52 protein-coding genes and 2 pseudogenes (2 of these 54 running past the window's edge) are annotated in these 56,296 nt (G+C 62.6%); 29 read left to right on the forward strand and 25 right to left on the reverse strand.

All coding sequences use genetic code 11. From position 1 onward, the window contains the following. Positions 1-861 carry the 5' portion of an ethanolamine permease gene (gene eat, locus GN234_RS22045; protein WP_176689074.1) on the reverse strand. 510 nt of this gene lie to the left of the window's left edge, so only the first 861 of its 1,371 coding nucleotides appear in the window; the start codon lies at positions 859-861; its stop codon lies beyond the left edge, outside the window. A 262-nt stretch (positions 862-1,123) separates the two neighbouring features. Continuing rightward, entirely contained in the window at positions 1,124-2,644 is a 1,521-nt protein-coding gene (gene exaC, locus GN234_RS22050; RefSeq protein WP_025569726.1) for an acetaldehyde dehydrogenase ExaC, read from the reverse strand. 330 nt (positions 2,645-2,974) lie between these two features. Between exaC and GN234_RS22055 the strand changes: the two genes are divergently transcribed. From GN234_RS22055 to GN234_RS22070, 4 genes are all read left to right on the forward strand, one after another. After that, positions 2,975-4,879, forward strand: a complete 1,905-nt coding sequence (locus GN234_RS22055) for a sigma-54-dependent Fis family transcriptional regulator (protein WP_025569724.1) — start codon at positions 2,975-2,977, stop codon at positions 4,877-4,879. A gap of 245 nt (positions 4,880-5,124) precedes the next feature. Next, on the forward strand, positions 5,125-6,474 hold the full coding sequence (mpl, locus tag GN234_RS22060; protein ID WP_176689075.1) for a UDP-N-acetylmuramate:L-alanyl-gamma-D-glutamyl-meso-diaminopimelate ligase: 1,350 nt from the start codon (positions 5,125-5,127) through the stop codon (positions 6,472-6,474). After that, entirely contained in the window at positions 6,471-7,118 is a 648-nt protein-coding gene (ubiX, locus tag GN234_RS22065) for a flavin prenyltransferase UbiX (RefSeq protein ID WP_109756301.1), read from the forward strand. The genes mpl and ubiX overlap by 4 nt, the downstream gene beginning before the upstream one ends. Further along, a complete protein-coding gene (locus GN234_RS22070) occupies positions 7,111-7,395 on the forward strand; it encodes a YceK/YidQ family lipoprotein (RefSeq protein WP_176689076.1) in 285 nt (94 codons plus the stop codon). The genes ubiX and GN234_RS22070 overlap by 8 nt, the downstream gene beginning before the upstream one ends. A 157-nt stretch (positions 7,396-7,552) precedes the next feature. Here GN234_RS22070 and GN234_RS22075 read toward each other — a convergent pair whose 3' ends face one another. The 3 genes from GN234_RS22075 to GN234_RS22085 form a co-directional block, all read right to left on the reverse strand. Next, complete coding sequence (locus GN234_RS22075; protein WP_176689077.1) at positions 7,553-8,194, reverse strand: oxidoreductase; 642 nt, start codon at positions 8,192-8,194, stop codon at positions 7,553-7,555. A gap of 27 nt (positions 8,195-8,221) precedes the next feature. Continuing rightward, on the reverse strand, positions 8,222-9,940 hold the full coding sequence (locus GN234_RS22080) for a C13 family peptidase (RefSeq protein WP_176689078.1): 1,719 nt from the start codon (positions 9,938-9,940) through the stop codon (positions 8,222-8,224). Between the two features lie 102 nt (positions 9,941-10,042). Then, positions 10,043-10,498: a MaoC family dehydratase gene (locus GN234_RS22085; protein ID WP_176689079.1), complete on the reverse strand. Its 456-nt coding sequence runs from the start codon at positions 10,496-10,498 to the stop codon at positions 10,043-10,045. A 192-nt stretch (positions 10,499-10,690) separates the two neighbouring features. Between GN234_RS22085 and GN234_RS22090 the strand changes: the two genes are divergently transcribed. The 3 genes from GN234_RS22090 to GN234_RS22100 are packed head-to-tail and all read left to right on the forward strand — an operon-like array spanning position 10,691 to position 12,370. Beyond that, the gene (locus GN234_RS22090) at positions 10,691-11,056 is read left to right on the forward strand and encodes a CidA/LrgA family protein (protein ID WP_109756297.1); all 366 of its coding nucleotides are present in this window, start codon (positions 10,691-10,693) and stop codon (positions 11,054-11,056) included. Next, entirely contained in the window at positions 11,053-11,769 is a 717-nt protein-coding gene (locus tag GN234_RS22095; protein WP_109756296.1) for an LrgB family protein, read from the forward strand. The genes GN234_RS22090 and GN234_RS22095 overlap by 4 nt, the downstream gene beginning before the upstream one ends. 10 nt (positions 11,770-11,779) lie before the next feature. Then, positions 11,780-12,370 (forward strand): LON peptidase substrate-binding domain-containing protein, encoded by a 591-nt coding sequence (locus GN234_RS22100; RefSeq protein WP_116833532.1) that lies wholly within the window; start codon positions 11,780-11,782, stop codon positions 12,368-12,370. A 137-nt stretch (positions 12,371-12,507) separates the two neighbouring features. On the opposite strand, the gene GN234_RS22105 is transcribed toward GN234_RS22100, so the two are convergent. Together GN234_RS22105 and GN234_RS22110 are read right to left on the reverse strand one after the other, a co-directional pair. Next, entirely contained in the window at positions 12,508-13,824 is a 1,317-nt protein-coding gene (locus GN234_RS22105) for a bifunctional DedA family/phosphatase PAP2 family protein (RefSeq protein ID WP_163856504.1), read from the reverse strand. A 177-nt stretch (positions 13,825-14,001) separates the two neighbouring features. Next, positions 14,002-14,679, reverse strand: a complete 678-nt coding sequence (locus GN234_RS22110; RefSeq protein ID WP_176689080.1) for a DNA-3-methyladenine glycosylase — start codon at positions 14,677-14,679, stop codon at positions 14,002-14,004. Positions 14,680-14,875: 196 nt separating this feature from the next. Here GN234_RS22110 and GN234_RS22115 point away from each other — a divergent pair, with 196 nt between their 5' ends. The 14 genes from GN234_RS22115 to GN234_RS22180 all read left to right on the forward strand — a co-directional run bounded on the left by GN234_RS22115 (position 14,876) and on the right by GN234_RS22180 (position 28,147). Continuing rightward, the gene (locus GN234_RS22115; RefSeq protein WP_109756292.1) at positions 14,876-16,147 is read left to right on the forward strand and encodes a glutamate-5-semialdehyde dehydrogenase; all 1,272 of its coding nucleotides are present in this window, start codon (positions 14,876-14,878) and stop codon (positions 16,145-16,147) included. A 1-nt stretch (position 16,148) separates the two neighbouring features. After that, entirely contained in the window at positions 16,149-16,835 is a 687-nt protein-coding gene (nadD, locus tag GN234_RS22120) for a nicotinate-nucleotide adenylyltransferase (RefSeq protein WP_109756291.1), read from the forward strand. A 71-nt stretch (positions 16,836-16,906) separates the two neighbouring features. Next, positions 16,907-17,401, forward strand: a complete 495-nt coding sequence (gene rsfS / locus GN234_RS22125; protein ID WP_109756290.1) for a ribosome silencing factor — start codon at positions 16,907-16,909, stop codon at positions 17,399-17,401. Positions 17,402-17,410: 9 nt separating this feature from the next. Then, entirely contained in the window at positions 17,411-17,878 is a 468-nt protein-coding gene (rlmH, locus tag GN234_RS22130; protein WP_003185785.1) for a 23S rRNA (pseudouridine(1915)-N(3))-methyltransferase RlmH, read from the forward strand. Between the two features lie 9 nt (positions 17,879-17,887). Continuing rightward, the gene (gene mrdA / locus GN234_RS22135; RefSeq protein WP_109756289.1) at positions 17,888-19,783 is read left to right on the forward strand and encodes a penicillin-binding protein 2; all 1,896 of its coding nucleotides are present in this window, start codon (positions 17,888-17,890) and stop codon (positions 19,781-19,783) included. Positions 19,784-19,814: 31 nt separating this feature from the next. Then, on the forward strand, positions 19,815-20,918 hold the full coding sequence (gene rodA, locus GN234_RS22140) for a rod shape-determining protein RodA (protein WP_162893928.1): 1,104 nt from the start codon (positions 19,815-19,817) through the stop codon (positions 20,916-20,918). A gap of 17 nt (positions 20,919-20,935) precedes the next feature. Next, entirely contained in the window at positions 20,936-21,946 is a 1,011-nt protein-coding gene (gene mltB, locus GN234_RS22145; RefSeq protein WP_176689081.1) for a lytic murein transglycosylase B, read from the forward strand. After that, positions 21,946-22,971, forward strand: a complete 1,026-nt coding sequence (locus tag GN234_RS22150) for a septal ring lytic transglycosylase RlpA family protein (RefSeq protein WP_109756286.1) — start codon at positions 21,946-21,948, stop codon at positions 22,969-22,971. Before mltB ends, GN234_RS22150 begins: the two co-directional genes overlap by 1 nt. Before the next feature lie 168 nt (positions 22,972-23,139). After that, on the forward strand, positions 23,140-24,297 hold the full coding sequence (locus GN234_RS22155) for a D-alanyl-D-alanine carboxypeptidase family protein (RefSeq protein ID WP_060740482.1): 1,158 nt from the start codon (positions 23,140-23,142) through the stop codon (positions 24,295-24,297). A gap of 81 nt (positions 24,298-24,378) precedes the next feature. Then, positions 24,379-24,654 carry a DUF493 domain-containing protein gene (locus tag GN234_RS22160; RefSeq protein WP_003185772.1) on the forward strand — a complete coding sequence of 92 codons (276 nt, stop codon included), beginning with the start codon at positions 24,379-24,381 and terminating at the stop codon, positions 24,652-24,654. Further along, positions 24,654-25,301: a lipoyl(octanoyl) transferase LipB gene (gene lipB / locus GN234_RS22165; RefSeq protein ID WP_095963499.1), complete on the forward strand. Its 648-nt coding sequence runs from the start codon at positions 24,654-24,656 to the stop codon at positions 25,299-25,301. Before GN234_RS22160 ends, lipB begins: the two co-directional genes overlap by 1 nt. 1 nt (position 25,302) lies before the next feature. Then, on the forward strand, positions 25,303-26,325 hold the full coding sequence (lipA, locus tag GN234_RS22170; protein WP_109756285.1) for a lipoyl synthase: 1,023 nt from the start codon (positions 25,303-25,305) through the stop codon (positions 26,323-26,325). 525 nt (positions 26,326-26,850) lie between these two features. Continuing rightward, positions 26,851-27,051, forward strand: coding sequence for a hypothetical protein (locus GN234_RS22175; protein ID WP_176687559.1), 201 nt, complete (start codon positions 26,851-26,853; stop codon positions 27,049-27,051). A gap of 157 nt (positions 27,052-27,208) precedes the next feature. Then, positions 27,209-28,147, forward strand: coding sequence for a S66 peptidase family protein (locus GN234_RS22180; RefSeq protein ID WP_109756283.1), 939 nt, complete (start codon positions 27,209-27,211; stop codon positions 28,145-28,147). Between the two features lie 111 nt (positions 28,148-28,258). Here the strand turns inward: GN234_RS22180 and GN234_RS22185 are convergent, their stop codons facing one another. The 5 genes from GN234_RS22185 to leuS form a co-directional block, all read right to left on the reverse strand. Further along, positions 28,259-29,581 carry a lytic murein transglycosylase gene (locus GN234_RS22185; protein ID WP_116833527.1) on the reverse strand — a complete coding sequence of 441 codons (1,323 nt, stop codon included), beginning with the start codon at positions 29,579-29,581 and terminating at the stop codon, positions 28,259-28,261. A gap of 72 nt (positions 29,582-29,653) precedes the next feature. Next, a complete protein-coding gene (arfA, locus tag GN234_RS22190; protein ID WP_176689082.1) occupies positions 29,654-29,818 on the reverse strand; it encodes an alternative ribosome rescue factor ArfA in 165 nt (54 codons plus the stop codon). 276 nt (positions 29,819-30,094) lie between these two features. Further along, complete coding sequence (gene holA, locus GN234_RS22195) at positions 30,095-31,132, reverse strand: DNA polymerase III subunit delta (protein ID WP_109756281.1); 1,038 nt, start codon at positions 31,130-31,132, stop codon at positions 30,095-30,097. Between the two features lie 39 nt (positions 31,133-31,171). Then, positions 31,172-31,777 carry an LPS-assembly lipoprotein LptE gene (locus tag GN234_RS22200; RefSeq protein ID WP_109756280.1) on the reverse strand — a complete coding sequence of 202 codons (606 nt, stop codon included), beginning with the start codon at positions 31,775-31,777 and terminating at the stop codon, positions 31,172-31,174. Positions 31,778-31,867: 90 nt separating this feature from the next. Then, entirely contained in the window at positions 31,868-34,474 is a 2,607-nt protein-coding gene (gene leuS / locus GN234_RS22205; protein ID WP_176689083.1) for a leucine--tRNA ligase, read from the reverse strand. A gap of 303 nt (positions 34,475-34,777) precedes the next feature. On the opposite strand from leuS, the gene GN234_RS22210 reads away from it, so the two are divergent. Continuing rightward, positions 34,778-35,098, forward strand: coding sequence for a hypothetical protein (locus GN234_RS22210; RefSeq protein WP_109756279.1), 321 nt, complete (start codon positions 34,778-34,780; stop codon positions 35,096-35,098). A gap of 103 nt (positions 35,099-35,201) precedes the next feature. After that, the gene (locus GN234_RS22215; protein ID WP_109756278.1) at positions 35,202-35,963 is read left to right on the forward strand and encodes a YdcF family protein; all 762 of its coding nucleotides are present in this window, start codon (positions 35,202-35,204) and stop codon (positions 35,961-35,963) included. A 149-nt stretch (positions 35,964-36,112) separates the two neighbouring features. Here the strand turns inward: GN234_RS22215 and lnt are convergent. The 5 genes and pseudogenes from lnt to miaB form a co-directional block, all read right to left on the reverse strand. After that, positions 36,113-37,637: pseudogene (lnt, locus tag GN234_RS22220) on the reverse strand (apolipoprotein N-acyltransferase). Between the two features lie 27 nt (positions 37,638-37,664). Continuing rightward, positions 37,665-38,504 (reverse strand): HlyC/CorC family transporter, encoded by an 840-nt coding sequence (locus GN234_RS22225; protein WP_003205870.1) that lies wholly within the window; start codon positions 38,502-38,504, stop codon positions 37,665-37,667. Between the two features lie 40 nt (positions 38,505-38,544). Continuing rightward, positions 38,545-39,003: an rRNA maturation RNase YbeY gene (ybeY, locus tag GN234_RS22230; protein WP_109756276.1), complete on the reverse strand. Its 459-nt coding sequence runs from the start codon at positions 39,001-39,003 to the stop codon at positions 38,545-38,547. Then, positions 38,996-40,006: a PhoH family protein gene (locus GN234_RS22235; protein WP_109756275.1), complete on the reverse strand. Its 1,011-nt coding sequence runs from the start codon at positions 40,004-40,006 to the stop codon at positions 38,996-38,998. Before GN234_RS22235 ends, ybeY begins: the two co-directional genes overlap by 8 nt. 206 nt (positions 40,007-40,212) lie before the next feature. Then, on the reverse strand, positions 40,213-41,541 hold the full coding sequence (gene miaB / locus GN234_RS22240) for a tRNA (N6-isopentenyl adenosine(37)-C2)-methylthiotransferase MiaB (protein WP_162893869.1): 1,329 nt from the start codon (positions 41,539-41,541) through the stop codon (positions 40,213-40,215). Positions 41,542-41,674: 133 nt separating this feature from the next. On the opposite strand from miaB, the pseudogene GN234_RS22245 reads away from it, so the two are divergent. Further along, positions 41,675-42,005, forward strand: a pseudogene (locus GN234_RS22245) (DUF1820 family protein). A 155-nt stretch (positions 42,006-42,160) separates the two neighbouring features. Here the strand turns inward: GN234_RS22245 and GN234_RS22250 are convergent. From GN234_RS22250 to GN234_RS22265, 4 genes are all read right to left on the reverse strand, one after another. After that, positions 42,161-42,715, reverse strand: a complete 555-nt coding sequence (locus GN234_RS22250) for a tetratricopeptide repeat protein (protein ID WP_053188388.1) — start codon at positions 42,713-42,715, stop codon at positions 42,161-42,163. A 218-nt stretch (positions 42,716-42,933) separates the two neighbouring features. Further along, positions 42,934-44,217 carry a glutamate-1-semialdehyde 2,1-aminomutase gene (gene hemL, locus GN234_RS22255; RefSeq protein ID WP_116833526.1) on the reverse strand — a complete coding sequence of 428 codons (1,284 nt, stop codon included), beginning with the start codon at positions 44,215-44,217 and terminating at the stop codon, positions 42,934-42,936. A gap of 28 nt (positions 44,218-44,245) precedes the next feature. Continuing rightward, positions 44,246-44,872: a thiamine phosphate synthase gene (thiE, locus tag GN234_RS22260; RefSeq protein WP_176689084.1), complete on the reverse strand. Its 627-nt coding sequence runs from the start codon at positions 44,870-44,872 to the stop codon at positions 44,246-44,248. 17 nt (positions 44,873-44,889) lie between these two features. After that, positions 44,890-45,687, reverse strand: coding sequence for a hydroxymethylpyrimidine/phosphomethylpyrimidine kinase (locus GN234_RS22265; RefSeq protein ID WP_109756271.1), 798 nt, complete (start codon positions 45,685-45,687; stop codon positions 44,890-44,892). Between the two features lie 430 nt (positions 45,688-46,117). On the opposite strand from GN234_RS22265, the gene GN234_RS22270 reads away from it, so the two are divergent. From GN234_RS22270 to GN234_RS22285, 4 genes are all read left to right on the forward strand, one after another. Then, the gene (locus tag GN234_RS22270) at positions 46,118-48,502 is read left to right on the forward strand and encodes a hybrid sensor histidine kinase/response regulator (protein WP_176689085.1); all 2,385 of its coding nucleotides are present in this window, start codon (positions 46,118-46,120) and stop codon (positions 48,500-48,502) included. A gap of 72 nt (positions 48,503-48,574) precedes the next feature. After that, entirely contained in the window at positions 48,575-50,224 is a 1,650-nt protein-coding gene (locus GN234_RS22275; RefSeq protein WP_176689086.1) for an acyl-CoA dehydrogenase family protein, read from the forward strand. A gap of 263 nt (positions 50,225-50,487) precedes the next feature. Then, the gene (amn, locus tag GN234_RS22280) at positions 50,488-51,987 is read left to right on the forward strand and encodes an AMP nucleosidase (protein ID WP_163858942.1); all 1,500 of its coding nucleotides are present in this window, start codon (positions 50,488-50,490) and stop codon (positions 51,985-51,987) included. A 139-nt stretch (positions 51,988-52,126) separates the two neighbouring features. After that, positions 52,127-52,693, forward strand: a complete 567-nt coding sequence (locus GN234_RS22285) for a pseudouridine synthase (RefSeq protein ID WP_162893925.1) — start codon at positions 52,127-52,129, stop codon at positions 52,691-52,693. On the opposite strand, the gene GN234_RS22290 is transcribed toward GN234_RS22285, so the two are convergent. Together GN234_RS22290 and GN234_RS22295 are read right to left on the reverse strand one after the other, a co-directional pair. After that, positions 52,688-52,897 carry a DUF2788 domain-containing protein gene (locus GN234_RS22290; RefSeq protein WP_007937369.1) on the reverse strand — a complete coding sequence of 70 codons (210 nt, stop codon included), beginning with the start codon at positions 52,895-52,897 and terminating at the stop codon, positions 52,688-52,690. The two genes, GN234_RS22285 and GN234_RS22290, sit on opposite strands and share 6 nt — an antisense overlap. 159 nt (positions 52,898-53,056) lie before the next feature. After that, positions 53,057-53,536, reverse strand: a complete 480-nt coding sequence (locus tag GN234_RS22295) for an Lrp/AsnC family transcriptional regulator (protein WP_003185723.1) — start codon at positions 53,534-53,536, stop codon at positions 53,057-53,059. A 414-nt stretch (positions 53,537-53,950) separates the two neighbouring features. On the opposite strand from GN234_RS22295, the gene GN234_RS22300 reads away from it, so the two are divergent. Continuing rightward, on the forward strand, positions 53,951-54,961 hold the full coding sequence (locus tag GN234_RS22300; protein ID WP_176689087.1) for a DUF6515 family protein: 1,011 nt from the start codon (positions 53,951-53,953) through the stop codon (positions 54,959-54,961). A 129-nt stretch (positions 54,962-55,090) separates the two neighbouring features. Here the strand turns inward: GN234_RS22300 and GN234_RS22305 are convergent, their stop codons facing one another. Together GN234_RS22305 and GN234_RS22310 are read right to left on the reverse strand one after the other, a co-directional pair. After that, positions 55,091-55,984: a cation diffusion facilitator family transporter gene (locus tag GN234_RS22305; protein WP_109756264.1), complete on the reverse strand. Its 894-nt coding sequence runs from the start codon at positions 55,982-55,984 to the stop codon at positions 55,091-55,093. A 28-nt stretch (positions 55,985-56,012) separates the two neighbouring features. Continuing rightward, a protein-coding gene (locus tag GN234_RS22310) for a polyribonucleotide nucleotidyltransferase (protein ID WP_109756263.1) crosses the window boundary here: on the reverse strand, positions 56,013-56,296 show its 3' portion. Its footprint extends 136 nt past the window's final position; only the last 284 of its 420 coding nucleotides appear in the window; the start codon falls outside the window, past its right edge — the gene reads right to left on this strand; it ends in the stop codon at positions 56,013-56,015.

Below are 56,296 nucleotides of genomic sequence, written 5' to 3' on the forward strand. Positions count from 1 at the left end.
CAGGCCGATCCACACCAGCATGTGCATCCACGTGGAATTGTTGCCGACCACGGCCTTCATCGCTTGGGGCAGCGGGTCGTTGATGTTTGACAGGGTGCGCCAGTCACCGACGCCGCCGGCCATGATCATCACGCCAATGGCCAGGAACACCAGGGTCAGGATGCCGCTGACGTAAGCGCGGGGAATCGTGCGTTTCGGGTCCTTGGCTTCTTCGGCGGCCATGGCCGCACCTTCGATGGCAAGGAAGAACCAGATCGCGAAGGGGATTGCGGCGAAAATGCCCGGGATCGAGGCGAGGGTGAACTCATTGGAGCCGGCCCAGCCGTTGAGCACGAAGTTGCTGAAGCTGAAGCCCGGCGCGACCACGCCCATGAACACCAGCAATTCGGCGACCGCCAGCACGGTGACCACCAGCTCGAACGCGGCGGCGATGCTGACGCCGAGGATGTTCAGGGTCATGAACACGATGTACGCGCCAACCGCCGCGAGCTTGGGGTCCAGCTCTGGAAACTGCACATTGAGGTAGGCGCCAATCGCCATGGCGATGGCCGGGGGCGCGAAGACAAATTCGATCAGCGTGGCGATCCCGGCGATCAACCCGCCTTTCTCACCAAAGGCCCGTCGGCTGTAGGCAAACGGCCCGCCAGCGTGGGGAATCGCGGTGGTCAATTCGGTGAAACTGAAGATGAAGCAGGTGTACATCAACGCCACCATGAGGGCGGTGACGAGAAACCCCAGGGTCCCAGCGGTGCCCCAGCCGTAACTCCAGCCGAAGTACTCGCCGGAAATCACCAGGCCGACGGCGATGCCCCATAAATGCAGGGTGCCGAGTGTGGGTTTGAGTTGAGTGGTAGAAGTCATAAGTCCTCTCTGTCTTTTTTTATTGTTTGATCTGTTGGACTTTCGGGTTTGTTGTGGAGCGGGCACGCAAGGCTCATGCCAGAGCAGTGGGGCGGCAATTTGATGTTGTCAGTGAGGGCGCCATCGCGAGCAGGCTCGCTCCCACAGGGGATTTGGGCCAACCCACAGAAAAAAAGGGTCACCCACAGTCCCTGTGGGAGCGAGCCTGCTCGCGATAGCTATCTAAAGGGCGAAGCAGAACCACCTGCCTCGCCCCGAAGGCTTAGAAGAACCCCAACGGATTGATGTCGTAGCTCACCAGCAGGTTTTTGGTCTGCTGATAGTGATCGAGCATCATCTTGTGCGTCTCACGACCCACGCCGGACTTCTTGTAGCCACCGAACGCGGCGTGCGCCGGGTAGAGGTGGTAGCAGTTGGTCCAGACGCGACCGGCCTTGATCGCCCGGCCCATGCGGTAGGCGCGGTTGATGTCGCGGGTCCACAGACCGGCGCCGAGGCCGAACTCGGTGTCGTTGGCGATGGCCAGGGCTTCGGCTTCGTCCTTGAAGGTGGTGATGCTCACCACTGGGCCGAAGATTTCTTCCTGGAACACGCGCATTTTGTTGGTGCCCTTGAGCAGGGTCGGCTGGATGTAATAACCGCTGGCCAGGTTGCCTTCGAGTTTTTCCACCTTGCCGCCGGTCAGCAGCTCGGCGCCTTCGCCCTTGGCGATTTCCAGGTACGAAAGAATCTTGTCGAATTGCTGCTCGGACGCCTGGGCGCCGACCATGGTGTCGGTGTCCAGCGGGTCGCCGCGTTTGATCTGCAGGACTTTGTTCATCACCACTTTCATGAACTCGTCGTAGATCGATTCTTGCACCAGGGCGCGGGATGGGCAGGTGCAGACTTCGCCTTGGTTGAAGAACGCCAGCACCAGGCCTTCGGCGGCTTTCTCGATGAAGCTCGGCTCGGCCTGCATGATGTCTTCGAAGAAGATGTTCGGCGACTTGCCGCCCAGTTCCACGGTGGACGGGATGATGTTCTCGGCGGCGCATTTCATGATGTGCGAGCCGACCGGGGTGGAACCGGTAAAGGCGATTTTGGCGATGCGCTTGCTGGTCGCCAGGGCTTCACCGGCTTCTTTACCGAAGCCTTGCACCACGTTCAACACGCCGGGTGGCAGCAGGTCGCCGATCAGCTCCATGAGCACGCAGATGCCCAGCGGGGTTTGCTCGGCTGGCTTGAGCACCACGCAGTTACCGGCGGCCAGGGCCGGGGCGAGTTTCCAGGCGGCCATCAGCAGCGGGAAGTTCCACGGGATGATCTGCCCGACCACGCCCAGCGGTTCATGGATGTGATAGGCCACGGTGTTGCCGTCGATCTCGGCGGCGCTGCCTTCCTGGGCCCGCAGGCAACCGGCGAAGTAGCGGAAGTGGTCGGCGGCCAGGGGGATGTCGGCATTGAGGGTTTCGCGCACGGCCTTGCCGTTGTCCCAGGATTCGGTGATCGCCAGCACTTCGAGGTTGGCTTCGATGCGGTCGGCGATTTTCAGCAGGATCAGCGAACGGGCCTGGGCCGACGTGGCGCCCCAGGCATCCGCGGCGGCGTGGGCGGCGTCCAGGGCTTTGTCGATGTCTTCGGCCGTGGAACGCGGGAATTCGGCAATGGGCTGGCCATTGACCGGGGAAGTATTGGTGAAGTACTGACCTTTGACAGGCGCGACGAACTCGCCGCCGATGTAGTTACCGTATTTGCTCTTGAACGAAACGATAGCGCCTTCAGTACCGGGGTGAGCGTAACGCATGATGAGTTCTCCTTGGCTTTTGTGCTTATACGGGAGGCCGCGCAAAATTGAGCGCCGGTAATTAAGCCTAGAGCAAAGGTTGGGCCATTGCCTTGCAAGGCCCGTAAATCAAGACTTTAGGAGGGGTTCGCCGGACAAACGGATGCCGTGCGTGACGATTGCGATACAGCCGGTGTGACAGTTTGTGCCATCGGCGAGACAGTCTGTGACTGACAGGTCGCGCCAGCATTGCAAAGGTTGTTGGGCTGGAGGATGCTGACGCGAGTTGGCGGGAGGGCTGCTAAGCAGCCCAACGGGGATAAATCCCCTCACCACAGAGAACAATAAGAAATGCACAGCAACCACTTGAGTCGCCATGCCCAACAAGTCCTGACGGTCACCCAGGGCAAGGCCCACCTGCAGGGCCCCGGCAGCGATCCGTCGATTGCCCGTTCCTGGCTGCGCTGCCTCGAGGACTATCACCTCGACCCGGCCCAGAACCTCGCGCCGACGGTGCTCGAACATGGCCGGGTGCTGGAAAGCCGCGAACGCCTGCAACAGGTGCTGCACATCGCCGGCACCGAAATGACCAGCCTCCATCAGCAACTCTCCGGCGCCGGCCACGCGGTGCTGCTCACCGATGCCCGGGGCGTGATCCTCAATTGCGTCACCGCCCCCAGCGAACGCAAGATTTTCGAACGGGCCGGGCTCTGGCTCGGCGCTGACTGGAGTGAAGCCTGCGAAGGCACCAACGGTATTGGCACCTGCCTGGTAGAACGTCAGGCCCTGACCATCCACCAGGAAGAACATTTCCGTGGCCGCCACACCGGCCTGACCTGCTCGGCCAGCCCGGTCTTCGACCCTCAGGGCGAACTGTTGGCGGTGCTCGACGTGTCCTCGGCCCGCCCGGACGTGTCGCGCCAGAGCCAGTTCCACACCATGGCCCTGGTCAATCTCTCGGCGAAGATGATCGAGAGCTGCTATTTCCTGCGTTGCTTCGACAATCAATGGCTGCTGCGCTTTCACCTGCAGGCCGAGTCCGTGGGGCTGTTCAGCGAAGGGTTGCTGGCGTTCGACGGCGAAGGGCGGATCAGCGCGGTCAACCAGAGCGCGCTCAACCTCTTGGGGCATATTCGCGGCAGCTTGCTGGGCCAGCGGGTGGAAGACTTCTTCGATTGTTCGCTGGACGAGTTGCTCGGCCGCGCGAGCGTCAATGCCAGTGCGAGCTGGCCGTTGCGGACCCGTGACGGTCGGCCTTTGTTCGCCGTGCTGCGTGGCCAGCCGCGCAGCGTGCCGGTGCCGATCGCTCCGTTGCTTAAGGCCATCGAGCCTGCGCGGCTGCCGGGCATCTGCCTGGGGGATGCGGCGTTGCAGGAGCATTTTCGCAAGGCGCTGCGGGTGTTCGAGCGCGATGTGCCGCTGCTGATCCACGGCGAAACCGGCTCTGGCAAAGAAGCCTTCGCCAAGGCCGTGCACCACGCCAGCCAGCGCGCCGGTAAGCAATTCGTCGCCCTCAACTGCGCGGCCATCCCGGAAAGCCTGATCGAGAGCGAGTTGTTCGGCTATCGCGGCGGCAGCTTCACCGGCGCACGCAAGGAAGGTATGCGCGGCAAGCTGCAACAGGCCGACGGCGGCACGTTGTTCCTCGATGAAATCGGCGACATGCCCCTGGCCTTGCAGACCCGTTTGCTGCGGGTGCTGGAAGATCGCCAGGTGGTGCCCATCGGCGGCGAGCCCGAGACGGTCAACGTGCGCATCATCAGCGCCACCCACCGGCAATTGCTGGAGCGGGTGCAGGACGGCAGCTTCCGCGAGGATTTGTATTACCGCCTCAATGGGTTGGAAATCCCCTTGCCGGCGTTGCGCGAGCGCAGTGACAAATCGCAGCTGTTGGATTTCCTGCTGGCCGAGGAGAGCGGCGGCGAGACGGTGATCATCGACGAACCGGCGCGCCAGGCGTTGCTGGGCTTCGATTGGCCGGGCAACGTGCGGCAACTGCGTAATGTATTGCGGACCCTTGCTGCGTTGTGCGACGGCGGGCGGATTGGTCTGGAGGACTTGCCGGCGATGATTCGCCAGCGTCCGGTGGCGCTGGTTGAAACCGTGGCAGAACGGCCGCTTGAAGATGCCGAGCGTGTGGCGTTGCTCGATGTGCTGGAGCGCCAGCGCTGGCACATGACCCACACTGCCGAACAACTGGGCATCAGCCGCAATACCCTCTACCGAAAGCTGCGCAAGCACGCCATTGCCCGCTGAACCGTGTCGCGGTCGTCCTGAAGGAATGCGATCAACTGTGGGAGCGAGCCTGCTCGCGATGGCGGCGGTACATCCAATATCAATGCAAGTTGACCCACCGCTATCGCGAGCAGGCTCGCTCCCACAGGGATTGTGTGCTGTTTGCAAGTCTGGCGGCCACCCGTAAAGGCGAGGTGAAGTCGAAACACAAGGTGCGATTTCCCCCTCCCTACGCTAACCTGCGGCCATGTTTTACGAGGTCGACTATGCACATCCATATTCTCGGTATTTGCGGCACTTTCATGGGTTCGATGGCGGTCCTGGCCAAGGAGCTGGGTCATCACGTGACCGGTTCCGACGCCAACGTCTACCCGCCGATGAGCACACAGCTGGAGGCCCAGGGCATTGAGCTGACCCAAGGCTACGACCCGGCGCAGCTGGACCCGGCGCCAGACCTGGTGGTCATCGGCAACGCCATGTCCCGTGGCAACCCGGCGGTGGAGTACGTGCTCAACAAAGGCCTGCCCTACGTGTCCGGCCCGCAGTGGCTGGCCGATCACGTGTTGCAGGGCCGTTGGGTCCTGGCCGTGGCCGGCACCCACGGCAAGACCACCACCAGCAGCATGCTCGCCTGGGTGCTGGAGCACGCCGGCATGAGCCCGGGCTTCCTGATCGGCGGCGTGCCGCAGAACTTCTCGGTGTCGGCGCGCCTGGGCGGCACGCCGTTCTTCGTGATCGAGGCCGACGAATACGACAGCGCGTTTTTCGACAAACGCTCGAAATTCGTCCACTACCGTCCACGCACGGCGATCCTCAACAACCTTGAGTTCGATCATGCGGACATCTTCCCCGATCTGCCAGCCATCGAGCGGCAGTTCCACCATTTGGTCCGCACTATCCCGAGTGAAGGCCTGGTCATCCATCCGACCACCGAGCCGGCGTTGCAGCGGGTGATCGAGATGGGCTGCTGGACCCCGGTGCAAACCACTGGCGCGGGCGGGCAGTGGCAGGTGAAGTTGCTCAAGGACGACGGTTCGCAGTTCGAAGTGCTGTTCGAAGGTGTGTCCCAAGGCGTGGTCGAGTGGGACATGACCGGCCAGCACAACGTCGCCAACGCCCTGGCGACCCTGGCGGCTGCTCGGCATGTCGGCGTGGTGCCGTCCATGGGCATTGCCGCGTTGAGCGCGTTCAAGAGCGTGAAGCGGCGCATGGAGAAAGTCGCCGAGGTGCGCGGCATCACCATCTATGACGACTTCGCCCACCATCCGACCGCCATCGCCACCACCCTTGATGGGCTGCGCAAGCGCATCGGTGACGCACCGTTGATCGCGATCATCGAGCCACGCTCCAACTCCATGAAACTTGGCGCCCACCGCGACGGCCTGCCGGAAAGCGTGGTCGATGCCGACCAGGTGATCTGGTACGCGCCGGCCAACCTCGGCTGGGACCTCGGCGCCACCGCCGCGCTGTGCACGGTGCCGTCGATTGTCAGCGATTCCCTGGAAGGCATCATCGAGCGCGTGAAAAGCCAGGCTCAGCCCGGCACCCACGTGGTGATCATGAGCAACGGCGGCTTCGGCGGCCTGCACGGCAAACTGGCCGAGGCGCTGAAATGAACACTCGCTTGGAGAGCAATGGCCCCGACCGCATTACGCTGGCGATGACCGGTGCCTCCGGCGCCCAGTACGGCTTGCGCCTGCTCGATTGCCTGGTGCGTGAAGACCGCGAGGTGCACTTCCTGATCTCCAAGGCCGCGCAACTGGTGATCGCCACCGAAACCGACGTGACCCTGCCGGCCAAGACCCAGATGATGCAGGCCTTCCTCACCGAATACACCGGTGCGGCGGCGGGGCAGATTCGTGTGTATGGCAAGGAAGACTGGATGTCGCCCGTTGCATCGGGCTCCGGCGCCCCGGCGGCGATGGTGGTGGTGCCGTGTTCCACCGGGACGCTGTCGGCGATTGCCACCGGCGCCTGCAACAACCTGATCGAGCGGGCCGCGGACGTGACGCTGAAGGAGCGCCGCCAACTGATCCTGGTGCCGCGGGAAGCGCCGTATTCGAGCATTCATCTGGAGCACATGCTCAAACTGTCGAACATGGGCGTGACCATCCTGCCGGCCTCGCCGGGGTTTTATCACCAGCCGCAGACCATCGACGACCTGATCGATTTCGTGGTCGCGCGGATTCTCAATCTGCTGAATATCCCCCAGGACATGCTGCCGCGTTGGGGCGAGCATCATTTGAGCAGCGATGAATAGGCTCCTGGTGGTGCTGCTGGCGCTGCAACTGACCGGCTGCGCCACCGCCCGCACCCTCGACGCCGCCAAGCCTGGCGCGCCGGTGGTGTACGCGGGCACGCGCCTGGACCTCTACGCTCTCAATCGTGGCTGCTGCGCCAAGGACCGCTTCGGCGCCGAAGCCCCGAGCTACCCGGGTTTGGATCTGCCGGGCAGTGCGTTGTTGGATACCTTGTTGTTGCCGTTGTCGTTATTCACGGCATTAGGCGTAGGGTTCCAGGCGACAGGCGGGTTGTAACAAGCACCACAGTGCTTGATCTGCTCAGAACCTGTGGCGAGGGGAGCTTGCTCCCGCTGGGCTGCGAAGCGGCCCCAAGCTTTCTTTCATTCTGAAACTGCAGGCGACTGCTGCGCAGTCGAGCGGGAGCAAGCTCCCCTCGCCACAGGGCTATGGGCTATTTGCCGAGCTTACGCAACTCATCCGACTCCACAACCCGCACTCCATTCTGCTCTTCCAGCGCCAGTCGCCACATGGCGCGGGCCAGTTGGCAGGCTTCGATGCCGTGGTATTTGCCCGGGATCAGCTTCGACAACGGCCCGGCCAGTTGCTCGGCCAGGCGCGGTTCGACGCGGTCGCCCAGCAGCAGGGAAGGGCGGCAGATGGTCAGTTGCGGCCAGTCCTGGGCCTTGAGCGCGGCTTCCATTTCGCCTTTGACCCGGTTATAGAAAATCGATGACTTCGAGTCGGCCCCCAAGGCGCTGATCACGATCAAGTGCCGTGCCCCGAGTTCCCGGGCGCGTTTGGCAAACGCCACCACCAGGTCCAGGTCCACCGCGCGAAAGGCTTGTTCGGAGCCGGCTTTCTTGATGGTCGTGCCGAGGCAGCAAAAGGCGATGTCGACCTGGCCGCTGAGTTGTGGCAGCACCTGGGCCGGTTCCCCAACCGGGTTTTCCAAGTGTGGATGCTCGGCCAGGGGCCGGCGTGAAGGCGCCAATACGCGGGTGATGGTCGGCTCGCTGAGCAGCCGATCCAGCAGGTGTTCACCGGTCAACCCGGTGGCTCCAGCGAGCAAAACATGCTGAGGCGTCAAGTACATGGTGTTTCCCCCTTGATACGATTCAGCTTAGTTGCTCTTTATGGCTCCGTCGTTCAATGCAGCACTTTGCAATGCTTTTCGTGCCTGCTGCTTGCGCAGCAATTGCCAATGGGAAAGGACGGTTCTGGGCGCCCAGATCTGCGGTTCGGAGGCTTCGAAATTGTCTGCCTGCTCCCGTTCGGCGACGGTGGCCTTGGCCCGTTTGAAGGCCTGCTCCAAGTCATCGGTCTGGTTCAGTGCCTGGGCGAACAGCGCATCGCCGAAATAGGTGAAGTTGGCCTCCTCGGAGCAGCCGAAGGACACCCGGTCGGCCCGGGATGCGGTCATGATCAGTGTGCGTTCATCCTTGAGTGCCGGGATGAAACCACCGGAGTAGCACGCCGAGATCACCACGATCTTGTCGCGGTTCTTCAGCGGTGCCAGCACCACCGCCAGTTCATCGGCAGGCAGGTCGGCCAGTTCCATGCGCGGCTGGTCGAGCACCAGTTCGTGTTCGCTGGTGCCGTGGCTGGTCAGATAGATGAAGATCAGGTCTTCCGGGCCACTGCGTTCGGCCAGGGTGGCGGCGGCGCGGCGCAGGCTTTCGCGGCTGGCCATGGGCCGGTCGCCGAGGTGGTCACGGTGGTTCACCAGGCGGATCTGTCCGAACGCGCCGAAACGGCTGTTGAGCATGTTGGCGACGTAGTCGGATTCACGCAGGAACACGCTTTGTTTGCCATCGCCGCCCAGGGTCAGGCTGTACAGCTCCACCGCTGGCGTCGAGGCCGGGATATTGGCCAAGGCATCCTCCAGCAGGCGGCCCTGGGCCAGCAGGCCGAGTTCGAGTACATCCGGCAGCAGCCGTCCATCGGCGTCGCGCACCCGTTGGCCGTTGGCCCAGGTGCCGCTTTGTACCGTGCCGTCGGTCAGCGCCAGGGTGCCACGGCCGTGGTAACTATCGTTTTCGAACTGGCCGATGTAGAAGCTGCCGTCGGGCAGGTTCAGGCGACCCTCGCCGGTAAAGCGCCAATCCTTGAAATGACCGAGATAGTGGCTGCCGTCGGCACCGATCAATTCGCCCTTGCCGGTCAGCGCGCCGTCCTTGAACTGGCCGATCCAGACATCGCCGTCGGCATTTTCGTAGCGACCGCGACCGTTGAGCTGGTTGTTCTTGAAGCCGCCGACATAGACATCGCCGTCGGCGCTGTTGAAAGTGCCTTTGCCCTGCAGCTGTCCATCGACGAATTTCCCGGTGAACTGGTTGCCGCTGGCATCGAAGCGCTGGCCTTCACCGTTGGGCTTGCCGTTGGCGAACGGGCCTTGGTACTGGCTGCCGTCGTCGAGTTCCAGGCGTCCGAGGCCGGAATAGCGGTCGGCCTTGAACTCGCCCCGGTAGGTCATGCCGTTTTCCTTGAGCGTTCCTTCACCGTCCCGTCGCCCCAGCTTGAAGCCGCCGGTGTAGCTGCTGGTCGGTGTGGTCAGGCTGCCCTGGCCGTGGAACAGGCCTTGCTGGAACTGGCCGCGATAGACCTCGCCGTTGCTGCCATGCCATTCCCCGGTGCCGTGCCACTGGCCTTTGTCGAACTGCCCGGCATACCAACTGCCATTGGGGTAGTCGATGCGCCCCTGGCCCTGGAGCAGCCCGTCCACGAGGTCGCCGCGATAGCGGCCGCCGTCGGGCAGGCGCGCGTCGGGAGGCAGCGGCGATTCGCCGTCGCCGCAGGCGGTGAGCAACAGGGTCAGGGTCAGTGGGACGAATAAGCGCATAACGGGATCCAGGTCATCAGGCCACGAGTATGCCGCAGCTATGCCCCTTGGATACAGAGAAGCGATGCGAAACTGCCTGAGCGGTTTCGCGACCGCGCAGGTTTACACGAAGCAGAGCGACAGCGGCTCGGCGATGTAGGCCGGTTTTTCCGAGCCTTCGATCTCCAGGGTGGCGGTGGCCTTGAGCAGCCATTGGCCGGGTTTTTTCTCGGTGGCGTCCACCAGGTCGACCTTGAGCCGGACCTTGGAGTCGACCTTCACCGGCTGGATGAAACGCACGCTGTCCAGGCCGTAGTTGACGACCATCTTCACGCCCTCGGGCAGGATCAGGATGTCTTCCATCAGCTTGGGCATCAGCGACAGCGACAGGAAACCGTGGGCGATGGTGCTGCCGAACGGGGTCTGCGCGGCCTTGACCGGATCGATGTGGATGAACTGAAAGTCGCCAGTGGCTTCGGCGAACAGGTTGATGCGGTCCTGATCGATAGTGAGCCATTCGGAACGTCCAAGTTCCTTGCCGACATAATCTTTGAGCGCTGCAACGGGGACGTAAGGCATTGAGACTCTCCTTGGGTTCATCTGTTGTGCTTTTTCTGGAACGGGGATCTGCGTCCCCGGAGAACCACTGTAGATCAACATGGCGTGCACGTAAGGTCACTGAACATGCTTTTTACGAATGCCGAACCATAGCGCGGGCATGCTTATAATGCCGGCGCATTCTTTGAGTAAGTGTTGCAGGGGAGAGAGCGGATGTTGCTACGGGGCCTGACCTGGCTGGTGCTGTTCCAATTGCTGGGCACTGCGATCAATCATTTGTTCTTGCCGGTGCTGCCCGGGCCAATCGTTGGCCTGCTGCTGTTGCTGGGCTATCTGGTGGTGCGCGGCGAAGTCAGCGAGCCGTTGAACCTGGCCGCCGGCAGCCTGCTGCGCTACCTGCCGTTGCTGCTGGTGCCGCCAGCGGTGGGGGTGATGGTTTACGCCGGGGCGATAGCCGCCGATTTCTGGGCCATCGTTGGCGCGTTGACTTTGTCTCTGGTGCTGTCCGTGGCGCTGACAGGGGTGCTGATGCAGCGCCTGGCCCGCCGTCACGTCGCCGCCCCGGAGGACCGCCAATGATGCTCGACTGGCAGGGCGCCTGGAACTCGGTGATCCACCATCCGCTGTTCGGCATCGGCATTACCCTGGGCGCCTATCAATTGGTGCTGGCGGCCTTCGAAAAGACCCGCTGGGTGTTCCTGCAACCGGTGTTGATGTCCATGGTGCTGTTGATCGGCGTGTTGGTCGGTTGCGGCATCGGTTACGCCGAATACCGCAAGAGCACCGAGATCCTCAGCATCCTGCTGGGCCCGGCCACGGTCGCCCTGGCGGTACCGCTGTATTTGAACCTGCGACGGATCCGGCAGTTGTTCTGGCCGATTTTTACTACGCTGGTGATAGCCGGGGTGTTTGCCACGGGCTCTGCGGTGGTGTTGGGCTGGGCCTTCGGTGCCGAGCACATGATTCTGATGACCATGGCGCCCAAGTCGGTGACGTCGCCGATCGCCATGCTGGTGGCCGAGCAGATCGGTGGCGTGGCGGCCATGGCGGCGGTGTTCGTGTTGATTACCGGTGTACTCGGGGCGATCCTCGGTCCGAGTATTCTGACCCGCTTGGGTGTCCATAGCCCTGAGGCCCGGGGCATGGCCCTGGGGTTGGCGGCCCATGCGGTGGGTACGTCGGTGGCGTTGCAGGAAAGCGAGGAGTCGGGTGCCTTTGCGGCGCTGGCGATGAGTCTGATGGGCGTGGCCACGGCGGTGCTGCTGCCGTTGGTGGTGTCGATGACGGTTTAAGGAATTGGTTATGAGCTTGCCGCTTTTCCCGTTGAACACCGTGCTGTTCCCCGGTTGCATCCTCGACTTGCAGATTTTCGAGGCGCGTTACCTCGACATGATCGGGCGCTGCATGAAAAAGGGCGAAGGCTTCGGCGTGGTGTGCATCCTCGATGGCGAGGAAGTCGGCATCGCCCCCGAAGGCTATGCGCGGGTCGGTTGTGAAGCGTGTATCACCGACTTCTCCCAGCAGGACAATGGTCTGCTGGGCATTCGCGTGCGGGGCGGGCGGCGCTTCATCGTGCATGACAGCAGCGTCCAGGCGGATCAACTGACGGTCGCCGAGGTCGAGTGGCTGGAAGAAGAACCGGAGCAACCGCTGCAGGATGAAGACGCCGACCTGGTGGCGCTGCTCAAGGCCCTGGCCGAGCACCCGATGGTCGAGGCCTTGAACATGGGCACCGAAGCGACCGGCCAGCAGTCGCTGGCCAATCAGCTGGCTTACCTGCTGCCGTTCAATGAACTGGACAAGATCGACCTGTTGCAACTCGATGATCCCCAGCAGCGGCTGGATGCGATCCAGGCGTTGCTCGATGAGTTGCAGGGCGAGCTCTTCGCCTGAAACACGCGCATTCACCGGAAGGACTCAGAACCCTTGTGGGAGCGAGCCTGCTCGCGATGGCGCCGGGTCAGCATGCTTGATGTCGACTGACGCACCGCAATCGCGAGCAGGCTCGCTCCCACAGGGGGCTCCAGGTCTCAATAGGCATACCGCAACATCGCATGCGGCAAGTGCCGCAGGGCGAAGAAACTGAACACCGCCACCAGCGCCGGCAGGATCAGCCACCAGACCTTCGGCGGCATGGCCGGCAGCGGAGTCTGGCGCTGGCTCAGCCACAGGATGGCGGCGCAGATGCAGGCGGCGAGCATGGCGCCGGCGACGATATCGCTCGGCCAATGCGCCCCCAGGTAGACCCGCGACAGGGCAATGGCCAGCGCCGGCAGGCAGCCCAGCAGCAACCAGGTCAGGCGCAGGCGCGGTGGTTGACCGCGGCCGGCCAGGACGGCGAGGGTCAGGAACAGCGCGAATGCCCCGGAGGAGTGGCCGCTGGGCATGCTGTAGCTGGTCAGTGGGTCGGTGAGGATTTCCGGGCGCACGCGGGCGAAGAAATGTTTGCTGCCGGTATTGGCCAGGGATGTGAGCAGCATCGTGCCCCCGGCAAAGATTGCCTGCCGCCATTGCCTTGCCAACAGCAGTAGCCCGGTCAGCAGGCTGCAGACAATCAGCATGTAGCGGAATTCGCCGATCAGCGTGAAGGTCACGGCGATTTCATCCAGCGTCGCGCTGCGATGTTCCTGGACCAGCGCCATCAGGCCCTGGTCGAATGCCGTCAGGTAGCGGAAGCCAATGAACAGGCCAATCAGGATCACCAGGCCAAGGCCTGCGATCAGCGCCGTGGCATGGCGATGGCGACGCAGGCTGCTGTTGACGCTCAGCCCGATCATCACTGCGATGCTGCCGATGACCACGCCGGCCTGTGGCCAGAAACCTTCGGGCAGCGGCAGGCGAAACGCCGCCCCGGTGGCCCAGCCCGGCAGCAGGTAGGCCACGGTCCAGCCCGCCGCGGCCAACACGCTGACGGCGGCGAAGCGCGGGAATGGCATGTCGCACATCCCGGCCACCATCGGCAGCATTGGCCGTAGCGGGCCGATAAAACGGCCCACCAGCAGGCTGGCGATGCCGTAGCGCTGGAAATAGCTCTCCGCAGCGCTCATCCATTCAGGGTGATGCCGCAGCCCCGGCAGGCGCCGGATGTTCTGATGGAAATGCCGGCCGAGGAAGTACGACACCAGGTCCCCCAGCAAGCCACCGAGCAGGCCCAGTAGCAACGTCTCGCCCAAGGACAACGCGCCGCTGCCGGCCAGCACGGCTATGGCAAACAACAGCACGGTCCCCGGCACGATCAACCCGGCAATGGCCAGGCACTCCACACAGGCGACGATGAACACCGCCACCGCCAGCCACTGGGGGTTGACGGTCAGCCAGCTGGTGATGCTATCGAGCCATGGGCCCATAAGTACAACTCCATTGAATAGTGATTAGCATGCATTTTTTACTGTGGGGAGAGCTTGTGGGAGCAAAGCTTGCTCGCGACGAACGATGACGCGACCTTATTGTTGATCCGTGTCGCCTGCATCGCGGGCAAGCCTTGCTCCCACAGGCCCGCTCCCACAGGGGTATGCGGTATTGCATCAGGACAGCAAAAAGTAATCACGCCCTTCGACCTGCCTGCGCCGCAACGGGTTGCGGGTGCACCACGGGGCATAGGCGGCGTCGACGAAGCGGTAGGGCAGGTGTTCGTCCCGTCCCAGGGGAATGCCCAGGCGGGTGGTCTGGATCGCATTGACCGTCGGCACGCCGACATCTTCCACCAGCAAGCGCTCGGGGTCGAAGCGTTTGGCGTCCCAGTCCGGCACTTTCAGCCCCAACGCTTTGCACAGCAGCGTCTGACCGGCACAGAGTTTCTGCGGCGTGCGTGGCCGGCCCTGGGCGTCGGGGTTGTTCAGCAGCATCTGCGCCAGGCTCGCCGGGCCGGAGACGGTGTCGACCCATGGGTACGCCGATTTGATCAGCACCGCATTGCCGGGTCCCTGAGCGCTGAAGTTCAACGAATCGCCGCCCCGGGCGTAGTACATATAGATGTGGCCGCCATCCAGAAACAAAGCCTTACGTTTTTCTGTGTAGCCCAGCGAGGCGTGGCTGCCCTTTTCGGCAAAGTAGTACGCCTCGGTCTCGATGATCCGCGCGCTGAGCCACAAGTCACCGACCTTGTGGCGAATGACTTTGCCCAGCAGGTCTTTGGCAAGCACCTGGGCGTCGCGATCGAAAAAGGCGTGGGGCAGGGCGTTGGGCGATGGCAAATCAGTCATGGCGATAGACGAAGTGAGGCCAAAGGAAGCGCGATGATAGCAATGGAAAGCTTAATCAGCGCTGAACACTCGCTTCAACAGGCTGTTTACGCCTGTTTTGCTCCTCCGCCGGTCACCACTGCGAGTCCATGCTGTTAGTCGAGGGTTACGACAGCTATAATCTGCCGCTTTCCTCTTTGCCAAGACCACACAGACCATGACTGAGTCCGTTCTTGACTACATGACCCGCCTGGGTCGCGCCGCTCGCGAAGCGTCGCGCATCATCGGCCGTGCCAGCACCGCGCAGAAAAACCGCGCCCTGCAGGCCGCCGCCAATGCGCTGGACGCTGCGCGCGCCGAATTGTCCGCTGCCAACGAACTGGACCTGGCCGCTGGTCGGGCCAATGGTCTGGAGCCGGCCATGCTCGAGCGCCTGGCGCTGACTCCGGCCCGCATCGACGGCATGATCGTCGGTCTGCGTCAGGTCGCGGCCCTGCCGGATCCGGTCGGGGCGATCCGCGACATGAGCTACCGGCCGTCGGGCATCCAGGTTGGCAAGATGCGCGTGCCCCTGGGCGTGGTCGGGATCATCTACGAGTCGCGGCCGAACGTGACCATCGACGCCGCAAGCCTGTGCCTGAAGTCGGGCAACGCGACCATCCTGCGTGGCGGCTCCGAGGCTATCCACTCCAACCGCGCCATCGCCGCCTGCATCCAGCGCGGCCTGGCCGAGGCCGATCTGCCAGCGGCCGTGGTGCAAGTGGTGGAAACCACCGATCGCGCCGCAGTCGGTGCGCTGATCACCATGCCCGAGTTCGTCGATGTCATCGTGCCCCGTGGCGGCAAGGGCCTGATCGAACGGGTCAGCCGTGACGCCCGCGTGCCGGTGATCAAGCACCTGGACGGCATCTGTCATGTCTATGTAAGTGCCCACGCCGAACTGCCGAAGGCCCAGCGCATTGCCTTCAACGCCAAGACCTACCGCTACGGTATCTGCGGTGCAATGGAAACCCTGCTGGTGGACCAAGCCGTTGCCCAGGCCTTCCTGCCATCGATGGCCGCCCAGTTCCGCGAAAAAGGCGTCGAACTGCGTGGTTGCGAGCGCACCCGGGCGATCATCGAAGCCGCGGTTGCCACGGAAGAAGACTGGAACACCGAATACCTGGCACCGATCCTGTCGATCCGCGTGGTCGACGGGCTGGACGAGGCCATCGAGCACATCAATCGCCACGGCTCGCACCACACCGATTCCATCGTCAGTGAGCACCAGGGCGAAACCCGGCGGTTCGTGGCCGAAGTGGATTCGGCGTCGGTGATGATCAACACCCCGACCTGCTTCGCCGATGGCTTCGAATACGGATTGGGTGCCGAGATCGGCATTTCTACTGATAAGCTGCACGCCCGCGGCCCGGTCGGCCTGGAAGGCCTGACCTGCGAGAAGTACATCGTGGTCGGTGACGGCCAGTTGCGCGGACAGGAGCCGGCCTGACTTGGGCGACCTCGACCCGTCAGCCGCAGTGACGACGACAACTGCGCCCCGGCGCATCGGTATCCTGGGCGGCACGTTCGATCCGGTGCACATCGGTCATTTGCGCGGTGCGCTGGAAGTTGCCGATGCCCTGGTCCTCGATGAGCTACGCCTGACGCCCAGCGCCAGGCCGCCTCACCGGGACACGCCACAGGTGTCGGCGCAAGACCGCTTGGCGATGGTCGAGTGCGCGGTGGCCGGTGTGGCACCGTTGGTGGTGGACGCCCGCGAATTGCAGCGGGACAAACCGTCCTACACCATTGATACCCTGGAGCTGATGCGTGCCGAACTGGCCGCCGATGCCCAGGTTTTTCTGCTTCTGGGCTGGGACGCATTTTGCGGCCTGCCCACTTGGCATCGCTGGGAAGAGTTGCTCCAGCATTGCCACATCCTGGTGCTGCAACGCCCGGATGCCGACAGCGAGCCGCCGGATGCCTTGCGCAACCTGCTGGCGGCCCGCTCGGTGAGCGACCCGCTGGCCCTGAAAGGGCCGAGCGGACAGATTGCATTCGTCTGGCAGACGCCGCTCGCGGTATCCGCCACCCAGATCCGTCAACTGCTGGCCAGCGGTAAGTCGGTACGTTTCCTGGTGCCCGACGCGGTCCTGGCCTACATCGATGCGCACGGGCTGTACCGTGCGTCGAACTGAAAAAGGCGCGCTTCAAGGCACGTGAATGCGTGTAGCGAAGCGCCCGAACATACGAGCAAAACGAGTTTTATATGACTGACAAAGACGTAAACAAAGTAAAGCGCAAAGGCACGTTCAAAAGCGCCCCGCTGCCCGTAGAAGCCCATACCGGCGTGGCACTGGCCGGCGAAGAGCTGGTCAAGGTGGCCGTGGCGGCCCTCGAAGACGTCAAGGCCCAGGACATCCAGGTGATCGACGTTCGTGAAAAGCAGAGCATCACGGACTACATGATCATCGCCACCGGTACTTCCAACCGCCAGATCGGCGCGATGCTGGACAAGGTCCGCGAAGCGGTCAAGGCCAAGGGCGTCAAGCCGCTGGGTGAAGAAGGCAAGGGCGACAGCGACTGGGTGCTGCTGGACATGGACGACGTCATCGTGCACATGATGACCGCCTCGGCGCGCCAGTTCTACGACCTGGAGCGCCTGTGGGCCGGTGCCGAGCAGAGCCGTTCGGCCAGCGCCGCGCACCACAGCCCGGAAAATCCCCATGAGCACTTCACCAAGCTCAACAAAGACCAGCAATAAGGGACCGCTGTGCGACTGCGCCTGATCGCCGTCGGTTCTCGCATGCCCAAGTGGGTGGAAGAAGGCTGGCATGAATATGCCAAGCGTCTTCCGTCCGAGCTGGCCCTGGAACTGGTGGAAATTCCGCTTAACACCCGTGGCAAGAATGCCGACGTGGCGCGCTTCATCCGCCAGGAAGGCGAAGCCATGCTGGCCAAGGTTGGGCCGAACGAGCGCATTGTCACCCTCGAAGTCCACGGCAAGCCCTGGAGCACCGAGCAACTGGCGGTGGAGCTCGATCGCTGGCGGCTGGACTCGCGCACGGTCAATTTCATGGTCGGTGGCCCGGAAGGGCTGGCGCCGGAAGTCTGTGCCCGGGCTGATCAGCGCTGGTCGTTGTCGCCGTTGACGTTGCCACACCCGCTGGTGCGGATCCTGATCGGCGAACAGCTGTATCGTGCCTGGACAGTTCTGTCCGGGCACCCTTACCACAAGTAATCCTGCCCCATGCCTCAGCCGATCCGCATCAAGGACCACGAAAAAGACGCCCGCCTGGTGCGGGGCCGCGTCGTGTTCGGCGCCATTACCGTGGTGACGCTGATCGGCGTGCTGATTGCGCGGCTGTATTTCCTCCAGGTGATCCAGTATGAGTACCACTCGACCCTGTCGGAAAACAACCGGGTGCATGTGCAACCGATTCCGCCGACCCGCGGGCTGATCTTCGACCGCAACGGCGTGGTGGTGGCGGATAACCGGCCCAGCTTCAGCCTGAGCATGACCCGCGAGCGCTCCGGAGATTGGCAGCATGTGCTCGACGTGATCGTCGAAGTGCTGCAACTGACCCCCGAGGACCGGGCGATCTTCGAGAAGCGCATGCGCCAGGGCCGACGGCCGTTCGAGCCGGTGCCGATCCTGTTCGAGCTGACCGAAGAGCAGATTGCCCTGATCGCCGTGAACCAGTTCCGCCTGCCCGGCGTCGAGGTGGTGGCGCAACTGGTGCGGCACTATCCCCAGGGGCCGCACTTCGCCCACTCGGTCGGCTACATGGGGCGGATCAACGAGAAAGAGCTCAAGACCCTCGATCCGGTGAATTACAGCGGCACCCACCACATCGGCAAGACCGGCATCGAGCGCTTCTACGAGCCCGAGCTGCATGGCCAGGTGGGTTACGAGGAAGTCGAGACCAACGCCCGTGGCCGCGTCTTGCGGGTGCTCAAGCGTACCGACCCGATTCCTGGCAAGGACATCGTCCTGAGCCTGGACATCAAGCTGCAAGAGGCCGCCGAAGCGGCGCTGGGCGGGCGTCGTGGCGCCGTGGTGGCGCTGGACCCGAATACTGGCGAGGTGCTGGCGATGGTCAGCCAGCCGAGTTTCGACCCGAACCTGTTCGTCACCGGCATCAGCTTCAAGGCCTACGCCGAGTTGCGCGACTCCATCGACCGGCCGCTGTTCAACCGCGTGCTGCGCGGCCTCTATCCGCCGGGCTCGACCATCAAGCCGGCCGTAGCGATTGCCGGGCTGGACTCCGGCGTGGTCAACGCTTCGAGCCGGGTCTACGACCCCGGGTACTACATGCTGCCCAACTATGACCACAAGTACCGTAACTGGAACCGCACCGGCGACGGTTATGTGGACCTGGAAACGGCGATCATGCGGTCCAACGACACCTACTTCTATGACCTGGCCCACAAGCTGGGGATCGATCGGCTGTCGTCCTACCTGGGCAAGTTCGGCATCGGCCAGAAAGTCTCGCTGGACATGTTCGAAGAATCCCCCGGTTTGATGCCGTCCCGGGAGTGGAAGCGCGCGACCCGTCGCCAGGCCTGGTTCCCCGGTGAAACCCTGATCCTGGGGATCGGCCAGGGCTACATGCAGGCCACGCCGCTGCAACTGGCCCAGGCCACGGCCCTGGTGGCGAACAAGGGCAAGTGGTATCGCCCGCACCTGGCCAAGACCATCGAAGGCCAGAAGCCGGTAGACCCGAATCCGATGCCGGACATCATCCTGCGCAATCCGTCGGACTGGCAGAAGGTCAATAACGGTATGCAGCAGGTGATGCACGGTGCCCGGGGCACCGCCCGCAAGGCGGCCATCGGCGCGCAATACCGCATTGCCGGCAAGAGCGGTACGGCCCAGGTCGTCGCTATCAAGCAGGGCGAGAAATACGACCGCTCCAAGGTCCAGGAACGCCACCGCGACCACGCCTTGTTCGTTGGTTTCGCGCCCGCCGACAACCCGAAAATCGTTGTGTCGGTGATGGTCGAGAACGGGGAGTCCGGCTCTGGGGTCGCCGCGCCAGTGGTGCGCCAGATCATGGACGCCTGGTTGCTGGATGAGCACGGCCAGCTCAAGCCTGAATACGCAAGCCCCACCACCGCGGAGGCTACGGCCCGTGAAGAATAATTTCGACCGGATCCTCTCCAGCGAGGATGTGATGCGCCGCCGGGCCACCTTGTTGCAGCGCATGCACATCGACGGTCCGTTGCTGATCCTGCTGCTGACCCTGGCCGCCGGCAGCCTGTTCGTACTGTATTCGGCCAGTGGCAAGAGCTGGGACCTGCTGGCCAAGCAGGCCACCTCGTTCGGGATCGGCCTGGTTTCGATGATCGTCATCGCCCAGCTCGAACCGCGATTCATGGCCCGCTGGGTGCCGCTGGCGTATGTAGTGGGCGTGAGCCTGCTGGTGGTGGTGGACGTAATGGGCCACAACGCCATGGGCGCCACCCGCTGGATCAACATTCCCGGGGTGATCCGCTTCCAGCCTTCGGAGTTCCTCAAGATCATCATGCCGGCGACCATCGCCTGGTACCTGTCCAAGCGCTCCTTGCCGCCGCAGCTCAAGCACGTGTGCATCAGCCTGTTGCTGATCGGCATCCCGTTCATCCTGATCGTGCGCCAGCCGGACCTTGGCACTTCGCTGCTGATCCTGGCCGGCGGTGCTTTCGTGCTGTTCATGGGCGGGTTGCGCTGGCGCTGGATCCTCAGCGTGATCGCCATCGCGGTGCCGGTGTCGGTGGCCATGTGGTACTTCGTGATGCACGACTACCAGAAGCAGCGAATCCTGACTTTCCTCGACCCGGAGAGCGATCCGCTGGGCACCGGCTGGAACATCATCCAGTCCAAGGCCGCCATCGGCTCCGGCGGGGTGTTCGGCAAGGGCTGGCTGATGGGCACCCAGTCGCACCTGGACTTTTTGCCGGAAAGCCACACCGACTTCATCATCGCCGTGATGGGCGAGGAGTTCGGCCTGGTGGGCATCTGCGTGCTGCTGCTGATCTACCTGCTGCTGATCGGCCGCGGGCTGGTGATCACCGCCCAGGCCCAGACGTTGTTCGGCAAGTTGCTGGCGGGCAGCCTGACCATGACGTTTTTTGTTTATGTTTTCGTCAACATCGGTATGGTCAGTGGCCTGTTGCCGGTCGTGGGGGTGCCGTTGCCATTCATTAGCTACGGAGGAACTTCGCTGGTGACACTACTGTCAGCGTTTGGGGTTTTGATGTCGATTCATACGCATCGCAAGTGGATCGCACAGGTTTGAATAAGGTGAAGAGTTCAATGCAAGCAATACGTGGCTGGTCGACGCGATATGCGCCGTGGATCGGCCTGGTCGGCTTTCTGGGCAGTGCATCGCATGCCTTGGCGGGCGAATACGAAGGTTCGCCCCAGGTGGCCGAATTCGTCGGTGAGATGACCCGCGACTACGGTTTTGCCGGCGAGCAGCTGATGGGGGTGTTTCGCGAGGCCGAACGCAAGCAATCGATTCTCGACGCCATCTCTCGGCCTGCCGAGCGGGTCAAGCAGTGGAGCGAGTACCGGCCGATGTTCATCACCGAGGCGCGTATCGCCCGGGGCGTGGACTTCTGGCGCCAGCATGAGGCGGCCCTGGCCCGGGCCGAGCAGGAATACGGCGTGCCGGCCCAGTTCATTGTGTCGATCATTGGCGTGGAGACCTTCTTTGGCCGCAATACCGGGAATTTCCGGGTGATCGACGCGCTGTCGACCCTGGGTTTCGATTACCCGCCGCGCGCCGAGTTCTTCCGCAAGGAGCTGCGCGAGTTCCTGTTGCTGGCCCGCGAAGAGCAGGTCGATCCGCTGACCCTCAAGGGCTCCTATGCCGGGGCCATGGGCCTGCCGCAATTCATGCCCAGCAGTTTCCGCGCCTATGCGGTGGACTTTGACGGCGACGGCCACATCAATATCTGGACCAACCCGACCGACGCCATCGGCAGTGTCGCCAGCTATTTCAAGCGCCACGGCTGGGAAGCCGGCCAGCCGGTGGTCAGCCGTGCCGACGTGCGTGGCGAGCAGGTGGACGAGGGCCTGACCGAGGGCATCGAGCCGACGAAAACCGTCGGGGAGTTGCGGGCCCTGGGCTGGTCGAGTCATGATGCGCTGCGTGACGACATGCCGGTCACCGCGATGCGCCTGGAAGGCGAACAAGGTCCCGAATACTGGATGGGCCTGAAGAATTTCTACGCGATTACGCGTTATAACCGCAGCGTGATGTACGCCATGGCTGTATATCAACTGTCTGAAGAGCTGGTCAAAGCACGGGGCGTCAAATAATGCGGGCAATGCCTACCTATCAACCCCTGAAAGCCAAGCCCCTCAAGCTCGTGGCATTGGCTGCGCTGTCGTTGTTGGTCGTCAGTTGTTCGACCAGCCGCGCGCCGACCCAGAAAAACACCACTGCCGTGCGCGCGACGCCGGGCCTGGACATCAACCGGGCCCACAAGGACGGCGCGCCATGGTGGGACGTGGACGTCTCGCGCATTCCCGACGCCACGCCGACCCTGCACACCGGCCCCTACAAGGCCAACCCGTACACGGTGCTGGGCAAGACCTATTTCCCGATGGCCGACTCCAAGCGCTACGTGGCTTCGGGCACGGCGTCCTGGTATGGCACCAAGTTCCACGGCCAGAACACCGCCAATGGCGAAGTGTATGACCTGTATGGCATGAGCGCGGCCCACAAGACCTTGCCGCTGCCCAGCTATGTGCGGGTGACCAACCTGGACAACAACAAGAGCGTGATTCTGCGGGTCAATGACCGTGGGCCGTTCTATTCCGACCGTATCATCGACCTGTCGTATGCGGCGGCGAAAAAACTCGGTTACGCTGAAATCGGTACCGCCCGGGTCAAGGTCGAAGGCATCGACCCGCAGGAATGGTGGGCTCAGCGTGGCCGTCCGGCGCCTTTGATGCTCAACGAGCCGAAAGTGGCGCAAAATGCCGCGCCGACCGTGACGGCGTCCACCGGCACGGTCGAGCAGTGGACACCGCCGCCGCAGCAACACGCCGCGGCGGTGCTGCCGGTACAGATCGATGCAAAAAAAAACGCTTCTGCACCAGCGTCTGGCCAGTTTCTGCAAGTGGGCGCGTTCGCCAACCCGGACGCTGCCGAACTGCTCCGGTCGAAGCTGAGCTCGATGGTGAGCGCCCCGGTGTTCATCAGCTCGATCGTGCGCAACCAGCAGACACTGCATCGGGTGCGCCTGGGGCCGATCGGTTCTCCGGGTGAAGTCCAGCAAGTGCAGAACAGTGTGCGCCTGGCCAATCTCGGTTCGCCGAGCCTGGTCACCGCCGAGTGATTGATTGAGGCCCGCTTGCGGTTGGAGCGGGTCAGGTTGTTGGCTCCATGAATAATAAAAGCCCGGCAAGGGTGTGAGTGAGCAACTTAAATACGCGGCAACCCGTTAGAAGGCTGCCTGTTTTAGTTTTGCCTTCGGGCAAGTCCCATTAGCGATTTCGAGAGACGGATGAACATCACCACCTTTGCCAAACGCCTTTGCCTGCTAGTCCCGCTGCTTCTCTCACCGGCCGCGTTCGCGGTCGAGATGATGCCGGCCCCGCCTCAATTGGCTGCCAAATCCTTTGTGCTCATGGATGCCAGCAGCGGCGAGGTGCTGGTAGAGAACAACGGTGACCAGCGCCTGCCACCGGCCAGCCTGACCAAGCTGATGACCGCCTACATCGCCACCCTGGAGATCCGTCGCGGCCAGATCGGTGAAAACGATCCGGTGACCGTCAGCGAAAACGCCTGGCGCACCGGCGGTTCGCGGATGTTCATCAAGGTCGGTTCGCAAGTGACCGTCAGCGACCTGCTGCACGGCATCATCATCCAGTCCGGCAACGACGCCAGCGTCGCCCTGGCCGAGCACATCGCCGGCAGCGAAGATGCGTTCGCCGACATGATGAACAAAACCGTGGCCGACCTGGGCATGACCAACAGCCACTTCATGAACCCCACCGGCCTGCCGAACCCTGAGCACTATTCCTCGGCTCACGACATGGCGCTGTTGGCCCGGGCAATCATCCATGAAGACCCGGCGCACTACGCCATCTACTCCCAGAAGGAATTCTTCTGGAACGGCATCAAGCAGCCTAACCGCAACCTGCTGCTGTGGCGCGACAAGACCGTCGATGGCCTGAAGACCGGTCACACCGACGAAGCCGGCTACTGCATGGTGTCTTCGGCGGTGCGTGACGGCATGCGCCTGATCGCCGTCGTCTTCGGCACCAGCAGCGAAGTGGCCCGTGCCGCCGAGACCCAGAAGCTGTTGACCTATGGCTTCCGCTTCTTCGAAACCCAGACCTTCTACCAGAAGGGCACCGAACTGGCCCAGGCCCAGGTCTGGAAAGGCTCGAGCAACCAGGTCAAGGCCGGCCTGGCCCAGGACCTGACCATGACCCTGCCCAAGGGCCAGCTCAAGAAGCTCGCTGCCAGCATGACCATGAACCCGCAACTGACCGCTCCCATCGCCAAGGGCGACGTGATCGGTAAAGTCGAAGTCAAACTGGACGACAAAGTGGTGCACAGCGCTGACCTGATCGCTCTGGACGCGGTCGAGGAAGGTGGTATCTTCCGCCGCATCTGGGATAGCATCCGTCTATTCTTCTACGGCTTGTTCAACTGATTGAAGTGTTGACCTGCATGGCCCCGTTTCCATCCGGAGCGGGGCCATGTGCGTTACCACGGCTTACGAGGCCGTTACGCCATGACAGACTCTGAAGTAAAGGCGCCAAAAATCGAATTCCCTTGCGCGGATTATCCGATCAAGGTGATTGGCGACACCGGTGTGGGTTTCAAGGACCGGATCATCGCGATCCTTGAAAAACATGCCACCGTTGATCACAAGACCCTGGCCGAACGCCAGAGTACCAACGGCAAGTACACGACGATCCAGTTGCACATCATTGCCACCGGCCAGGAACAGCTCTACGACATCAACAGCGAGCTGCGAGCGACCGGTTTCGTGCACATGGTGTTGTGATGCCGGGCACGCTGGGCTTTCGCGAGCTGGGCACGATGGCCTACGAGCCGGTCTGGCATGCCATGCAACGCTTCACCAACGAACGCGGCAACACCGCCGACGATGAAGTCTGGCTGGTGGAACACCCACCGGTGTTCACCCAGGGCCAGGCCGGCAAGGCCGAGCACCTGTTGTTGCCGGGGGATATCCCGGTGGTGAAGGTCGACCGGGGCGGGCAGGTGACCTACCATGGCCCTGGCCAACTGGTTGCCTATCTGTTGCTGGATGTGCGCAAGCTGGGGTTTGGCGTGCGCGAGCTGGTCACCCGCATGGAGACATGCCTGATCGAGCTGCTGGCCAGCTACGGTGTTACGGCGGCGGCCAAGCCGGATGCGCCGGGTGTCTACGTCGACGGGGCGAAAATCGCGTCCCTGGGTTTGCGGATCCGCCACGGCTGTTCGTTTCACGGCCTGGCGTTGAACGTGGACATGGACCTTGCGCCATTTCGACGGATTAATCCCTGTGGCTACGCGGGGCTGGCGATGACCCAGTTGAGCGAGCACGCAGGATCGATTGAATTTGCCGAGGTAAGTGCCCGGCTGCGCGCGCAGCTCGTCAAACACCTCGACTATGCTGAGCAGACGACCCTCACGGGCGGAATCGACTGATATGACTACTGATGCAGTGCAAACCATTATCCCGACGCAGGACGTCACCGAGCGTCCGGCCCCGCGTGCCAAGGTAGAGGCCGGCGTCAAGCTGCGCGGCGCCGAGAAGGTTGCACGCATCCCGGTCAAGATCATCCCGACCACCGAATTGCCGAAGAAACCGGACTGGATCCGCGTGCGCATCCCGGTGTCCCCGGAAGTCGACCGGATCAAGGCCCTGCTGCGCAAGCACAAGCTGCACAGCGTCTGCGAAGAAGCCTCCTGCCCGAACCTGGGCGAATGCTTCTCTGGCGGCACCGCCACGTTCATGATCATGGGCGACATCTGCACCCGTCGCTGCCCGTTCTGTGACGTCGGCCACGGCCGTCCGAAACCATTGGACGTGAATGAGCCAGAAAGCCTGGCCATCGCCATCGCCGACCTGAAGCTCAAGTACGTGGTCATCACCTCGGTGGACCGCGACGACCTGCGTGATGGCGGTGCCCAGCATTTCGCCGATTGCATCCGCGAGATCCGCAAGCTGTCGCCGAACGTCCAGCTGGAAACCCTGGTGCCCGATTACCGTGGCCGCATGGACATCGCCCTGGAAATCACCGCTGCCGAGCCGCCGGATGTGTTCAACCACAACCTGGAGACCGTGCCGCGCCTGTACAAGGCTGCGCGTCCGGGTTCGGACTATCAGTGGTCGCTGACCCTGTTGCAACGCTTCAAGCAGATGATGCCGCACATCCCGACCAAGTCCGGTTTGATGCTGGGCCTGGGGGAAACCGACGAGGAAGTCATCGAGGTCATGAAGCGCATGCGTGAGCATGACATCGATATGCTGACCTTGGGGCAGTACCTGCAGCCTTCGCGTAGTCACTTGCCGGTGCAGCGTTTTGTGCACCCGGATACCTTTGCCTGGTTTGCTGAGGAAGGGTACAAGATGGGGTTCAAGAACGTTGCTTCGGGGCCGTTGGTGCGGTCTTCGTATCATGCGGATGAGCAGGCTAAGTTGGTCAAGGCTGAGCTGCTTGGGTCCTGATTTGTTTTTGGAGTGGTGTGTATATCCGTTTCTTCGGTAACGGCTACTTAGGGTTCCGCCCTTACGGCGGGTCACTTTTGAAGAGCGCAAAAGTAACCAAAACGCTTTTGCCCCACCACTCGGTGCCTCGCTAGGGCTCGGCATGCCTTCACTCCGGCATTGGTTCGTGGGCCGCCGCGAAGGGCCATCCATGGCCCAGCGCGGCTAACCCGGCATCCATGCCGGGTTGCCCACGAACCAATGCCTGCGTTCAGCCATCGTGGTTAACGGGGCGCCCGAGATCAACGTCCACCGCGAGGCGGCCTGGCAGCCGGCCTGGTTTGGGGGGATCGCGTTTCTCCTGTGGGAGCGGGCTTGCTCGCGAAAGCGGTGGGTCAATTTGCGGTGATGTTGGATGTGCTGACGCCTTCGCGAGCAAGCCCGCTCCCACAAGTTTTGTATCGTGCGCGGATGTTGTGAGCACCCACAACCCATGTGGGAGCGAGTCTGCTCGCGATAGCGGTGGTTCAGCTACAAAGATGCTGGATGTATCCCGATCTGGCTTTGCTTTGCTTTGCTTTGGATCTTGATCTTGATCTTGATCTTGATCTTGATCTTGAGGCCCCGTTAAACCACGCTGGCCGAACGCAGGCATTGCGCAGTGGGCATCCCGGCATGGATGCCGGGATAGCCGCGCTGGGCCATGGATGGCCCTTCGCGGCGGCCCACGGAGCAATGCCGGAGTGAGGGCATGCCGAGCCTAGGCGAGGCACCGAGTGGTGGGGCAAAGCGTTTTTGGTTACTTTTGGCGCTTTTCCAAAAGTGACCCGCTGTAAGAGCGGAACCATAAGTGGCCGTTACCGCAGAAACGGATATACACACGATCAAAAAAGCCGGGAACCCCATGGCCCACACCTTAACCCCCCATCACCCCGTCCCGGCACTCCCGCCAGAAGGCCTGATCGCCGTGATCGCCCCCGCCGGCCCCGCCCCGCTGGACACGGACAAAGCCATCCAATGGATGCGCGCAAGGGGTCATGAGCTGCGAATATTCCCAGGCGTCTACGAAAAGGACAACTACCTGGCCGGCAGCGACGAAGTTCGTCTCAACGACCTGCACGCCGCCTTCGCCGACCCAGAAGTCAAAGCCATCATCTGCCTGCGCGGCGGCTACGGCACGCCCCGCCTGCTGGACCGCATCGACTTCGACCTCCTGCGACGCAACCCCAAGCCATTCATCGGCTACAGCGACATCACCGCCCTACATCTGGCCATCAGCCGTTACGCAGGCTTCGTCACCTTCCACGGACCTTTGCTCAACGCCGATCTGCTGGGCAACAAGGAGCCCCCAACCGTCACCTCGTTTTTCAGCCTGCTGCATGGGCAGTTGAAGGCCGGTAGTACACTGGACCATCCCGCCGCATATCCATTGACCACCGTCGAGCCGGGCATTGCCCACGGGCGTCTGCTGGGGGGCAACCTGTCGATCATCGCCGCGACCATGGGCACGCCTTATCAGATCGATGCCGACGGGGTGATCCTGTTCATCGAAGACGTCAACGAGCCGCTGTATCGTATCGACCGGCTGCTGACCCAACTACGCTTGGCCGGCACGTTGCACAAGCTACGCGGCGTGTTGGTGGGGGATGTGGCTGGGGTCGATGTCGAGGCGTTGAACCGCTTGCTCAAGCAGACCTTCGAGCCATTGCGCATTCCGGTGTTGTCGGGCTGGCGCAGTGGGCATTGCGATCCGAACCTGACGTTGCCCATGGGGGCATTGGTGACGTTGGATGCGGGGGAGAAGAGGTTGGTGTTGGAGCAGGATGTGGTAGTCAGTCGCTAGTCATATAGCGCCTGCGAATCAGCCATCGCGAGCAGACTCGCTCCCACAGGTTGATCGGAATACCTGTGGGAGCGAGCCTGCTCGCGATGGCGGTAGTGGCCATAAGCTGATTCAGCGGCTACGCAACGCCTCCAGCAACTGGTGCGTCGGATACCCATCCGCCGGCCAGCCGAACGACTGCTGGGCGCTGCGGATGGCTTTGCGGGTGTTGGCGCCGATGATGCCGTCGGGGTTGCCCGCGTCGTAGTTGTGCTTGCCCAGCAGGGTCTGCAGTTCGATGCGTTCGCTGCGGCTCAGGGGCAGATCTTCTTTTGGCCACTGGCCGTAGACCAACCCTGCACCGCTGAAGCGCTGTGACAACAAGCCAACCGCCAGGGCGTAGGAGGATGAGTTGTTGTACTTGAGAATGGCGCGGAAGTTATCGAAGATCAGGAACGCCGGGCCGCGATGGCCGGCTGGCAACAGCAGGGCCGCCGATAGCTGTGCTTGATCGGGGGCTGTCGGCAGGCCGCCATATTCTGAAACGCCCAGCCGCATCCATTCGGAAACGGGCTTGCGGATCGTGCCATCGGCCAGCGTGTAGTCGAAGCCTTCACTGAGCGAGACCTCGAAGCCCCACGGCTGGCCGCGTTGCCAGCCGGAGCTTTGCAGGTAATGGGCGGTCGAGGCCAGGGCATCGGTGGAGCTGCCCCAGATGTCGCGGCGACCGTCGCCGTCGAAATCCACCGCATGGGTGTTGTACGTGGTGGGAATGAACTGGGTCTGGCCCATGGCGCCGGCCCACGACCCGAGCATTTTTTCCGGTGTGATGTCGCCTTGTTGCAGGATCTGCAGGGCCGCGATCAGTTGCGCATGGGCAAAGCCCGGGCGTCGTCCTTCGTAGGCGAGGGTCGCCAGGGAATTGATCACCGACTTGGTGCCTTGGAACTGACCAAAGTTGCTCTCCATACCCCACACCGCCACCAGCGCCTCGCGATCGACGCCATAACGCTGCTCGATGCTTTGCAGGACCTGGGCGTTCTGTTGAATCAGGCTCTTGCCCTTGTTGACTCGCAGTGGCGACAACGCGCCATCGAGGTATTCCCACACCGGGCGGGTGAACTCCGGCTGGCTGCGATCGGCCTTGATCACGCTCATGTCCGGGCTGACGCCGATAAATGCACGGTCGAACAGATCGCCACGGATCCCGGCGGCCAGTGCCTCCTTGCGAAACCCGGCCTGCCATTCGGCGAAGGTCTGGGTGGGCGCAATGGTCAGCTCGTCACCGGTCGGCACCACGGGTGGCACGATGGCCGGAGCGGTCACGGCAGGGGCGGTCTGGAGTGGTTGGGCGTCGGCGGCAGTGGGTTTTTCGGCGCAGGCGACAAGCAGGACAACGCTTGCGGCAACAATCATTTGGCGCAATGGCCAACGATGGGAAAGACAGAAGGGCATGCACGGGTCCAGAAATACAAATCAGGTGCTGACCTTAACATGCGAAAGGGGCGTAGGGCTTGTCCGGTTGTTTCAAGCTGCCAGAAAGCAAGAAGCCTCCCAGTTGTCAGACTGGAAGGCTTCACGGCGGTAGCTGCCCTTGCCCTTGGTGGGTCGTTCCTGGCGGCTGCGGAACAGGGGTTGGGCGACGATGGACTTGGCCTTGTTGGGGCCATGCCTGGATGGCTTTTTGCTCATGATGGGATCTCTCGTGGGGTGGTTTTTGCGGGGCAAATCATGGGACAGAGTTGGGAGGTTGTCCAGTCCCTGGGTTGTGCAAGCAGTGTCATCAGACGGACACGCAACTTGTGGTGGAAGATGACCTGTGGCGAGGGGATTTATCCCCGCTGGGGCGCGAAGCGCCCCCATTACAAACTGCCTGACACTCCACGGCGCCTAGTTTTGGGGTTGCTTCGCAACCCAGCGGGGATAAATCCCCTCGCCACAGGTATGCAGTGTGCTTCTGCCGAGTGACTACTCAGCGGGCAAAGGCAGTCGCTGCCCAGCCATCAACAGCGACAACCGACTGAGGCTCATCCATGGCGAGCCAGCGGCCTGGCCCTTGATCTGCGCATCGATACGCTGGGCCTCGAGTAGCAATTGCGCCCAGCGCGGTGCGGAGTAGCGTTGCAGGGCCTTGCTCATCAGCGGTTTGCGTTTGTCCCAGACGGGCGGGCGGGCCTGGCTGAAGGCTTTGTCCAGCGGTACACCCTGGCTGTATTGCAGGGACAGGTTGGCCAGCAGGCGCAACTCCCGGGCCAGGGCCCAGAGGATCACCGGCGGCTCGACGCCTTCGCCCCGTAGACCTTCGAGCATGCGCAGGGCATGGGCGGCTTCGCCGTTGAGGATCGCATCGGTCAGCCCGAAGACATCGAAGCGCGCGCTGTCGGCCACGGCAGCCTGCACCGTTTCCACGGTGATCTGCCCACCTTCGGCCATTAGTTTGAGCTTTTCGATTTCCTGGGCGGCGGCCAGCAGGTTGCCTTCGACCCGGGCGGCGATCAGCTCCACCGCGTCCTGGCTGGCCGAGAGGCCGGCCTGGGACAGGCGCTGGCGGATCCAGCTGGGCAACTGGCTGACATCCACCGGCCAGATCTGCACGAACTGGGTTTGCGGCCCTTCGACCAGGGCCTTGCCCCATTTGGTCTTCTGCGCGCTACCGTCGAGTTTCGGCAAGCTGATCAGCAGCACCGTGTCTTCGGCGGGGCGCGAGCAGTATTCGATCAGCGCGGCGGCACCCTTGTCACCGGGTTTGCCGGAGGGCAGACGCAGTTCCAGCAGGCGTTTTTCGGCGAACAACGACATGCTCGCCCCGGCTTGCAGCAGCGTGCCCCAGTCGAAACTGGCGTCGGCGGCGAATACCTGGCGTTCATCGAAACCTTGCTGGCGTGCCGCAGAACGGATGGCGTCGGCGGCTTCCTGGCACAGCAGTGGGTCATCGCCACTGATGATGTAGACCGGCGCGAGGGCGCCTTGCAGGTGTTTGCCGAGTTGAGCGGGAGCGAGCTTCATAAGAGCGGGCGAGCGGGGCGCCGGAGCGCCCCGCAAGGCTTATTCAGCCGGGATCTGCATTGGCGACTGTTGCGGGGTTTCCGCTTCAGCCTTGCGTGCCGCTTCCAGCGCATCGGCTTCGGCCTTGGCGCGAGCATCGGCAGTCTGTTGCAGTTGCTCCAACTGGGCCGGGCTCAGTTGTTGCAGACGCAGCATCATGCGCTGTATGAGTTCACGGCGCATTTCGCCGCGCACTTCGATGGACTCCTGGTCGGAACCGGTGATGTTGTTGCCGTCGTGCAGGTAGACCTTCTGCACTTGCAGTTTGTCGTCCATCAGCACCAGGTCGTTATGGCCGCGAATCTCATAGCTCAGCACGTTGTTCAGTTCGTACTCGGCCGAACGACCAGCGCCGGCATAGCTCAGGCTGCGCTGGCTTTGCTGTTCGCGAGTCAATACGAGCTTGTACGGGGCGCCGCTGTAGACTTTCACGCCGCTGCTTTCCAGGTTGTCGCGCAGCATTTTAACGGTGTCGCCATAGGCGTCCCGTGCGCTGAGGTCCAGTTCCTTGATCGCCAGCTCGGTGGTGCCGGTGCCGCGCAGTTGGAAGCCGCAGGCGCTCAACAGGACCGCCAGGCCCACTACCAGCAGATTACGTTTGATCATCTTGTTGCTCCCCTTGAACCCTATGGGGGTCGACCATGCGACCCCGCAGGTTGTATTCGGCGCCAGGCTCAAGCCTTGCGCCCGATCCAATTAGCTTGCGACGATGTTGACCAGCTTGCCGGGCACGACGATCACTTTGCGGATCGTCAGGCCATCGACAAAGCGCAGTACGTTGTCATTGGCCCGCGCAGCGGCTCCGACTTCTTCACGCGTGGCGGCGGCCGGCATTTCGATCTGGCCGCGCAGCTTGCCGTTGACCTGGATGACCAGGGTCAAGCTGTCCTGCACCAGCGCGGTTTCGTCCACCACCGGCCAGCTGGCGTCGATCACCGGGTCGGCGTGACCCAGGCGATTCCACAGCTCGTGGCTGATGTGCGGTGTGATTGGCGCCAGCAGCAAGGTCACGGCTTCCAGGCCTTCGTGAACCAGTGCGCGATCCTGCTCGGTGCCTTGCGCGGCTTTTTCCAGCACGTTCATCAGCGTCATCACCTGGGCGATGGCGGTGTTGAATTTGTGGTTCTGGCCGACGTCATGGCTGGCCTGCTTGATGGCCAGGTGGATCGAGCGACGAATGGCTTTCTGTTCGTCGTTCAGGCGGCTGATGTCCAGTTTGCCCGGCAGGCCCTGGGTGACGTGGGCTTGCGCCAGGCGCCAGACACGCTTGAGGAAGCGGTGCGAGCCCTCGACGCCCGAGTCGGACCACTCTGCGCTCATGTCAGGTGGCGAGGCGAACATCATGAACAGGCGGCAGGTGTCGGCGCCGAACTGGTCGATCATCGATTGCGGGTCAACGCCGTTGTTCTTCGACTTGGCCATCTTCTCGGTGCCGCCGATTTCCACCGGCAGGCCGTCGGCGATCAGCTTGGCACTGATCACCTTGGCTTTGCTGTCGCGTTCGAGTTCGACGTCGCTCGGGTTGAACCAGGTGTAGGCGCCGTTGGCTTCGCGACGATAGTAAGTCTCGGCGATCACCATGCCCTGGGTCAGCAGGTTCTTGAACGGTTCGTTGGAACTCACCAGGCCTTCGTCACGCATCAGCTTGTGGAAGAAGCGCGCGTAGAGCAGGTGGAGAATGGCGTGTTCGATACCGCCGATATATTGATCCACCGGCAACCAGTGGTCAGCCGCGGATTTCTCCACCAGGCCACCTTCATAGTGCGGTGAGGCGTAGCGGGCGTAGTACCACGAGGACTCGACGAAGGTGTCCATGGTGTCGGTTTCACGCTTGGCCGGTGCGCCGCATTTCGGGCAGCTGCATTCATAGAACTCAGGCATGCGTGCCAGGGGCGAACCGGCGCCGTCGGGTACGACGTCTTCCGGCAGGACCACGGGCAGTTGGTCTTCCGGCACCGGTACGTCACCGCAGGTGTCGCAATGCACGATCGGGATCGGGCAGCCCCAGTAACGCTGGCGGCTGATGCCCCAGTCCCGCAGGCGGAACTGGGTGCGCGAGGCGCCGAGGTTTTTCTTGATCAGGGCCACTTCGATGGCATCGAACGCGCCGGGGAAATCCAGGCCGTCGAATTCGCCGGAGTTGATCAGCTCGCCGTGTTCGCCGTAGGCGTCCTGCCAAGGAGCCGGGGTCTGGTCACCGGCGCTGGTGCGCACGACGGCTTTGACCGGCAGGTTGTACTTGTGGGCGAATTCGAAATCGCGCTCGTCGTGGGCCGGCACGGCCATGACCGCACCGTCGCCATAGTGCATCAGCACGTAGTTGGCGACCCATACCGGCAGTTTCTCGCCGGTGAGCGGATGCTCGACGAACAGCGAGGTTGGCAGGCCTTTCTTTTCCTGGGTGGCGACGTCGGCTTCGGCAACGCTACCGCCCTTGCATTCGGCGATGAACGCTTGCAGCTCGGGGTTGTTGCGGGCGGCCAGGGTCGCCAGCGGGTGCTCGGCGGCCACGGCCACATAGGTGGCCCCCATCAGCGTGTCCGGACGGGTGGTGAAGACTTTCAGGGCGCCGGCTTCGCCAATGGAGGCGACGTCGTAGGGGAACTGCACTTCCATGCCCCGGGACTTGCCGATCCAGTTGCGCTGCATGGTCTTGACCTGTTCAGGCCAACCAGTCAGTTCGTCGAGGCTCTCCAGGAGTTCATCCGCATAGGCGGTGATCTTGAAGTAGTACATAGGGATTTCGCGCTTTTCGATCAGCGCGCCGGAACGCCAGCCGCGACCGTCGATCACCTGCTCGTTGGCCAGTACGGTCTGGTCCACCGGGTCCCAGTTCACGGTGCCGTTCTTGCGGTAGATCACGCCTTTTTCGAACAGGCGGGTGAACAGCCATTGTTCCCAGCGGTAGTACTCGGGCTTGCAGGTGGTGACCTCGCGGGACCAGTCCACCGCCAGGCCCAGGCTGCGCAGCTGGGTCTTCATGTAGGCGATGTTTTCGTAGGTCCACTTGGCGGGGGCCACGTTGTTCTTCATCGCGGCGTTTTCCGCCGGCATGCCGAAGGCGTCCCAACCCATGGGTTGCAGGACGTTCTTGCCTTGCATGCGCTGGTAGCGGGAGATCACGTCGCCGATGGTGTAGTTGCGCACGTGCCCCATGTGTAGCTTGCCGCTGGGGTAAGGGAACATCGACAGGCAGTAGTAAGTCTCCTTGCCTGGCTGTTCACTGACTTCAAAGGACTTTTGCTCGTCCCAGAACGACTGGGCGGCGGCTTCGATTTCACGGGGCTGGTAGTGTTCGTGCATGGCTACTTTTGTACTGAATGGGGTGGCCCAATCCTCTTCGTTGCCATGCTGGACGCAGACGACGCCGAATGCGGCGTTTTCGATGTCCAGCCAAGCTGGAAGTGGAGTTACAGGAAGCGCCGTAGCATACATGACCGCGCTCTGCCGAGGGAAACCCTGATTGCTGCTCAACCGTTGCCAAACCATTGTCAATCATCGGCGATGACCGGTGTTCAGGGCCGTTGGTCGCGGCGCCCTGCCGGTTTGCCCAGCGAAGCTAAGCTTCTCAATGGGGAGTGAGTCTTATCTTCAATGAGGTGAGGGATGGTTGAATCACAACGAAAAGTCGCTACACCTGAGTTGTATGAAAAACTGATCGATCGTCTCGGGGTTGCCCTGGACGCTGCAAGAACCGCCGGTCGCTTGCGTGATGAACGCCCGGCAGAGCTGGAACTGCGTGGCTTGAGCCCCGCAGAGTTCGAACTGGTCAAGGCTTACCTCGAACAGGCCGGACATCAAGCTCCCACCAGTGGGGCCCAGGTACTCAAGCGTCTCGATGCGCCCCGTTCGGCCAAGGTTGTATGGCTCAAGGACCGGACGCCTGACAAGGATGCTGTAAAGGTCCGGTCGCTGCAGTTCAAGTAAAGCCGGATTCACGCGTGTCGCTCTTTTTGATTCAAGGTTTTTTCGAATCTGTTGTCGCTTTGCGTCAACCCACCTAGGCTTCGGGCATCTATGGAGATGCCCGATGCCGTTTCGCTATTTCATCAAACAACTTTTATTGCCGCCCGGCATTCTTTTGCTGTTGTTGGCGCTTGCCTGGTGGTGGCGCAACTCTCGGCCGCGTCTGGCCCGTCTGTGCTTTTTCGTTGGGTTGGGTGGTTTCTGGCTGATGAGCCTGCCCGTGGTGGTGCAATGGAGCGCCAGGGCGCTGGAGCGCGAACCGCCGCTGTTGCTCAGTGATTGGGCGACCCTGGCCCAACGTGCCGACGCCATTGTGGTGCTCGGTTCGGGCCGTGAACGCGGTGACCTGGCCTGGGGCGCCGACCAACCCACCGGCGTCGGCTTGGAGCGCCAGCGTTATGCCGCGCGACTGGCCAAGGCTTCAGGCTTGCCGGTGCTGACATCCGGTGGCTTGCACTATGGCACCCCGCCCAGCGAGGCTCGGCTGATGGCGGACTCGATGCTGGAGGATTTCGGCGTCAACGTGCGCTGGCAGGAGGGGCGTAGCCGTACGACCTGGGAAAACGCCCGGATGAGCGCCGAAATCCTGCTGCCGCAAGGCATCAAGCGGGTCGTGGTGGTCACCCAGGCTTGGCACATGCCACGGGCGGTCTGGAGTTTCCAGCGGTCGGGGTTTGACGTGGTGCCGGCGCCGGTGGGGTTCCTGGGACAGGACAATGCCCGGCCATTGGGCGGCTGGATGCCGGAGTTCAAGGCGATCTGGCAATCCGGGCAGTTGATGAATGAGGCGGTGGGGCTGGTGGGGTATTGGTTGTTCTATCGCTGAAACACCGCGCGGAGTGAAGTGATCGCTGTTGTGGCGAGGGAGCTTGCTCCCGCTGGACTGCGAAGCAGGCCCTGTTTTTGGGGCCGCTGCGCGCCCCAGCGGGAGCAAGCTCCCTCGCCACAGGGTTTTTCATTCACATGGGGAACGAGTCAAACCGTTTTGGCCATCCGTCCCGCCATCAACGCCCAGCCCAGCAACAACACACACAAAATGATCAATGGCCACGAACGCCATTGCAGGTACGGCGTCAGGTCCTGCATCGGCACCACTTCGCCATACAGGATGCCGCGTTCGAATTGCGGGATCTGTGCGGTGATCTGACCGAAAGGGTTGATCAGGCCGGTCACGCCGTTGTTGGTGGCGCGGATCATCCAGCGGCCGGCTTCCCAAGGCGCGCATCTGCGCCATTTGCAGGTGCTGCAACGGGCCGATCGAGGTGCCGAACCAGGTGTCGTTGCTGATGGTCAGCAGCAAGTCGCTGCGCGCCGAGAGGCTGGCGGCAAATTCCGGGTAGACCACCTCATAGCAAATGAACGGTGCGATCTGGTAACCCTTGGCCTGCAGCAATGGCTGGTCGGCCGGGCCCCGGGCGAAGTCCGACATGGGCAGGTCGAAGAACGCGATCAGGCCGCGCAGGATGTCCTGTAGCGGTACGTACTCGCCGAACGGCACGAGTTTCTGTTTCAGGTAGGTGCCGTCGCCTTCGCCGGTCACGGTGATGCCATTGAAGTAACGCTTCTCGTGGTGGACCAGTTGGCGAATCGGCACGCCGGTGATCAACGCCGAATGCCGCTCGGCGGCGAAGTTGCCCATCATGTCCAGGTAGCCCTGGGCGGACTCCTTGAGCACCGGTACTGCGGTTTCCGGCCAGATCAGCAGGTCGACGCGCTTGGAGGCGAAGCTCATGTCGCGGTACAGCGCCAGTTGCGCGTTGAGCTGCTCGGGGTCCCACTTCATGCTTTGTTCGATGTTGCCCTGGATCGCCGCGACGCTCAGCGGATCGCCCGAAGGGCTGGTCCAGGCATGCCCCTTGAGAGCCATGCCGACTACCCACGGGCCGATCAGCAGCATCACGCCGGCCGCAATAAAACCTTTGCGCCCGCTGCGGATCAACCGGGGCGCGTTGTACAGCAGCGCGGCGGTCAAGGCCAGGGTGAAGGAGATCAACCACATCCCGCCCAGCGGCGCGAGGCCGGACAGCGGGCCGTCGAGTTGGCTGTAGCCGGAATAGAGCCACGGGAACCCGGTGAGGAACCAGCCACGGAAGGCTTCCTGGCCCAACCACAGCGCGGCGAACGCCAGGGCATCGGCCAGCGGCGCCTCGTTGCGCCGCAGCCAGCGCGCCCAGAGCCAGGCGGGCAGGGCGAAGAACCAGGCGATGGCGGCGATGAACAGCAGCATCAGCAACCCGGCGAGCAGCACCGAGGCGCCGCCGAAGTTATGGATGCTGACGTAGATCCAACTGGTGCCGGCGCCGAACAGACCAAAGCCGAAACACCAGCCCCGGCCCAGGGCCTGGCGTGGCGACAACTCGCGCAGCCCGGCATAGAACAAGCCGACCGCCAGCAATGCCAGCGGCCAGATATTGAACGGCGCCAGGGCCAGGGTGGTGATCGCACCGGCCGCCATGGCCAGCAGGTTACCGGGCCAGCCGGGGCGGGTTATCCAGCGCATTTTTGTCCTTAGCGGGTCTCGCAGGGGTTATCGGCCAATGGGGGACAGGCGCAGCAGGTGAATCCGACGGCTGTCGGCATTCAGGATGCGGAAGCGCCAGGAACCGATTTCCGTGGTTTCGTTGCGCTTGGGCAGATGCCCGAAAGCACTCATCACCAGGCCGCCGACGGTGTCGAACTCATCGTCGGAGAATTGGCTGTCGAAGAATTCGTTGAAGTTCTCGATCGGCGTCAGGGCCTTGATCAGGAAGTCACCGCTGGGCAGAGGCTTGATGTAGCTGTCTTCCTCGACGTCATGCTCGTCTTCGATGTCGCCGACGATCTGCTCGAGCACGTCCTCGATGGTGACCAGGCCGGCCACGCCGCCGTATTCGTCGATGACGATGGCCATGTGGTTGTGATTGGCGCGGAATTCACGCAGCAGCACGTTCAGGCGCTTGGACTCGGGCACGAAGGTGGCCGGGCGCAACAGGTCCTTGATGTTGAAGCTGTCGCCGTTTTCCTGAAGGATCAGCGGCAGCAGGTCCTTGGCCAGCAGCACGCCCATGACATCGTCATGGCTTTCGCCGACGACCGGGTAGCGTGAGTGAGCGGAGTCGACCACGGCGGGCAAAAATTCACGCGGGGTCTGGGTCGCCTTGATGCTGACCATCTGCGAGCGCGGGACCATGATGTCGCGTACTTGCAGGTCAGCGACCTGGATGGCGCCTTCGACGATGGCCAGCGCTTCGCTGTCCAGCAGTTTGTTCTGGTGTGCATCGCGCAGCAGCTCCAGTAGCTCCTGGCGGTTTTTCGGCTCATGGGCAAAAGCCTGGGTGAGCTTGCCCAGCCATGACTTCTGCCCGTTGCTCGATCGATCTTCGCTCATAGCGATTACTCTGAATCCTTTGTCGTTACAGGTTGATGTATCAGTGTTCGTCGCCGGCGTAAGGGTCGGGATGACCCAGCTCTGCAAGCAACGTTCGTTCCAGTGCTTCCATTTCTTCGGCTTCGGCATCTTCTATATGGTCGTAACCCAGTAGATGCAAGCAGCCGTGAATCACCAGATGGGCCCAGTGGGCCTCAGGGGTCTTGTCTTGTTCCGTCGCTTCACGCTCCACCACCGGGACGCAGATCACCAGGTCGCCCAGCAACGGGATGTCGAGCAGTTCGTCGGGGACGTCGGCCGGGAACGACAACACGTTGGTGGCGTAGTCTTTCTGCCGCCAGGTGTGGTTCAGTTCGCGGCCTTCGGGCTCGTCCACCAGGCGGATCGTCAGCTCCGAGTCGGCGCTGCGTTGGCGCAGGGCCAGTTCGCACCATTGGCGGAACTGGGCTTCGCTGGGGGCGGCGTGTTCGCAGGCCACTTGCAGGTCGAGTTCAAGCATCTTGGCGATTGCCCTTGTCTGCGGGCGCTGACTCGTCCTGGCGATGCTCGAAGCGCTCGTAGGCTTCGACAATGCGCTGCACCAACGGATGGCGCACGACGTCCTTGGGCATGAAGTGCGTGAAGCTGATGCCCGGCACATCCTTGAGGACCTGGATCACATGGTTCAGCCCGGACTTGGTGCCACGGGGCAGGTCGACCTGGGTGATGTCCCCGGTGATGACGGCGGTGGAGCCGAAGCCGATCCGGGTCAGGAACATTTTCATCTGTTCGACCGTGGTGTTCTGGCTTTCGTCGAGGATGATGAAGCTATTGTTCAGGGTCCGGCCACGCATGTAGGCCAGCGGCGCGACCTCGATGACCTGGCGCTCGATCAGCTTGGCCACGTATTCGAAGCCGAGCATTTCATAAAGCGCGTCATAGAGCGGGCGCAGGTATGGGTCGATCTTCTGGGCCAGGTCGCCGGGCAGGAAGCCGAGTTTCTCACCCGCTTCGACCGCCGGTCGCACCAGCAGGATGCGTCGTACCTGTTCCCGCTCCAGCGCATCGACGGCGCAGGCCACGGCCAGGTAGGTCTTGCCGGTACCGGCCGGGCCGATGCCGAAGTTGATATCGTTGCCGAGGATTTCCTTCACGTAGCGCTGCTGATTCAAGCCGCGAGGGCGAATCATGCCTTTTTTCGTGCGCAGGGCCACGGCAGGTTCCGACGGGGCGTGGTTGTCGAGTTCTTCGACAGCCGACTCCTGCAGGAACAGGTGGACGGTGTCCGGCGACAGCTCGCTCCCCTTGGTTTCCCGGTAGAGACGGCGCAGCAGGTTTTCCGCGGAGGTGGTGTGCTTGGGTTCGCCGATCAGTTCGAACTGGTTGCCGCGATTGCGGATCTCGATGGCCAGGCGCTGTTCGATCAAGCGCAGATGCTCGTCGAATTGCCCGCACAGATTGGCGAAGCGGCGAGCCTCAAAGGGCTCGAGAATAAAGCGATGTGGTTCGATGGGTGCGTTCAAGGTCGTTTTTAGCCGCCCAGGGGCAATTAAGGTGAAATCAAGGATAACGCCAGTAGGCTGGGTGCGAAAGCTCTTAATAAACCGAGCAAGCTTGTGGGAGCAAGGCTTGCCCGCGATGAATGCAACTGGGTCCCTCAAGAATTGAGGCGCCTGTATCGCGGGCAAGCCTTGCTCCCACAAGTTCTGCTTTCACAGGGGATCGGGGGTTACTGGACCAGCGAACCGCGCAGCGAGTGCGGTTGCGCGGCGTCGATGTGCACGTCGGCGAACTGGCCGATCAGGGCCGGGGTGTCGCAGCGGAAGTTGACGATGCGGTTGTTCTCGGTCCGGCCTTGCAACTCGCCCGGATCTTTTTTCGAGTAATCGGTCACCAGGATCCGCTGGATGGAACCGACCATTTGTCGGCTGATCTCGAAACCTTGCTGGTTGAGGCGGTGTTGCAAGGCGTTGAGCCGTTCCTTTTTCACTTCTTCGGGGGTTTCGTCGGCGAGATCGGCGGCCGGGGTGCCAGGGCGCTGGCTGTAGACGAAGGAGTAGGAAAAGTCGAAGCCCACGTCTTCGATCAGCTTCATGGTCTGCTGGAAGTCTTTCTCGGTTTCGCCAGGGAAGCCGACGATAAAGTCCGAACTGATGCAGATCCCCGGCACCGCCGCACGCAACTTGCGCAGTTTGGATTTGTACTCCAGGGCCGTATGGTTGCGTTTCATGGCGGCGAGGATCCGGTCGGAACCCGATTGCACCGGCAAGTGCAGGTGCTTGACCAGCTCGGGAACGTCGGCGTGGGCCTGGATCAGGCTGTCGGAGAACTCCAGCGGGTGCGAGGTGGTGTAACGGATGCGGTCGATGCCGTCCACCGCCGCTACGACGCGGATCAGCTCGGCGAGGTCCGCCAGGCGGCCGTCATGGGTCAGGCCGCGATAGCCGTTGACGTTCTGCCCCAGCAGCGTGACTTCGCGCACGCCGTTTTCCGCCAGGTGGATGATCTCGGCGATCACGTCGTCGAACGGTCGGCTGACTTCTTCGCCACGGGTGTAGGGCACCACGCAGAACGTGCAGTACTTGCTGCAACCTTCCATCACCGACACATAGGCGCTTGGGCCGTCGATGCGCGGTTCGGGCAGGTGGTCGAATTTTTCGATCTCCGGGAACGAGACGTCCACTTGCGGCAGCTTGGTGCTGCGCGCGGCGTCGATCATCTCCGGCAGGCGGTGCAGGGTCTGCGGGCCGAAGACCACGTCCACGTATGGTGCGCGATCACGGATGGCGGCGCCTTCCTGGCTGGCCACGCAACCGCCCACGGCGATGACCATTTCCGGGTTGGCCAGCTTCAGCTCGCGCCAGCGGCCGAGCTGGGAGTACACCCGGTCCTGGGCGCGTTCGCGGATCGAGCAGGTGTTGAGCAGGATCACGTCCGCATCTTCAGCGCGGGCGGTGACTTCCAGGGCCTGGTGTTCACCCAGCAGGTCGACCATGCGCGAGCTGTCGTACTCGTTCATCTGGCAACCGTGGGTTTCGATGTAAAGCTTCTTGGCCATGGACGGGATCATCACGTGATTCAAAGAACCGCGCATTATAGGGAACAAGTCCCCCGGTTCCTACCGCTGTGCGAGCAGTGGCTATGCTATAGTTCGCGCCCTCATTTTTACCCGCCGATGTGTTTCGCCAGCCATGACCAAACGTGAAGCTCCAATCTACAAGGTGATTTTCCTCAACCAGGGCCAGGTGTTCGAAATGTACGCCAAGCAGATCTATCAAAGTGATCTGTGGGGCTTCCTGGAAGTGGAAGAGTTCGTCTTTGGCGAGCGCACGCAAGTGGTCGTCGATCCGAGCGAAGAAAAGCTCAAGGCGCAGTTCGAAGGCGTGGTGCGCAGCTTCGTGCCGATGCATTCGATCGTGCGCATCGACGAAGTCGAACGCCTGGGCACCCCCGAAAATCAGCGAAGCCCGCGGCGCGGTCGGCAATGTGATGCCGTTTCCGATGCCGATGCCTGAGAAATAAACCTGTCGATAAGTTGAGCGCAGCCCTTTGTGGCGAGGGAGCTTGCTCCCGCTGGGCTGCGTAGCGGCCCTAAGATTTCTGGGAGCGCTTCGCACTCCAGCGGGAGCAAGCTCCCCTCGCCACAATAAGCTCCCAGCCACAAGGCTGCGGTGGATTCAGGGCAGCGGGGAGAAAGGTGTACGCCCATCGGCGTTCTGCAATTCCATCAGGTATTTGCGAAAGATCTGCCCCAGCACCTGGGTCGCCACTTCCAGCTCGTCGCGGGGCATTTGCTCGGCGACTTCGTCGGCGGTGTCCAAGGCCTCTTCGGCGCCGTTGACCGCCGCCATCTTCAGGACAATGTAGGCCTGGACGTTGTTGGCCGGTACGCCTTCGCCATGAAAGAACATGCCGCCGAGCTTGAATTGCGCCTGGGCATGGCCTTGGAGGGAGGCTTTTTCGAAGTAGTTGAGGGCCTGCTTGAGATCGCGCGGTGCAGCCTTGCCTTCGTAGTAGAACTCGCCCAACTCGTATTGCGCTTGTGCATCACCTGCATCCGCCGCTTTTTGACAGGCGTCGAGTGCCGGTGCGAGATCTTGTGGCTGGGTGTTGAGCGTGCAACGGCCCAGCGCCGGGATCAACAACGAGTTGCCGCCTGCCTGTGCATTCGCCAGCAGGGGCTGAAGGAGCAACAGGCAGCCCAAGGCAAGGGTGCGGCCGGTGCGGTTCATGGGAATCGACTTACCTCTGAGGGGCGCGCGGACCCTCCGGGGGATCCAATAAGCGCGCATTATGAAATAAGCAGGGCCATCCTTACAAAGTCTTTACTCGTTTTTCTGCTGCGCGGGAATGCTAATAGCTGCTTCGGGCATAAATACGTAGGAAAAGAGCGGGGGAGTTGTCGGCAATCACTGACGCCAGCTTCAGCCAGCGTCAGTTATCCACAGTCTTACTTCAGCGCAGCGAAGGCTCGCTCGGCCGCATCGAGGGTGATCTTCAGCTCGGTCTCGCCGTGGGCGATGGAGGTGAAGCCGGCTTCAAATGCGCTCGGGGCCAGGTACACGCCACCCTCGAGCATCAGGTGGAAGAAGCGCTTGAACCGGTTGGCGTCGCTGGCCATCACGTCTTCGAAGGTGACGATGTCATCGGCGCCACTGAAGTACAGGCCGAACATGCCGCCGGCCTGGGTGGTCACGAACGGGATGCCCGCTGCGTCGGCACGAACCTGCAAACCGTCGAGCAGGCGGGTGGTGTAGTCGGTCAGTTCGGCGTGGAAGCCCGGGCGGCTGATCAGGCGCAGGGTGGTCAGGCCGGCGGCCATGGCCAATGGGTTGCCCGACAGCGTGCCGGCCTGGTAGACCGGGCCCAGCGGTGCGATGCATTCCATGATCTTGCGCTTGCCGCCGAAGCAGCCCACCGGCATGCCGCCGCCGATGATCTTGCCGAAGGTGCTCAGGTCCGGCGTGACGCCGTAATGGGCCTGGGCGCCGCCGAGGGCCACGCGGAAACCGGTCATCACTTCGTCGAAAATCAACACCACGCCATGCTGGTCGCACAGGCTGCGCAGGCCTTCGAGGAAACCCGGCGCCGGCGGTACGCAGTTCATGTTGCCCGCCACCGGCTCGACGATGATGCACGCCACTTCCTGGCCAACTTCGCCGAGCATCTTCTCGACTTCCTCGAGGTCGTTGAACGGCAGGGTCAGGGTGTGTTTGGCGAACGCCGCCGGTACGCCGGCCGAGCTCGGCACGCCCTGGGTCAGCGCGCCGGAGCCAGCCTTGACCAGCAGGCTGTCGGAGTGGCCGTGGTAGCAGCCTTCGAACTTGATAATGCTGTCGCGACCGGTGAAACCACGGGCCAGACGGATCGCGCTCATGGTCGCCTCGGTGCCGGAGCTGACCATGCGCACCATTTCCATCGACGGCACGATCGAGCAGACCAGGTCGGCCATCTCGGTTTCCATCGCGGTCGGGGCGCCGTAGGACAGGCCGTGTACCAGTTGCTTGCGTACCGCATCCAGCACGTCCGGATGGCTGTGGCCGAGAATCATCGGGCCCCAGGAACCGACATAATCCACATAGCGCTTGTCGTCTTCGTCGGTCACGTACGCGCCTTCGGCGTGCTTGAAGAACAGCGGGGTGCCACCCACGCTCTTGAACGCACGAACGGGCGAGTTCACGCCGCCGGGGATGTGTTTCTGGGCATTGGCAAACAGGGTTTCGGAACGGGACATGGTTGGGCTCTCGAAAACGGAAAATAGACTATTTGTTCTGCAGCAGCTCGTTTAAGGCGCGGGCGCGGCGCGTCACTTCAGCACTGCTGTCGGCACCGAACAGGCCGTGGACCACCGCCAGCAGGTCGACCCCGTGGGCCACCAGCGGGGCGGCATTCTCCAGGGTGATGCCGCCGATGGCGCAAACCGGAATATGCAGTTTGATGCGCGCCTGTTCGAGCAGTTCAAGGTCTGCGCTGGGGGCGCCGGGCTTGGTATTGGAATTGAAGAAGCGCCCGAACGCGACATAGCTGGCGCCTTCGCGGGCGGCCTGTTCGGCCAGTGCCAGGCTGGCGTGGCAGGTGGCGCCGACGATCGCCTTGTGTCCGAGCAGTGCCCGCACTGGCGCCAACGGGCCATCGGTCTGGCCCAGGTGCACGCCGACGCCCAGGCGCGCGGCCAGTTCAGCGTCATCGTTGATGATCAATTGGGTCTTGTAGCGCTCGCACAGGTTACGCAGTGCCTCGGCTTCCCGCAGGCGTCGGGCCTCGTCGCTGCTTTTGTCGCGGTATTGCAGCAGGGTCACGCCACCTTCCAACGCCGCTTCTACATAAGCGAGGAACTTGCCAGCCAGCAATTGGCTATCGGTGATGGCGTAAAGGCCACGTAATTTCATTCCACAGGCCTCCAGTGTTACGAGCAGAAATCCAGCGGCAGGCGACGCGGTACGAACTGGCCTTTGCCCAGTCGTTCGGCATCGCGCAAGGTGCGCCAGGTGTAGTCCAGCGCAGTCTTGACGGCGCTGGCGAGCTGTTCGCCCTGGGCTAGCCGACCGGCGAGGGCGCTGGCCAGGGTGCAGCCGGAACCGTGGTAACTGCCGGGCAAGCGCTGGCAGGTAAAGGTTTCGCGGCGGCCATCGCGGCTGTACAGGCGATTATGGACTTCATGTTCGTCGCCGTGACCACCGGTGATCAACAGGTGTTTGACGAAGGGCAGCAGTTTTTCCGCGCACTCGTCGGCGCTGCCTTCGGGCAGTTCGGCGAGAATGCGCGCTTCCGGCAGGTTGGGGGTGGCGATGACGGCCAGGGGCAGCAGGCGTTCGCGCATGGCGTAGCCGACCTCATCCTTGCCCAGGCGTCCGCCACCGCCGGCACGCAGCACCGGGTCGCAGACCATGGGCAGATGCGGGTGCGCCTGGAGCAGTTCGACCACCGTGTCGACCATCTCCAGCGAGCCGAGCATGCCCAGCTTGACTGCCGCGACCTGCGAGTCGTTGAGCACGGCATTGGCTTGTGCCAGCACCCACGCTCGATCGAGCACCCGGAAATCACTGACGTTGACCGTGTCTTGCACGGTCAACGCGGTAACGGCGGGGGCGGCATGACAACCCTGGGCGAGCAGGGCTTCGATATCTGCCTGCAAACCGGCGCCGCCACTAGGGTCGTGGCCGGAGAGACAGAGGACAACGGGGCGGGAGCTGTAGATATTCATGGTGCGCGAGCTTACCACCAAACCTGTTTTATCGGTGGTCGGACGCTGAGGGTTTTGTACTGAGTGACTTGCTGGTGAGTGCTTTTGTGGCGAGGGAGCTTGCTCCCGCTGGAGTGCGCAACGCTCCCAGGATTTATGGGGCCGCTGCGCAGCCCAGCGGGAGCAAGCTCCCTCGCCACAGGAAATCGCTCACCACTGTTCTGCGCCCGGTCAACTAACCAATCTGACCAAAGCAACAGCTCTATCTCAACGCTTGGCGCTGAAACGCCCGTTCTAGAGCCTTCTATAGGAAAGATTTCAATGGTGCAAATTGGCCATCAACGGCTATGCTAGAGATGGATCCAACTCATAACAGGTAATGCCGGTTTTACGTCTACTCAGGGAATGGGGGGCTTCCTGACTCAACCGGACAGGCCACGCTGGGACTTAAATGCGCTATTTGCTGATGTTGCTGCTGTGCTTGTCCCCACTGGCAAGTGCTCTGGAATTCGATGAATTCACCCAAAGCCTGCCCTTGGGTCATGCCCTGCAGGTGTTCGAAGATGCGGGTGGCACTGCCACCATTGATGATGTCCTGGCCCAGGCTGCCACCGGCGCCTTCAAGCCCCATGACAAAGCCACGCTGAATGCCGGTTACTCGCGATCAGCCTTCTGGTTGAAAATCGACCTGCACTACCGCCCCGGCAATCCGGACGCCCAGCGCACCTGGCTGCTGGAACTGGCGTACCCGCCGCTGGACCACCTGGATTTGTATCTGCCAGATGCCGCCGGGGGGTACCGCCTGGTGCGCCAGACCGGCGATGCGTTGCCATTCGCCAGCCGCGAGATTCGCCAGAACAACTACTTGTTCAGCCTGGATTTCAAGCCTGAGCAGCGGCAGATCCTGTACCTGCGCCTGCAAAGCCAGGGTTCGATCCAGGCGCCATTGACGCTGTGGTCGAGCACCGCCTATCTCGAACAGCAGCCGGTGCGCTTGTATGTGTTGGGGGTCATCTATGGCGTGCTGCTGGGAATGCTGGTGTACAACCTGTTCATCTACCTGAGCGTGCGTGATACCAGCTACCTCTATTACATCTTCTATATCGCCTCGTTCGGCCTGTATCAGTTGTCGGTCAATGGTGCGGCCGTGGAGTATTTCTGGCCGGACAATCCCTGGTGGGCAAACGCCGCGACGCCGTTTTTCATCGGCTGCGCGGGCCTGTTTGGCAGCCAGTTCGCCCGCAGCTTCCTGCAAACCGCCCGGCATGGCCGTTGGCTGGATCGCATGCTGCTGGCACTGATCGCCTACAGCGCGGTGGTGGTCGGCCTGTCGTTGATGACCAGCTATGCCTTGGCGCTGCGCCTGGCAACGGCGTTGGCGCTGGTATTCACGGTGGCGATCTTTGCCGCCGGGTTGTTTGCCTGGTGGCGTGGCCTGCGGGTGGCACGTTATTTCATCATTGCCTGGTCGGCGTTTCTGCTGGGGGGCATCATCAATACCTTGATGGTGCTGGGTTACCTGCCGAATGTATTCCTGACCATGTACGCCAGCCAGATCGGCTCGGCCATCGAAGTGGCGCTGTTGTCCCTGGCCCTGGCCGACCGTATCAATGCCATGCGCGAACAGCAGGCCCAGACCCTGTTGGACGCGGGGCAGAAACTCGAAGTGCTCAACCAGCAACTGGCCCACGGCAACAAGCTCAAGGATGAATTCCTCGCCACCCTGACCCATGAACTGCGCACGCCGATGAACGGTGTGATCGGTTCCCTGGAGTTGATGGAAACCGTCGAGATGGACGAGGAACTGACCCAGTATCAACAGACCGCCGCCGGTTCGGCGCGGGACATGATGCGCATGGTCAACGGCATCCTCACGCTTACCGAGTTGCAGGCTGGCAAGCTCAAGGTCTATCCGGCGCCGTTCAGCCTGCGTGGGGTGGTCGAGGCGCTGCAGGTGCAGTTCGGCGCCAATGCCGCGGCCAAGGGCCTTGATTTCAAGGTCGACGTGGCCCCGGGCCTGGCGGACCGACTGCTTGGCGACAGCGGCAAACTGGCCCAGTGCCTGGAATGCCTGCTGGACAACGCCATCAAGTTCACCCGGGTGGGCGGCTTGGCGCTGCGAGTCAGTGGCAGGCCGACGGAGCTTGATCGACTGATGCTGTCCTTTGCCGTGATCGACACCGGAATCGGCTTTACCGACCTGGGGGAGGCGACCTTGTACCAGCGTTTCTTCCAGCTCGATGGTTCGATGACCCGCGAATATGGCGGCCTCGGCGTGGGCCTGGCCATCTGCCGGCAACTGGTGGAACTGCTGGGCGGGCGCCTGACCCATACCTCCGAGCCCGGTCGCGGCAGCCGTTTTCATTTGAACGTGGAGTTTGACCTGGCCTTGCCGGCAGCTGTGCCGACGCCGTTTTCCTTCGGTGGTCGCCAAGGTTCGCGCCTGCCACAGGATTGCACGGTGCTATTGGCGGATGACAACAGCATTGATCAGTTGGTCATGCGCGGCATGTTGCTCAAGCTCGGTTATCGGGTGCGCACTGCCGACAGCGGCCGTGCGGCGCTGGATCTGCTGCACGGCGAGAGCTTCGATGCGGTGCTGCTCGATTGCCAGTCGCCGCCGCTGGACGGTGTGTCGGTCTGCTGCCAGATCCGTACCTTGTCCGGTTGCGAGGAACTGCCGGTGCTGGTGGTCAGCCCGAACCTGGGGCAAGAGCGCTGCCCGTCGGGCGCGCTGATCGATTACCTGAGCAAACCGGTGAAGTTCGAGACACTGCAGGCGACGCTCCAGCGCCGTGTGCTTTGCCATGGGCAGGGTGAAAGCGCCGATATTTAGGCGGATATGACACTTTGTTCGGCCTGGGGGCGGTGCTTAACTGAACCTCCTGGCTGATCGAGGAGCCCTGTCATGAACCTGCACCAGTTCGCTGAAACCCACGACGTCACCAATCAGCCGCCATCGCTCGATGGCGCCAACCTGTACCGCATCGACCTGCCGTTGCAAGAATGGTCGCGGCGTTTCGGCGCTGGCTGGGCGCAGGCGCGGATAGATGCGTATGGGGCGCTGGCCGGCGGGCCGTTGATGGAAGCGGGCTTTCTGGCCAATCAGAACAAGCCGGTGTTCTCCAGTCATGACCGTTATGGCCATCGCATCGACCTGGTGGAATTCCATCCCGCTTATCATCAGTTGATGCGTACCGCCGTCGAGCACGGCCTGCCCAGCTTGCCCTGGGCCCATCCACAGCCCGGGGCGCATGTCGCCCGGGCCTCGATGACCTATCTGCACAGCCAGGCCGAAGCCGGCACCGGCTGTCCGCTGACCATGACCTTCGCCAGCGTACCGGCGCTGCGCTTGCAGCCGGACCTGGCCGAGCGCTGGGTGCCGAAGGTGCTCGCCACCGAGTACGACCCGCGCAACGTTGGCATGGCGCACAAGGCCGGGGTCACCATCGGCATGGCAATGACCGAAAAACAGGGTGGCACCGATGTGCGCGCCAACACCACCAAGGCCTATCCAGTGGGCGCCAGTGGCCCGGGCCAGGCCTATGAACTGGTGGGCCACAAATGGTTCTGTTCGGCGCCGATGTGCGACGCCTTCCTCACGTTGGCCCAGACCGACAAGGGCCTGACCTGTTTCCTGCTGCCGCGCCATCGCCCCGACGACACGCGCAATCAGTTCTACATTCAACGGTTGAAGAACAAGCTGGGCAACTGTTCAAACGCCTCCAGCGAAGTCGAGTTCCGTGGCGCACTGGCCTGGATGGTTGGTGAAGAAGGCCGAGGCGTGCCGACGATCATTGAGATGGTCGCCATGACCCGCTTCGATTGCATGGTCGGCTCCAGCGCCCTGATGCGCCAGGCGCTGACCCAGGCCAGTCACCACTGTGCCCACCGCAAGGTTGGCGGCAAGCTGTTGAGCGAGCAGCCGCTGATGCAGAACGTCCTGGCTGACCTGGCGTTGGAAAGCGAGTCCGCCCTGGCCTTGAGCCTGCGCATGGGCCAGGCGCTGGACCACTTGAATGACGAGCACGAAGCCAAGTTCGCCCGGCTGGTGACGGCGGTAGGCAAGTACTGGATCTGCAAGCGCGCCCCCGCGATGATCAACGAAGCCGCCGAATGCATGGGCGGCGCCGGCTACGTCGAAGACAGCATCCTGCCGCGCCTGTACCGCGAAGCGCCGGTCAACTCGACGTGGGAAGGCTCCGGCAACGTGCAATGCCTTGATGTGCTGCGCGCCTTGTCCAAGGAGCCGGGCGTGCTGGAAGTATTGTTCAGCGAATTGGGCGATGGCCACGGCGACAAGCGCCTGGCCGGGCACATCCACCAATTGCACGCAGCGTTCAAGGACACCGACGACATCCAGTACCGCGCCCGGCAATTGACCGAAGACGTCGCCGTCGGCCTGCAGGCCAAGTTGTTGCTCGAGGCGGGAAACAGCGACATCAGCGACGCCTTCATTGCCAGCCGCCTTGGCTCGGCTGGCCGGGTATACGGTGCCTTGCCCCGGGGCCTGAATGTCGAAGCCATCGTCACCCGCTCCACCCCCCATGGTTTCTAGGAAGACCGCGAAACCCTTGATCCAGCATCTGTGGTGACTGACACACCGCCATCGCGAGTAAGGGATTGGCGGTGAATGAAGGGTTTGTAGTCACTGGAGGTCAAGGGTGGGAGCGAGCCTGCTCGCGATGGCGTCGGCACATCCAACAGCTCTGGTGACTGACGCACCGCTATCGCGAGCAAGCTCGCTCCCACAGGGATTGTCGATGAATGATCGAGCGCGCCAATACGCCACTGTTCCCGTCGGGCGGCGATGCAGGCAAGATGAAGGCCTGCAAGTCAGAACACAGGAAGCTGATCGTGACCGAAGCGTTTATTGTCGTTCAAACCGCCGAACAAGCCGTGGATCGTCTGGCGGCCCTGCACGAGCGTGCGACCACCGCGTTGAATCAGGCGCTGATGCGTTATCTCAAGGACCGCGTCGAGCCGGATGCCGAGCAACGTGCGTTGTTTCGCTATCCGGCCTTGCGCCTGACCTATCACTGCCACGGCGAAGTCCCGCAAACCACGCGTGCCTACGCCAAGGTCCAGTTGCCCGGCACCTACAGCGTCACCGTCACCCATCCCGCCGCGTTCCGTAAGTACCTGCTGGAACAGCTGGTCCCGCTGATGCACGACTTCACCGTCACCGTGGAAGTCGGTGTCAGCGAGCAGAACATTCCGTACCCGTACGTGGTGGAGCAGGGCGATGAACTGGCCGGCTCCGGTGTAACCGCCGCGGTACTGGCGCGGGTGTTCCCCAGCACCGACCTGTCGGCCGCCACCGACGGTATCGCCGACGGTCTCTACGATTGGGAAAACACCGACCCGCTGCCCCTGGCGCTGTTCGATGCCGCGCGGGTGGATTTTTCCCTGCGTCGGTTGGTGCATTACACCGGCAGCGACTGGCGTCATGTGCAGCCGTGGATCCTGCTGACCAACTATCACCGCTATGTCGACCAGTTCATCGTTCACGGCCTGGAGCAACTGCGCAGCGACCCGCGCTTTGTGCGCATGGTCCTGCCGGGTAACGTGATCATCGACAAGAACATGGACCACGGCGAAGCGTCGGCCATCGCCGCCGGTGTGGTCTGGCACCGCTACCAGATGCCGGCCTATCACCTGCAGACCAATGATGGCCATGGCGTGACCTTGGTGAACATCGGCGTCGGCCCGTCCAATGCCAAGAACATCACCGACCACCTGGCCGTATTGCGTCCGCATTGCTGGCTGATGATCGGCCACTGCGGCGGGCTGCGGCAGTCCCAGACCATCGGTGACTACGTGCTGGCCCACGCCTACATGCGTCGCGATGGCATTCTCGACCGGGTGGTGCCGCCGAACATTCCGATTCCGGCCCTGGCCGAAGTGCAGATGGCGCTTCAGCAGGCTGCGGCGAATATCACCGGTGAAAAGGGCGACGAGCTGAAAAAACGCCTGCGCACTGGCACCGTGCTGACTTACGACGACCGCAACTGGGAGCTGCGCTGGGCCCAGGAGCGTCCGCTGATCAACCTGTCCCGCGCCGTGGCGGTGGACATGGAAAGCGGCACCATTGCCGCCCAGGGTTATCGCCTGCGGGTGCCCTATGGCACGTTGCTGTGCGTCTCGGACAAACCTCTGCACAGCGAGATCAAGCTGCCGGGTTCGGCCAACGCGTTCTATGAGCGCGCGGTCAACCAGCACCTGAAGATCGGCATCGAGGCGTTGGACCTGCTGCGCACCGAACTCAACTCGTTGCATTCGCGCAAGCTGCGCAGCTTCGACGAGCCGCCGTTCCGCTGATACGGCGGTGGTTATTTAGCGGTCAGGCCACTAGCATTAGCGGCCCTGACCGCTAGATGTTGTGTTCGCCATGTCACGCCCCTCACGCCCTGTTTCCCGCCGCCCTGGCGCGAAACCTCCAGCTTCCGCGCCGCGCCGTGTGGCCAAGGCGCCGCCAGCCGAGCCAAAACTGATCCTGTTCAACAAACCTTTCGATGTGCTGACGCAATTCAGTGACGGTGAGGGGCGGGCGACGCTCAAGGATTTTATCGACGTACCGGGCATCTACCCGGCCGGACGGCTGGATCGCGACAGCGAAGGCTTGCTGTTGCTGACCAACGACGGGCAGTTGCAGGCACGCATTGCCGATCCCAAACACAAGCTGGCCAAGACCTACTGGGTGCAAGTGGAGGGCGAGCCGAGTGCCGAGCAATTGCAGCGTTTGCGCGCCGGGGTGGAGTTGAACGACGGCATGACCTTGCCGGCCGAGGCCCGCCAACTGGACGAACCGCAATTGTGGCCGCGCAATCCGCCGGTACGTTTTCGTAAAAGCGTGCCCACGAGCTGGCTGGAACTGGTGATTCGCGAAGGACGCAACCGTCAGGTGCGACGCATGACCGCCGCCGTGGGCTTGCCGACATTGCGCCTGGTGCGTGTCAGGATCGGCGACTGGACGATCGAAGGGCTCGACCAGGGCCAGTGGAAAGAAGTGCCGGCGCGCTTATAGCGTCCCGGATTCGATCAGGCCAATCACCACGCTCTTGATGACGAATGCGGCCACACCGAGGCCCAGCACGAAAAACAGGATGAACGAGCCGAAACGCCCGGCCTTGGACTTCTTCGCCAGGTCCCAGACGATGAAACCCATGAAAATGATCAGGATGCTGACCAGGCCGGTCATCATCCACTCTTCGAAAACAGCAGGATCCATCAGGACACTCCGACGTGAGCTGGGTTGAAAAGGCGCGGCGAGTATACGGCATGGGGGGCGGGCGAGGGGTTGGCCTGCGGCGGTGTGTCGCAGCTATTCATCGGCTGGGCTGTCGCTATAGACCCCTGTGGGAGCGAGCCTGCTCGCGATAGCGGTGGTTCAGCTACGCAGATGAGTCAACGGCAGTTCAGTGCTGTTGAGCACCTGGTTCAGCACAAAGCTCGAGCGCACGCTGGTGACGCCATCGATGCGCGTCAGGTGCCCCAGCAACAGCTTCTGGTAATGGTCCATGTCCGGCACCACCACCTTGAGCTGGTAGTCCGCGTCCATCCCGGTCACCAGGCTGCATTCCAGCACTTGCGGCAGGTTGCGGATGGCGGCTTCGAAGTTTTCGAAACGTTCAGGGGTGTGGCGGTCCATGCCGATCAGCACATAAGCCGTCAGGCTCAGGCCCAGCAACTTGCGGTCGAGCAGGGCGACCTGGCGGGTGATGTAGCCGTCATCCTCCAACTGCTTGACCCGTCGCGAGCAGGGGGAGGGCGACAGGCCGATGCGTTCGGCCAGTTCCTGGTTGGAGATGCGCGCGTCGCGCTGCAATTCCGCCAGAATGCTCAGGTCGTAACGGTCGAGTTTGCTCATCGGTCGGGCCTTTATCTTGATAATTGCGGCAGATTATCTATCCGGGGTTAAAAATTGCGCAAGTGATGTTTATTTCCGCAATCTTCGCAATCATCCGTCGACGCTCCAGGCTTATGCTTACCACCAAGATCACTGCTCGGACAAACAGTCCAGTGCAGCCCGCCCAATCAGGCCGGCTGCGGTCGCAGTACCCACCGGTACTGGCAGGCCCCCGAGCTGCACACTGTCCAGAAGACGGCGTGAGGTGAGCCGACGTCATAAGCGTCGAGCACGGACGAAATTCTCAAGGGGAGGCCGACGGGCCTCCCTTTTTTAATGCCTGCGAAATAAACCCCGTGGCTGATAATCTGTCGCAGAACCGGCCTGGGCTTTTCCAGTCTTATCTTCAGGCCCTGAACCGTTGTGAGGAATTTCATGAAGTCGCGCATCTGGCGTTTGGCAGGTGTTGGTCTGTTGTGGGCAAGTGTCAGTGCGCAGGGAATGGCCGACGATCAGCAAAACCGAGGCGGCCCGGACGGCGGTCGCGGGCAGGACGGGCGCGGCGGCAACGGCCAGGGTTACTCGGGCCAGCCGCGGCCGCAGAGCAACGAAATCATCCGGGGCGACAACAGTCGTCAGTTCGAGGTCAAGCAGCAGCCGCCGTACCAGGGCGGCCAACATTATGATCGTGGGCCTCAAGACCCCAACGGCCATGGCCGCCCGCAACCGCAGCCTGGCAACAACCTGCCGATCCAGGGCCGGCCCGACAGCGTGACCCAGACCCGCGAACCGCAACCGGGGTATTACCGCGACATCCCTCGTCGCAACGACGGCTATCCGAACGCAGGTCCGCGGCCTGACCATGATGGCCGTCCCGATCAGCATTGGCCTGGTCGACCGGGTGGGCATGGCAACGGCTGGGGCCCGGGGCCGCAATACCGGCCGGGTTATGTGATCGACCGTTTCCCGGATCGCAACTACCGCGTGCCCTATCGCGGCCAGGATTATTTCTACTCGGGCGGCTACTGGTATCGTCCCCAAGGGCCGCGCTACGTGGTGGTGCAGCCGCCGCGGGGCATCCGTACCCGTTACCTGCCCGATTACGCCAGGGAAGTGTGGATCGGCAGCTCGCTGTTCTTTCTCGCCGCGGGTGCCTATTACATCTACGAAGCCAATACCCAGGATTACGTCGTGGTCGAGCCGCCTATGGCCAACCCGCAACCTCAGCCTCAGGGCAACAGCTTTGACGTGGTGGCCTATCCGGCCAACGGCCAGTCCCCCGAGCAGGTCAATCAGGATGGCTACGACTGCTATCGCTGGGCGGTGCAGCAGAGTGGTTTCGATCCGCGCAACTACACCTATCCACCGGCGCCGGAAGTGGTGCAGACCTATCGGCAGGCCCAGGGCAGTTGCTTGAGCAGTCGTGGGTATCAGGTGACGTACTGATCACACGGTATAGAAGCAGTTCCCTGTGGCGAGGGAGCTTGCTCCCGCTGGCCTGCGCAGCAGGCCCAGGATCTTGCGGTCGCTGCGCAACCGAGCGGGAGCAAGCTCCCTCGCCACGGGTGTTGGGCATCAAGCGCTGGCGCGCTTCACCACTTCCGAAGGATCGGCATGCACCAGCACTTCGGCCTTTGGATAAGCATTGTGGATAGCATCGGCGGCCTGGTCGCTGATGCCGTGGGCCACTGACAGGGTCAAATCCCCTGGCAATTCCAGGTGCAATTGCACGAACCAGTGGTTGCCGGAGATCCGCGTGCGCAGGTCGTGGGCACCGAGCACGCCGGGCACGGCGCAGGCCAGTTCCAGCATATGTTGGCTGACGTCGGGCGGCAGTTCCTCATCCATCAGCACCGCGAAGCTTTCCCGGGCGATCTGGATGGCGCTCCACAGGATGTACGCCGCGATCCCCAGGCCGAACCAGGCGTCCAGTTGATACCAGCCGAACCCCGCCAATACCAGGGCGACCAGGATGCTGCCGTTGAGCAACAAGTCGGAGCGATAGTGCAGCGAGTCGGCGCGCACGGCGTTGGAGCCGGTGGCGCGGATGACCCGATGCTGCAACGCCAACAAAGCCAGGGTCAGCCCGAGGGAAAACACGATTACGCCGACGCTGAGCCAGGGCGCGTCCACCGGCACCGGGTTTTTCAGGCGTTCGAAGGCCTGCAAGGCGATCAATACCGCACTGCCGCCGATAAACAGCGCCTGGGCCATCCCGGCCAGGGACTCGGCCTTGCCGTGACCGTAGCGATGGTCATCGTCGGCGGGACGCAGGGCGTAATGCACCGCCAGCAGATTGAGCAGCGAGGTGACGCCGTCCAGTGCCGAGTCGGTCAGCCCGGCGAGCATGCTCACCGAGCCGCTGAGCCACCAGGCCAACGCCTTGGCGACGACCAGGATAAGTGCCACGGCCACCGAGGCCCGGGTGGCCAGGCGTAGCAGGCGAGCGTGTTCGGAGCTGGCGGTCATGGCGCGGTCGTTCCTTCTGTGGCGCCGGTCATGCGGCCGGTTTGAGACCGAGCGCGGCCAGTTGTTGCGCGCTGCCCTTGTGCTGGATCAACCGTGGATCGTCCAGCGGGAAGCTGCGGCCCAGTTCGTGTTCCAGGATTGCCTGCAACTTGTGGTTATTGACGGTGCCGTCGGGGTTGATGGCCGGCTTGAGTTTTTCTGGCTCGATCTGGACGCTTTTGCCCGGTTCGAAATAAATGGCGCCGGTGGCGAAGTCCACGGCGAAGGCGATCAGGCCAGGGATGATGTAGAACAGCAGGCCGACGGCATCGA

This window comes from Pseudomonas bijieensis (assembly GCF_013347965.1).
Classification (GTDB): domain Bacteria; phylum Pseudomonadota; class Gammaproteobacteria; order Pseudomonadales; family Pseudomonadaceae; genus Aquipseudomonas; species Aquipseudomonas bijieensis.

Bases quoted from the DNA above. Each gene is read 5' to 3' on its own strand.
- GN234_RS22110 (WP_176689080.1), bottom strand. From the start codon at position 14,679: ATGACTGATTTGCCATCGCCCAACGCCCTGCCCCACGCCTTTTTCGAT.
- miaB (WP_162893869.1), bottom strand. From the start codon at position 41,541: ATGGCCAAGAAGCTTTACATCGAAACCCACGGTTGCCAGATGAACGAG.
- GN234_RS22075 (WP_176689077.1), bottom strand. From the start codon at position 8,194: ATGTACTTGACGCCTCAGCATGTTTTGCTCGCTGGAGCCACCGGGTTG.
- lipB (WP_095963499.1), top strand. From the start codon at position 24,654: ATGCCGGGCACGCTGGGCTTTCGCGAGCTGGGCACGATGGCCTACGAG.
- hemL (WP_116833526.1), bottom strand. From the start codon at position 44,217: ATGTCCCGTTCCGAAACCCTGTTTGCCAATGCCCAGAAACACATCCCC.
- lipA (WP_109756285.1), top strand. From the start codon at position 25,303: ATGACTACTGATGCAGTGCAAACCATTATCCCGACGCAGGACGTCACC.
- holA (WP_109756281.1), bottom strand. From the start codon at position 31,132: ATGAAGCTCGCTCCCGCTCAACTCGGCAAACACCTGCAAGGCGCCCTC.
- GN234_RS22100 (WP_116833532.1), top strand. From the start codon at position 11,780: ATGAGCTTGCCGCTTTTCCCGTTGAACACCGTGCTGTTCCCCGGTTGC.
- GN234_RS22150 (WP_109756286.1), top strand. From the start codon at position 21,946: ATGCGGGCAATGCCTACCTATCAACCCCTGAAAGCCAAGCCCCTCAAG.
- GN234_RS22180 (WP_109756283.1), top strand. From the start codon at position 27,209: ATGGCCCACACCTTAACCCCCCATCACCCCGTCCCGGCACTCCCGCCA.
- GN234_RS22275 (WP_176689086.1), top strand. From the start codon at position 48,575: ATGAACCTGCACCAGTTCGCTGAAACCCACGACGTCACCAATCAGCCG.
- GN234_RS22070 (WP_176689076.1), top strand. From the start codon at position 7,111: ATGAATAGGCTCCTGGTGGTGCTGCTGGCGCTGCAACTGACCGGCTGC.
- exaC (WP_025569726.1), bottom strand. From the start codon at position 2,644: ATGCGTTACGCTCACCCCGGTACTGAAGGCGCTATCGTTTCGTTCAAG.
- GN234_RS22225 (WP_003205870.1), bottom strand. From the start codon at position 38,504: ATGAGCGAAGATCGATCGAGCAACGGGCAGAAGTCATGGCTGGGCAAG.
- GN234_RS22085 (WP_176689079.1), bottom strand. From the start codon at position 10,498: ATGCCTTACGTCCCCGTTGCAGCGCTCAAAGATTATGTCGGCAAGGAA.
- rsfS (WP_109756290.1), top strand. From the start codon at position 16,907: ATGACTGACAAAGACGTAAACAAAGTAAAGCGCAAAGGCACGTTCAAA.
- GN234_RS22215 (WP_109756278.1), top strand. From the start codon at position 35,202: ATGCCGTTTCGCTATTTCATCAAACAACTTTTATTGCCGCCCGGCATT.
- GN234_RS22295 (WP_003185723.1), bottom strand. From the start codon at position 53,536: ATGAGCAAACTCGACCGTTACGACCTGAGCATTCTGGCGGAATTGCAG.
- GN234_RS22115 (WP_109756292.1), top strand. From the start codon at position 14,876: ATGACTGAGTCCGTTCTTGACTACATGACCCGCCTGGGTCGCGCCGCT.
- mpl (WP_176689075.1), top strand. From the start codon at position 5,125: ATGCACATCCATATTCTCGGTATTTGCGGCACTTTCATGGGTTCGATG.
- GN234_RS22305 (WP_109756264.1), bottom strand. From the start codon at position 55,984: ATGACCGCCAGCTCCGAACACGCTCGCCTGCTACGCCTGGCCACCCGG.
- GN234_RS22155 (WP_060740482.1), top strand. From the start codon at position 23,140: ATGAACATCACCACCTTTGCCAAACGCCTTTGCCTGCTAGTCCCGCTG.
- rodA (WP_162893928.1), top strand. From the start codon at position 19,815: ATGCGCCGCCGGGCCACCTTGTTGCAGCGCATGCACATCGACGGTCCG.
- GN234_RS22265 (WP_109756271.1), bottom strand. From the start codon at position 45,687: ATGAATATCTACAGCTCCCGCCCCGTTGTCCTCTGTCTCTCCGGCCAC.
- GN234_RS22250 (WP_053188388.1), bottom strand. From the start codon at position 42,715: ATGAACCGCACCGGCCGCACCCTTGCCTTGGGCTGCCTGTTGCTCCTT.
- arfA (WP_176689082.1), bottom strand. From the start codon at position 29,818: ATGAGCAAAAAGCCATCCAGGCATGGCCCCAACAAGGCCAAGTCCATC.
- leuS (WP_176689083.1), bottom strand. From the start codon at position 34,474: ATGCACGAACACTACCAGCCCCGTGAAATCGAAGCCGCCGCCCAGTCG.
- ubiX (WP_109756301.1), top strand. From the start codon at position 6,471: ATGAACACTCGCTTGGAGAGCAATGGCCCCGACCGCATTACGCTGGCG.
- GN234_RS22185 (WP_116833527.1), bottom strand. From the start codon at position 29,581: ATGCCCTTCTGTCTTTCCCATCGTTGGCCATTGCGCCAAATGATTGTT.
- GN234_RS22160 (WP_003185772.1), top strand. From the start codon at position 24,379: ATGACAGACTCTGAAGTAAAGGCGCCAAAAATCGAATTCCCTTGCGCG.
- GN234_RS22290 (WP_007937369.1), bottom strand. From the start codon at position 52,897: ATGGATCCTGCTGTTTTCGAAGAGTGGATGATGACCGGCCTGGTCAGC.
- GN234_RS22090 (WP_109756297.1), top strand. From the start codon at position 10,691: ATGTTGCTACGGGGCCTGACCTGGCTGGTGCTGTTCCAATTGCTGGGC.
- GN234_RS22080 (WP_176689078.1), bottom strand. From the start codon at position 9,940: ATGCGCTTATTCGTCCCACTGACCCTGACCCTGTTGCTCACCGCCTGC.
- GN234_RS22200 (WP_109756280.1), bottom strand. From the start codon at position 31,777: ATGATCAAACGTAATCTGCTGGTAGTGGGCCTGGCGGTCCTGTTGAGC.
- GN234_RS22210 (WP_109756279.1), top strand. From the start codon at position 34,778: ATGGTTGAATCACAACGAAAAGTCGCTACACCTGAGTTGTATGAAAAA.
- GN234_RS22105 (WP_163856504.1), bottom strand. From the start codon at position 13,824: ATGGGCCCATGGCTCGATAGCATCACCAGCTGGCTGACCGTCAACCCC.
- GN234_RS22270 (WP_176689085.1), top strand. From the start codon at position 46,118: ATGCGCTATTTGCTGATGTTGCTGCTGTGCTTGTCCCCACTGGCAAGT.
- ybeY (WP_109756276.1), bottom strand. From the start codon at position 39,003: ATGCTTGAACTCGACCTGCAAGTGGCCTGCGAACACGCCGCCCCCAGC.
- GN234_RS22175 (WP_176687559.1), top strand. From the start codon at position 26,851: ATGTATCCCGATCTGGCTTTGCTTTGCTTTGCTTTGGATCTTGATCTT.
- thiE (WP_176689084.1), bottom strand. From the start codon at position 44,872: ATGAAATTACGTGGCCTTTACGCCATCACCGATAGCCAATTGCTGGCT.
- GN234_RS22300 (WP_176689087.1), top strand. From the start codon at position 53,951: ATGAAGTCGCGCATCTGGCGTTTGGCAGGTGTTGGTCTGTTGTGGGCA.
- GN234_RS22095 (WP_109756296.1), top strand. From the start codon at position 11,053: ATGATGCTCGACTGGCAGGGCGCCTGGAACTCGGTGATCCACCATCCG.
- mltB (WP_176689081.1), top strand. From the start codon at position 20,936: ATGCAAGCAATACGTGGCTGGTCGACGCGATATGCGCCGTGGATCGGC.
- GN234_RS22055 (WP_025569724.1), top strand. From the start codon at position 2,975: ATGCACAGCAACCACTTGAGTCGCCATGCCCAACAAGTCCTGACGGTC.
- amn (WP_163858942.1), top strand. From the start codon at position 50,488: ATGAAGGCCTGCAAGTCAGAACACAGGAAGCTGATCGTGACCGAAGCG.
- mrdA (WP_109756289.1), top strand. From the start codon at position 17,888: ATGCCTCAGCCGATCCGCATCAAGGACCACGAAAAAGACGCCCGCCTG.